The sequence below is a fragment of the Campylobacter sp. RM12637 genome (genome assembly GCF_020137645.1).
GTDB lineage: Bacteria > Campylobacterota > Campylobacteria > Campylobacterales > Campylobacteraceae > Campylobacter_E.
In genome coordinates this window covers 57,672-115,342 of record NZ_JACGAV010000001.1, presented here as the reverse complement: position 1 = coordinate 115,342, position 57,671 = coordinate 57,672, and the positions used below count along the sequence as shown (strand labels likewise).

Annotated in this window: 49 protein-coding genes and 1 pseudogene (2 of these 50 cut by a window edge); 40 read left to right on the top strand and 10 right to left on the bottom strand. The window is 28.4% G+C overall.

Annotation, left to right across the window (positions count from 1 at the left end):
- From AVBRAN12637_RS00555 to AVBRAN12637_RS00500, 12 genes are all read left to right on the top strand, one after another.
- Positions 1-12: the end of a diacylglycerol kinase gene (locus AVBRAN12637_RS00555; protein WP_336613727.1), read on the top strand. It extends 342 nt beyond the left edge of the window; only the last 12 of its 354 coding nucleotides appear in the window; its start codon lies beyond the left edge, outside the window; its stop codon occupies positions 10-12.
- The gene (locus AVBRAN12637_RS00550; RefSeq protein WP_336609420.1) at positions 9-734 is read left to right on the top strand and encodes a Nif3-like dinuclear metal center hexameric protein; all 726 of its coding nucleotides are present in this window, start codon (positions 9-11) and stop codon (positions 732-734) included. The genes AVBRAN12637_RS00555 and AVBRAN12637_RS00550 overlap by 4 nt, the downstream gene beginning before the upstream one ends.
- A 9-nt stretch (positions 735-743) precedes the next feature.
- Positions 744-1,448: a zinc ribbon domain-containing protein gene (locus AVBRAN12637_RS00545; RefSeq protein WP_214115832.1), complete on the top strand. Its 705-nt coding sequence runs from the start codon at positions 744-746 to the stop codon at positions 1,446-1,448.
- A 17-nt stretch (positions 1,449-1,465) separates the two neighbouring features.
- Complete coding sequence (locus AVBRAN12637_RS00540; RefSeq protein WP_214150291.1) at positions 1,466-2,596, top strand: glycosyltransferase N-terminal domain-containing protein; 1,131 nt, start codon at positions 1,466-1,468, stop codon at positions 2,594-2,596.
- Positions 2,583-3,341: a pseudouridine synthase family protein gene (locus AVBRAN12637_RS00535; RefSeq protein ID WP_214115830.1), complete on the top strand. Its 759-nt coding sequence runs from the start codon at positions 2,583-2,585 to the stop codon at positions 3,339-3,341. The genes AVBRAN12637_RS00540 and AVBRAN12637_RS00535 overlap by 14 nt, the downstream gene beginning before the upstream one ends.
- 147 nt (positions 3,342-3,488) lie before the next feature.
- Positions 3,489-3,932, top strand: coding sequence for a 3-hydroxyacyl-ACP dehydratase FabZ (fabZ, locus tag AVBRAN12637_RS00530; RefSeq protein ID WP_214115829.1), 444 nt, complete (start codon positions 3,489-3,491; stop codon positions 3,930-3,932).
- Positions 3,929-4,720, top strand: a complete 792-nt coding sequence (gene lpxA / locus AVBRAN12637_RS00525; protein ID WP_336609418.1) for an acyl-ACP--UDP-N-acetylglucosamine O-acyltransferase — start codon at positions 3,929-3,931, stop codon at positions 4,718-4,720. Before fabZ ends, lpxA begins: the two co-directional genes overlap by 4 nt.
- On the top strand, positions 4,710-5,924 hold the full coding sequence (clpX, locus tag AVBRAN12637_RS00520; protein WP_214115827.1) for an ATP-dependent Clp protease ATP-binding subunit ClpX: 1,215 nt from the start codon (positions 4,710-4,712) through the stop codon (positions 5,922-5,924). The genes lpxA and clpX overlap by 11 nt, the downstream gene beginning before the upstream one ends.
- Positions 5,921-6,958 carry a rod shape-determining protein gene (locus AVBRAN12637_RS00515; RefSeq protein WP_214115826.1) on the top strand — a complete coding sequence of 346 codons (1,038 nt, stop codon included), beginning with the start codon at positions 5,921-5,923 and terminating at the stop codon, positions 6,956-6,958. Before clpX ends, AVBRAN12637_RS00515 begins: the two co-directional genes overlap by 4 nt.
- Positions 6,951-7,721 carry a rod shape-determining protein MreC gene (gene mreC / locus AVBRAN12637_RS00510; protein WP_214120317.1) on the top strand — a complete coding sequence of 257 codons (771 nt, stop codon included), beginning with the start codon at positions 6,951-6,953 and terminating at the stop codon, positions 7,719-7,721. Before AVBRAN12637_RS00515 ends, mreC begins: the two co-directional genes overlap by 8 nt.
- Before the next feature lie 86 nt (positions 7,722-7,807).
- Positions 7,808-8,185, top strand: a complete 378-nt coding sequence (locus tag AVBRAN12637_RS00505; RefSeq protein WP_336613725.1) for a TM2 domain-containing protein — start codon at positions 7,808-7,810, stop codon at positions 8,183-8,185.
- 4 nt (positions 8,186-8,189) lie between these two features.
- Positions 8,190-8,783 carry a hypothetical protein gene (locus AVBRAN12637_RS00500; RefSeq protein WP_239803407.1) on the top strand — a complete coding sequence of 198 codons (594 nt, stop codon included), beginning with the start codon at positions 8,190-8,192 and terminating at the stop codon, positions 8,781-8,783.
- A 364-nt stretch (positions 8,784-9,147) separates the two neighbouring features.
- Here AVBRAN12637_RS00500 and AVBRAN12637_RS00495 read toward each other — a convergent pair whose 3' ends face one another.
- The 3 genes from AVBRAN12637_RS00495 to AVBRAN12637_RS00485 form a co-directional block, all read right to left on the bottom strand.
- Positions 9,148-9,381 carry a DUF3347 domain-containing protein gene (locus tag AVBRAN12637_RS00495; protein ID WP_336615155.1) on the bottom strand — a complete coding sequence of 78 codons (234 nt, stop codon included), beginning with the start codon at positions 9,379-9,381 and terminating at the stop codon, positions 9,148-9,150.
- The gene (gene trxB, locus AVBRAN12637_RS00490; RefSeq protein WP_336608440.1) at positions 9,378-10,310 is read right to left on the bottom strand and encodes a thioredoxin-disulfide reductase; all 933 of its coding nucleotides are present in this window, start codon (positions 10,308-10,310) and stop codon (positions 9,378-9,380) included. The genes AVBRAN12637_RS00495 and trxB overlap by 4 nt, the downstream gene beginning before the upstream one ends.
- An 83-nt stretch (positions 10,311-10,393) precedes the next feature.
- Positions 10,394-11,347 (bottom strand): helix-turn-helix transcriptional regulator, encoded by a 954-nt coding sequence (locus AVBRAN12637_RS00485; protein WP_336615154.1) that lies wholly within the window; start codon positions 11,345-11,347, stop codon positions 10,394-10,396.
- 126 nt (positions 11,348-11,473) lie between these two features.
- Here AVBRAN12637_RS00485 and AVBRAN12637_RS00480 point away from each other — a divergent pair, with 126 nt between their 5' ends.
- Entirely contained in the window at positions 11,474-12,046 is a 573-nt protein-coding gene (locus AVBRAN12637_RS00480; protein ID WP_336615153.1) for a flavin reductase family protein, read from the top strand.
- A gap of 44 nt (positions 12,047-12,090) precedes the next feature.
- On the opposite strand, the gene AVBRAN12637_RS00475 is transcribed toward AVBRAN12637_RS00480, so the two are convergent.
- The 3 genes from AVBRAN12637_RS00475 to AVBRAN12637_RS00465 all read right to left on the bottom strand — a co-directional run bounded on the left by AVBRAN12637_RS00475 (position 12,091) and on the right by AVBRAN12637_RS00465 (position 14,471).
- Positions 12,091-13,416, bottom strand: a complete 1,326-nt coding sequence (locus AVBRAN12637_RS00475) for a phosphoethanolamine transferase (RefSeq protein WP_336615152.1) — start codon at positions 13,414-13,416, stop codon at positions 12,091-12,093.
- A gap of 91 nt (positions 13,417-13,507) precedes the next feature.
- The gene (locus tag AVBRAN12637_RS00470) at positions 13,508-13,762 is read right to left on the bottom strand and encodes a hypothetical protein (RefSeq protein WP_336615151.1); all 255 of its coding nucleotides are present in this window, start codon (positions 13,760-13,762) and stop codon (positions 13,508-13,510) included.
- Positions 13,752-14,471: a TerC family protein gene (locus AVBRAN12637_RS00465; protein WP_214120322.1), complete on the bottom strand. Its 720-nt coding sequence runs from the start codon at positions 14,469-14,471 to the stop codon at positions 13,752-13,754. Before AVBRAN12637_RS00465 ends, AVBRAN12637_RS00470 begins: the two co-directional genes overlap by 11 nt.
- Positions 14,472-14,532: 61 nt before the next feature.
- On the opposite strand from AVBRAN12637_RS00465, the gene aspA reads away from it, so the two are divergent.
- From aspA to AVBRAN12637_RS00385, 16 genes and pseudogenes are all read left to right on the top strand, one after another.
- On the top strand, positions 14,533-15,933 hold the full coding sequence (gene aspA / locus AVBRAN12637_RS00460; RefSeq protein WP_336609594.1) for an aspartate ammonia-lyase: 1,401 nt from the start codon (positions 14,533-14,535) through the stop codon (positions 15,931-15,933).
- 1,086 nt (positions 15,934-17,019) lie between these two features.
- Positions 17,020-19,068: pseudogene (gene ccsA, locus AVBRAN12637_RS00455) on the top strand (cytochrome c biogenesis protein CcsA); the annotation flags it as partial.
- Positions 19,065-19,505, top strand: a complete 441-nt coding sequence (locus tag AVBRAN12637_RS00450) for a hypothetical protein (RefSeq protein WP_214115802.1) — start codon at positions 19,065-19,067, stop codon at positions 19,503-19,505. The pseudogene ccsA and the gene AVBRAN12637_RS00450, both read left to right, overlap by 4 nt.
- Positions 19,506-20,549 carry an LptF/LptG family permease gene (locus tag AVBRAN12637_RS00445; RefSeq protein ID WP_336608438.1) on the top strand — a complete coding sequence of 348 codons (1,044 nt, stop codon included), beginning with the start codon at positions 19,506-19,508 and terminating at the stop codon, positions 20,547-20,549. It abuts the gene before it with no gap.
- Positions 20,550-20,567: 18 nt separating this feature from the next.
- Entirely contained in the window at positions 20,568-21,779 is a 1,212-nt protein-coding gene (lysA, locus tag AVBRAN12637_RS00440; RefSeq protein WP_214115800.1) for a diaminopimelate decarboxylase, read from the top strand.
- 4 nt (positions 21,780-21,783) lie between these two features.
- Entirely contained in the window at positions 21,784-22,848 is a 1,065-nt protein-coding gene (pheA, locus tag AVBRAN12637_RS00435) for a prephenate dehydratase (RefSeq protein ID WP_214116008.1), read from the top strand.
- The gene (gene fliF / locus AVBRAN12637_RS00430) at positions 22,845-24,533 is read left to right on the top strand and encodes a flagellar basal-body MS-ring/collar protein FliF (protein WP_336615150.1); all 1,689 of its coding nucleotides are present in this window, start codon (positions 22,845-22,847) and stop codon (positions 24,531-24,533) included. Before pheA ends, fliF begins: the two co-directional genes overlap by 4 nt.
- Positions 24,533-25,561: a flagellar motor switch protein FliG gene (gene fliG, locus AVBRAN12637_RS00425; protein WP_214115798.1), complete on the top strand. Its 1,029-nt coding sequence runs from the start codon at positions 24,533-24,535 to the stop codon at positions 25,559-25,561. The genes fliF and fliG overlap by 1 nt, the downstream gene beginning before the upstream one ends.
- A complete protein-coding gene (locus tag AVBRAN12637_RS00420) occupies positions 25,558-26,343 on the top strand; it encodes a FliH/SctL family protein (RefSeq protein ID WP_214115797.1) in 786 nt (261 codons plus the stop codon). The genes fliG and AVBRAN12637_RS00420 overlap by 4 nt, the downstream gene beginning before the upstream one ends.
- Positions 26,333-28,132 (top strand): 1-deoxy-D-xylulose-5-phosphate synthase, encoded by a 1,800-nt coding sequence (gene dxs, locus AVBRAN12637_RS00415; RefSeq protein WP_336615149.1) that lies wholly within the window; start codon positions 26,333-26,335, stop codon positions 28,130-28,132. The genes AVBRAN12637_RS00420 and dxs overlap by 11 nt, the downstream gene beginning before the upstream one ends.
- Positions 28,133-28,136: 4 nt before the next feature.
- The gene (locus AVBRAN12637_RS00410) at positions 28,137-29,321 is read left to right on the top strand and encodes a site-specific DNA-methyltransferase (protein WP_336615148.1); all 1,185 of its coding nucleotides are present in this window, start codon (positions 28,137-28,139) and stop codon (positions 29,319-29,321) included.
- Complete coding sequence (locus tag AVBRAN12637_RS00405; RefSeq protein WP_336615147.1) at positions 29,314-29,952, top strand: hypothetical protein; 639 nt, start codon at positions 29,314-29,316, stop codon at positions 29,950-29,952. The genes AVBRAN12637_RS00410 and AVBRAN12637_RS00405 overlap by 8 nt, the downstream gene beginning before the upstream one ends.
- The gene (locus tag AVBRAN12637_RS00400; RefSeq protein WP_214115795.1) at positions 29,949-30,458 is read left to right on the top strand and encodes a phosphorylase family protein; all 510 of its coding nucleotides are present in this window, start codon (positions 29,949-29,951) and stop codon (positions 30,456-30,458) included. Before AVBRAN12637_RS00405 ends, AVBRAN12637_RS00400 begins: the two co-directional genes overlap by 4 nt.
- A complete protein-coding gene (gene rlmN, locus AVBRAN12637_RS00395; protein ID WP_214115794.1) occupies positions 30,455-31,519 on the top strand; it encodes a 23S rRNA (adenine(2503)-C(2))-methyltransferase RlmN in 1,065 nt (354 codons plus the stop codon). The genes AVBRAN12637_RS00400 and rlmN overlap by 4 nt, the downstream gene beginning before the upstream one ends.
- Positions 31,500-32,357 (top strand): helix-turn-helix transcriptional regulator, encoded by an 858-nt coding sequence (locus tag AVBRAN12637_RS00390; protein ID WP_214115793.1) that lies wholly within the window; start codon positions 31,500-31,502, stop codon positions 32,355-32,357. Before rlmN ends, AVBRAN12637_RS00390 begins: the two co-directional genes overlap by 20 nt.
- Positions 32,357-32,731 carry a hypothetical protein gene (locus AVBRAN12637_RS00385; protein WP_214115792.1) on the top strand — a complete coding sequence of 125 codons (375 nt, stop codon included), beginning with the start codon at positions 32,357-32,359 and terminating at the stop codon, positions 32,729-32,731. Before AVBRAN12637_RS00390 ends, AVBRAN12637_RS00385 begins: the two co-directional genes overlap by 1 nt.
- A 4-nt stretch (positions 32,732-32,735) precedes the next feature.
- Here the strand turns inward: AVBRAN12637_RS00385 and AVBRAN12637_RS00380 are convergent, their stop codons facing one another.
- Positions 32,736-33,506: a DUF5718 family protein gene (locus AVBRAN12637_RS00380; protein ID WP_214115791.1), complete on the bottom strand. Its 771-nt coding sequence runs from the start codon at positions 33,504-33,506 to the stop codon at positions 32,736-32,738.
- A gap of 95 nt (positions 33,507-33,601) precedes the next feature.
- On the opposite strand from AVBRAN12637_RS00380, the gene AVBRAN12637_RS00375 reads away from it, so the two are divergent.
- A complete protein-coding gene (locus tag AVBRAN12637_RS00375; protein ID WP_336615146.1) occupies positions 33,602-37,720 on the top strand; it encodes a hypothetical protein in 4,119 nt (1,372 codons plus the stop codon).
- A gap of 32 nt (positions 37,721-37,752) precedes the next feature.
- Here AVBRAN12637_RS00375 and AVBRAN12637_RS00370 read toward each other — a convergent pair whose 3' ends face one another.
- Positions 37,753-38,832 (bottom strand): Mrp/NBP35 family ATP-binding protein, encoded by a 1,080-nt coding sequence (locus AVBRAN12637_RS00370; protein WP_214119878.1) that lies wholly within the window; start codon positions 38,830-38,832, stop codon positions 37,753-37,755.
- 51 nt (positions 38,833-38,883) lie between these two features.
- Here AVBRAN12637_RS00370 and AVBRAN12637_RS00365 point away from each other — a divergent pair, with 51 nt between their 5' ends.
- The 8 genes from AVBRAN12637_RS00365 to ychF are packed head-to-tail and all read left to right on the top strand — an operon-like array spanning position 38,884 to position 44,732.
- Positions 38,884-39,789 (top strand): lipoprotein N-acyltransferase Lnb domain-containing protein, encoded by a 906-nt coding sequence (locus AVBRAN12637_RS00365; RefSeq protein ID WP_214149759.1) that lies wholly within the window; start codon positions 38,884-38,886, stop codon positions 39,787-39,789.
- Positions 39,790-39,797: 8 nt separating this feature from the next.
- Positions 39,798-40,235 (top strand): SsrA-binding protein SmpB, encoded by a 438-nt coding sequence (smpB, locus tag AVBRAN12637_RS00360; protein ID WP_214115787.1) that lies wholly within the window; start codon positions 39,798-39,800, stop codon positions 40,233-40,235.
- Between the two features lie 47 nt (positions 40,236-40,282).
- Positions 40,283-40,708, top strand: a complete 426-nt coding sequence (locus tag AVBRAN12637_RS00355) for an RpiB/LacA/LacB family sugar-phosphate isomerase (RefSeq protein WP_336615145.1) — start codon at positions 40,283-40,285, stop codon at positions 40,706-40,708.
- Positions 40,709-41,041, top strand: coding sequence for a hypothetical protein (locus AVBRAN12637_RS00350; RefSeq protein WP_214115786.1), 333 nt, complete (start codon positions 40,709-40,711; stop codon positions 41,039-41,041).
- Between the two features lie 8 nt (positions 41,042-41,049).
- Positions 41,050-41,583 carry an adenine phosphoribosyltransferase gene (apt, locus tag AVBRAN12637_RS00345; protein WP_336608436.1) on the top strand — a complete coding sequence of 178 codons (534 nt, stop codon included), beginning with the start codon at positions 41,050-41,052 and terminating at the stop codon, positions 41,581-41,583.
- Positions 41,584-41,585: 2 nt separating this feature from the next.
- Entirely contained in the window at positions 41,586-42,236 is a 651-nt protein-coding gene (locus tag AVBRAN12637_RS00340; RefSeq protein ID WP_250325095.1) for a DedA family protein, read from the top strand.
- Positions 42,220-43,632 carry a leucyl aminopeptidase gene (locus AVBRAN12637_RS00335; RefSeq protein ID WP_214115784.1) on the top strand — a complete coding sequence of 471 codons (1,413 nt, stop codon included), beginning with the start codon at positions 42,220-42,222 and terminating at the stop codon, positions 43,630-43,632. Before AVBRAN12637_RS00340 ends, AVBRAN12637_RS00335 begins: the two co-directional genes overlap by 17 nt.
- Positions 43,629-44,732 (top strand): redox-regulated ATPase YchF, encoded by a 1,104-nt coding sequence (ychF, locus tag AVBRAN12637_RS00330; protein WP_214119875.1) that lies wholly within the window; start codon positions 43,629-43,631, stop codon positions 44,730-44,732. Before AVBRAN12637_RS00335 ends, ychF begins: the two co-directional genes overlap by 4 nt.
- Positions 44,733-45,003: 271 nt before the next feature.
- Here the strand turns inward: ychF and AVBRAN12637_RS00325 are convergent, their stop codons facing one another.
- Entirely contained in the window at positions 45,004-53,082 is an 8,079-nt protein-coding gene (locus AVBRAN12637_RS00325; protein ID WP_336615144.1) for a hypothetical protein, read from the bottom strand.
- A gap of 436 nt (positions 53,083-53,518) precedes the next feature.
- On the opposite strand from AVBRAN12637_RS00325, the gene AVBRAN12637_RS00320 reads away from it, so the two are divergent.
- Positions 53,519-55,912: a molybdopterin-dependent oxidoreductase gene (locus AVBRAN12637_RS00320; protein WP_336615143.1), complete on the top strand. Its 2,394-nt coding sequence runs from the start codon at positions 53,519-53,521 to the stop codon at positions 55,910-55,912.
- Between the two features lies 1 nt (position 55,913).
- Positions 55,914-56,495 carry a hypothetical protein gene (locus tag AVBRAN12637_RS00315; protein WP_214119872.1) on the top strand — a complete coding sequence of 194 codons (582 nt, stop codon included), beginning with the start codon at positions 55,914-55,916 and terminating at the stop codon, positions 56,493-56,495.
- Positions 56,496-56,539: 44 nt separating this feature from the next.
- Here AVBRAN12637_RS00315 and topA read toward each other — a convergent pair whose 3' ends face one another.
- A protein-coding gene (gene topA, locus AVBRAN12637_RS00310) for a type I DNA topoisomerase (RefSeq protein ID WP_336608433.1) crosses the window boundary here: on the bottom strand, positions 56,540-57,671 show its 3' portion. The gene runs 956 nt beyond the window's last position; only the last 1,132 of its 2,088 coding nucleotides appear in the window; its start codon lies off the right edge, out of view — the gene reads right to left on this strand; it ends in the stop codon at positions 56,540-56,542.

The following is a 57,671-nucleotide window of genomic DNA, read 5'->3' as shown; positions in this document are numbered from 1 at the left end:
GAATTTTTATGAAAATAAGTGAGATTTATAAGATTTTAGATGAATTAAGCCCTTTTAATACTCAAGAAAGTTGGGATAATAGTGGGTTAATTTTAAGTAATGATGATAGTTGCGAAAGGATTTACCTTAGCCTTGATTTAGATTTTAATCAAGTAAAATCATTTTTATCAAATTCATTGATTATTACTCATCATCCTTTGATTTTTAAGGGTATTAAAAGTATTAAAAATGATTATGCTGGTAATATTTTAAAAGAATTAATCAAAAAAAATTGTGCTTTAATTTCTATGCACACAAATTATGATTTAAGTCATTTAAATAGATATTTTTGTGAAAAGTTTTTAGGCTTAGAAATAATTGAAAGCGATGGGTTTTTAGCTTATGCTAAGAATAATTTTAAAGATATTTATGAATTGGCTGATTTTTTAAAGGCTAAATTAAACTTAAAAAAAATATCAATATCTTTAGCAAAAGAAATAATTCAAACTGATTTAATAGGAATTTGCACGGGTTCTGGAATTTCATTGGCTAGTGAGCTTAAGAGTAATATATTTTTAACAGGAGATATTAAATATCACGACGCTTTAGCTCTTAGTGAAAATAATATAAGTTTAATTGATATTAAGCATTATGAAAGTGAGATTTGTTTTGCTAATTCTTTAGCGAGTAATTTGCAAAAATTACCGATAGAGATTATAATCAGCTCTTCAAAAAATCCATTTTTAGAGTATTAAGGACATACTATGAATAAACACCTATCACAATTAGTAGAGCTTTCTAAATTAGATAAAGAAATAGATAGTTTTTTACCACAAATTGAAAGTGCTAAAAGAGAAGCGAACAATTTAGAAGATAAAATTAAAAGTCTTGAGAATAAAAATTCAAAATTAGAAGAAAGCATAAAAGAAATTAGTGAGAGTAAAGTAAAAGTAGAAAATCACATAGCTCAATTTTCAACAAAAATCAATGAAACAGCTAAAAAAATTGCTTTAGTAAAAACAGAAAAAGAAGCAAACGCTTTAAAATTAGAAGAAGAAATCGCAAGAGAGCAATTAGAAGCTGCAAATGAAGAAATATCAAAATTAGAAAAAATAGTAGATAATAAAAAAGAAGAAATTAAAGAAAATCAAAAAGAAATTACTAAATTAAATGATGATTTAACTATAGCAATAGCTAATCAAAAATCAGCACTTGATGCTATTGAAGAAAAAAGAAAAGAAATTTATGTAAGAAAAGATAAGTTAGCTAGCGAAATTGATAGCAAAGTTTTCGGATTTTATGAAAAAATTAGAAAATGGGCTAAAAATACTGCAGTAGTTCCTGTTAAAAAACAAGCTTGCTATGGTTGTTTTATGCAACTAAATAGCAAAACTTTTAGCGCAGTTTTAAAAAGTGAAGAGATTAATAACTGCCCACATTGTGGAAGAATTTTATACATAGAAGAGTAATTTTTATAATTTAAAAAATGTATTTTTTTTATATTCTTGTTTCTATTTTAATTTATCCTTTATTCTTATTGGTTTTAATTCCTTTAAGTTTTAAGGATAAATATTCTAAACTTTATCAAAAATTTTTACCATTCAAAAAGCATAAAATAGCAGATATTCATTTTCATTTTGCAAGTTATGGAGAAGCTGTCGCTTTAGGCGAGTTGATTAAATATTATAAAAATAAAGGTTTTAAAATATTACTTACTTGTTCATCAAAAACAGGACTTATGAAAGCAAAAGAATTTGATGATAATGCTTTTTTACTACCTTATGAGCCATTATTATATTTATGGCTTAAACCTGCTAAGACTTTAATAGTATTTGAAGCAGAATTATGGTTAGCTTTACTTAAAATATATAAAGATTTTGATAAAAATACTATTTTATTAAACGCTAGAATGAAAGAAAATAGCTTTAAAAATTATAAAAAATTTAGTTTTTATTATGCAAAAATATTTTCATATTTTGATTTAATTCTTGCTCAAAGTAATGAAGATAAAGAAAGATTAGAATATTTTAATGCTAAAAATATAGAAGTTTTTACAAATATAAAGATTACAAATAAGCCAATAGTTACTAAGCAATTAAGCAAAAATAAAGAAATAATTTTAATTGCAAGCACTCACGAAAATGAAGAAGAAATAATTCTAAATAAGCTAGATAAAAATTTCTTAAAAGATAAATGTCTAATAATAGCACCAAGACACCCTGAAAGATTTCACAAGGTTGAAAAATTACTTAATAATAAGGGTTTTAATATTGTAAAATATAGCAATGATTGTGATGGATATTTAAAAAGTGAAGTATTTTTGCTAGATACTTTAGGAGAATTGATTAATTTTTATTCAATTAGTGATTATGTGATTTTGGGTGGTTCTTATGTTAAAATAGGCGGACATAATTTCGCCGAAGCTGCGTTTTTTGGCTGCAAAATCACTTCAGGAACTAATGTATTTTCTCAATATTCAAGTCTAAAATGTATAGAAAATATAAAAATTAGTGATGATATTGATTTTACAAATGTTAAAAATGCTAAAATCAAAAACGAATATACTTTCAACGCATTATGCGAAATATTAGATAGGAAAATAAATGAAACAAGATAAAGCATATAAATTATTAGCAATTCAAGAAGGAATTTCAAATTCAGCTGCTAAAGAATTAATAGATTTAGGTTTAGTAATGCACGGGGGCAAAAGATTAGAGATTGCAAGGGGTCTTATGCCTGTTAATACTATTTTTAAACTTGCAAAACCAGAGCTTAGCGTATTGTTTGAAGATGATAATTTATTAGCTATTAATAAGCCAATTGGTATTGCGAGCGAACATATTAAAAATAATTACACTCTTTTAAATAGACTTGATAAGGATACAAGTGGCATTGTATTATTTGCTAAAAATGAAGAGTTTTTAAAGGCTGCAAAAAACGAATATAAAAAAGAAAAAGTGCAAAAACTCTACCTAGCAATTACTAATAAAATAGTAAGCGAAGGAATGGAGATTGATGAGCCAATTTTAACCATAAAAGGCAAAAGTGCATTTAGTAAGATTAGTAATAGCGAAAACGCAAAATACGCTTATACTAAAATAGAGCCTTTAATTATAGAAGGTAAAAAAACCTTATTAAAAGTGCAAATTGCAACAGGTAGAACCCATCAGATAAGAGTTCATTTAAATAGCGTTGGTCTAGGAATTTTAGGCGATGTTAAATATAGTAAAATAATTAGCTCAAGGCTAATGCTTCATTGTGCTAGGACAAAAATATTTGATTATGATATAAAAACTCCTATGCCAAATGATTTTCATAAAGACTTTGAATTAAAAGGGCTTAATTTAGACTTTTTATTTTAATTTTTAATGCTTTTAAGATAGTTTTTATTTTAAAAGCATTGGAATTTTATAAATTATACTTTACCAACGATAAAGCTTATAATTATTACACTTTGTTTAATTGCTGAAATTAAAATAAATCCCTTTAAGCATAGTAAAGGAATAATAATGTTAGATGTAATGCAAATTCAAGAAATTTTACCACATAGACCACCATTTTTGTTAGTTGATAAAATCACAGAAATCAATCTTGATGAAGGTTATGTATTAGGTTATAAAAATGTTAGTATAAGTGATCAAGTATTTGCAGGACACTTTCCAGGTCATCCGATTTATCCAGGAGTTTTAATATTAGAAGGAATGGCTCAAACGGGTGGAATTTTAGCTTTTCAGAGTATGAAAGATAGTGTTGATCCTAAAAGCAAGGTAGTATATTTTACAGGAATGGAAGAAGTAAAATTCAAATCACCAGTAAGACCAGGCGATAAATTAGTATATAAAATGAGCGTTGTTAAAAATCGTGGAGCAATGTGGGTGTTTAGTGGCGAGGCTTATGTAGATGATACATTATGCACTCAAGCAATTTTAAAAGCGATGATAGTAGATAAATGATTTCAGATTTAGCAATAATAGAAAATGGTGCAAAAATAGGCAAAAATGTTAGCATTGAGCCTTTTGCATATATAGGAAGTAATGTAGAAATTGGTGATAATTGCATTATTAAAAGTGGTGCAAGAATTTTAGGAAATACAAAAATAGGAAATAATTGCAAGATTTTTTCTTATGCTATTTTAGGTGATATTCCACAAGATATTTCTTATAAAAACGATGATTTTTCAGCTTTAATAATAGGTGATAACACAACTATTCGTGAGTTTTGCACTATAAATTGTGGCACACAAAAAGGCGATGGATATACAAGAGTTGGAAATAATAATTTCATAATGGCTTATGTTCATATTGCACACGATTGCACCTTAGCTGATAATATAATTTTAGCAAACAATGTAACCTTAGCAGGGCATGTTGAAGTTGGCTCATTTAGTGTGATTGGCGGACTTACTCCGGTTCATCAATGGGTTAAAATAGGCGATTATTGTATGCTTGGAGGTGCTTCAGCATTATCTCAAGATTTACCACATTTTTGTCTAGCTGAAGGTAATCGTGCTTATGTTAGAAGTCTTAATTTAGTAGGGCTTAGAAGACATTTAGAAAAAGATAAAATAAATGAATTAAGTGAAGCATTTAGTAAGATTTTTAGAAGTAAAACAGGGCTAATTAGCGATAGAGCAAAAGCTTTATATGAGAGTTCAAATTCTGCCGAAGTTGTTAAATTATGCTCGTTTATTTTAAATACAAAGCGTGGAATTCCAGTGAAAGGAAATGATAATGAGCAATAATATTTGTAGTTTTTGTGGCAAATCTTATCCGTTTGACCTACTTTCAAATGGCAAAAATAATACAATTTGTCCTACTTGTGCTGGTGTTATATTTAAAATGTATGATGCTAAAAATAAAGAATTAGCAGTAGATGAGGTAGCTGATAGTTTAAAAGATATAAGTTCAAAAGCTTTAAAATCTCATTTGGATAATTATGTAATAGGTCAGGATAGAGCAAAAAAGGTTTTAAGCGTAAGCGTTCATAATCATTATAAAAGGCTTATGAGTAATGCCGATGAGAGTGATGTAGAATTAGCAAAATCAAATGTTTTATTAGTAGGACCTACAGGAAGTGGTAAGACGCTTTTAGCTCAAACTATGGCAAAAGCACTTGATATTCCTATAGCAATTTGTGATGCTACGAGTTTAACTGAAGCTGGATATGTAGGAGAAGATGTTGAAAATATCTTAACAAGACTTTTACAAGCAGCTGATTATAATGTTGAGCGCGCAGAATGTGGGATAATTTTCATTGATGAAATTGATAAAATCGCAAGAAAGGGAGAAAACCGCTCAATTACAAGAGATGTAAGTGGAGAAGGCGTTCAGCAAGCATTGCTTAAGATAATAGAAGGTAGCGTTGTAAATGTCCCACCACAAGGCGGTAGAAAACACCCAAATCAAGAATTTATTCAAGTTGATACTTCAAATATTTTATTTATTTGTGGTGGTGCTTTTGATGGAATTGAAGAGATTTTAAAGCAAAAGCAAGGCGAGAATGTAATGGGTTTTGATACTACTAGCGTTAAACTTAGTGAAGATGAATTGTATTCACATATTGAGCCTGATGATTTGATTAAATTTGGTCTAATTCCTGAATTAGTTGGAAGATTGCACGCAATTGCAAGTCTTAATGAAATTAGCGAAGAAGATATGGTAAGAATTTTAATTGAGCCAAAAAATTCAATAATTAAGCAATATCAAAAGATTTTTGAATTTGATGGTGTTAAATTAGAATTTGATAAAGACGCACTTTTAGCTATTGCTAAAAAAGCTCTTGATAGAAAAACAGGAGCAAGAGGTCTTCGTGGGATATTAGAACAATTATTACTTGATTTAATGTTTGATTTAGATAAATATGAAGGTTATGAAATCGTTATAAATAAAGATTTTGTTAATGGCGAAGGCGATGCTATTTTTTTAAAAATTAAGGATAATAAATGATACTAGACCATTTAATAGGGTTATTTTCAAGTGATATGGGTATTGATTTAGGCACAGCAAATACTCTTGTGCTAGTAAAAGATAAGGGTGTAGTAATTGATGAGCCAAGTGTTGTAGCAGTTCAACATACAAAATATGGAAAGAGCAAAATTTTAGCAGTTGGTAAAGAAGCTAAAGAAATGCTAGGCAAAACTCCTAGCGATATTCAAGCAATTCGCCCTATGAGAGATGGGGTTATAGCTGATTTTGATATGACTGAAAAAATGATTAGATATTTTATTGAAAAAACACATAAAAGAAAGAGTTTTTTACGCCCTAGAATATTAATATCAGTTCCTTATGGTCTAACTCAAGTTGAAAGAAAAGCAGTTCGCGAAAGTGCTTTGAGTGCTGGTGCAAGAGAAGTGTATTTGGTTGAAGAGCCAATGGCTGCAGCAATTGGTGCAAATCTTCCCGTGCAAGAACCTGTCGGCTCATTAGTAGTTGATATTGGTGGTGGAACTACTGAAATAGGAGTTATTACTCTAGGTGGTCTTCATACTGCAAAAAGTATTAGAACAGCAGGAGATAAGTTAGATAGTTCAATTGTAAATTATGTAAAAGAAAAATACAATCTAATAATAGGCGAAAGAACTAGCGAAGATATTAAAATCCAAGTTGGTTCAGCTATTCAATTGCCTGAAGAATTAACTATAGTTGTTAAAGGAAAAGACCAAGTAAAAGGGCTTTTAAGTAAGGTTGAGCTAAGTAGTGAAGATATTCGTGAAGCTATAAAAGAGCCTTTAAAAGAAATTGCTGATGCGCTTAAGTTCGTATTAGAAAATACAAAACCAGAACTTGCAGGCGATATTGTAGAAAATGGTATAGTGCTAACTGGTGGTGGAGCATTAATCCGTGGAATTGATAAATATTTAAGCGATATTGTAAAATTACCTGTTTATGTTGCTGATGAGCCACTTCACGCAGTAGCAAGGGGAACTGGAAAAATACTTGAAGAGATTTCTTTACTAAGACAAATAGTAAATGATGAATAAATTTAAATTATTACTCCTAATATGCGTTTTGCTTACATCTTCTTATTATTTTGTAGCAGATGTTAAAAATGCTGTTTTAGGGGTTAATGATTTTGTTTTAAATAAGCTTTATAATGCTTATGATTACACCAAACAAAATATTACTAAATATTTTAATCAAGTAAATCAGATAGATGAATTAAGCACAGAAAATAAAAAGCTAAAACAATACAAATTCTTATATGATAATTTAGTTATAGAATATAACAATCTTGCAAAAGCCCATAATCTTAAAAAATATGAATTTGAATTAGCCTTAACTAGGGTATTATCTTATGAAAAAATTGGAAGTTTAACTAAATTTTGGATGAGTTATGATGGTATAAAGCCTGATATTACTTATGGTTTGATATATGATAATAATGCAGTGGGGATTATGTATTCAAATAATAATAGAGCTTATGCACTTAGTTTAAATGATGAAAAATGTGTTTTTTCTGTGGTTGTTGGGGAAAATAAAACTCCTGCTATTTTACAAGGTAGTAAAAATTCAATTTATGTTAATTTCGTTACTGATTATAAAGAATTAAATATAGGAGATTTGGTTTATACGAGTGGAAAGGATTTGATTTTTCCAGAGGGTATTTATGTTGGAAAAGTAGTAAAAATCATAGATGAAGCTGGGTATAAAAGAGCTATTTTAGAAGATACAAAAACTCTTAGTCCTTATAGATATGTTTATATGGTAAGTGCTAAAGAGAACTCACAAGAAATTAAAAATTAAAATCTTAAATTATTTTTTATTAATTTACCCTTTGTTAATAGGGGGGGGGTGTAGAATAATTACTTCATTTTAAAAAAGGAGTAATTATGGATAAGAGTTCCATTTTAATGTTGCTTGATAATAAAATTTCAAGTGAGCAAAAGTTTATGCTAAATGATAAACTTGATAATTTAAGCGAAGAAAAATATAAAAACCTTCCACTAATCCCGTTAAAAAGCCCAATTTTAGCAGCAGTTTTAGGATTTTTCTTCGGAGTTTGGGGTGTTGATAGATTTTATCAAGGAAATATGCTGTTAGGATTTTTAAAAATAAGTCTATTTTTAATAGGCTTAGCTTCAACACTTATATTTATCGGAGTTTTTATTTTATGGGCTTTATATATTTATGTATTAGTTGATATATATTTTGTATATAAAGCAGTTCAAAAAGACAATTACACAAAAATATTACAAATAATAGGATGATTTTATGAAAACAGATTTTTTAATTTCTAACAAAGGTCAAGAATTAATCAAAAACGAAGAAGAATTAAGGGTAAAGTTGAGTGAATTTGTAGGAGAATTGCCAAATGCTGCAATAGTTGATGAATTAAGCAATGCGGCAAAATACTATACAAATAATGGCGAATCAAATACAGCAAGATATTCTTTTAGACTAAAAGATATATGCCTTCCTACATTATTGTTTAGTTATTTTAGTTATGCGTTGCGTTCTATGTGGATTTATGCAGGAATTGTTTATGGGGCAATTGTGGTTTTATCTTTTTTTGGTTATTTTTATTTTAAACCAAAGGGCTTATCAAATTCTTTTGATTTTTCTTATATTAGTTATGTTTTAATTTATGTAATTATCAGCGTTTTAACAAGTGCAACTTATAGATATTTTTTATTAAAAGAATTTTTCACTAAATACGAATTAACACTTATTAGCAAACCTAGAAAACCCATAAATATCTTAATAGCTATTGGATTTATTATTGCTTTATTGTTAGTTATAAAATTAATTAGCCTTTTTATTGTAGGTGCTAGTGTAATGGCTATTGGTGGTGTAACTAGATGGTAAGAATAGGAATTTAAAATTCCTATTTTATATAGCTTAAAGATTTTTTAAGCTTTTTTAATCTTTCTAAATCTTTATGCTTTAATTTTAATAAAGTTTCAATTAATTGAGTATGCAAAGCTTGTAATTCTACTAATTCATCTTTACTTAGAGTATCTAGCCAATTGCTATTAATTTTATCTTCTAGCTCATTGGCTAAACTTTCTAATTTTAATTCAACCCTGAAAACCCATAAATATTTTAATAGCTATTGGATTTATTATTGCTTTATTGTTAGTTATAAAATTAATTAGCCTTTTTATTGTAGGTGCTAGTGTGATGGCTATTGGTGGTGTAACTAGATGGTAAGAATAGGAATTTAAAATTCCTATTTTATATAGCTTAAAGATTTTTTAAGCTTTTTTAATCTTTCTAAATCTTTATGCTTTAATTTTAATAAAGTTTCAATTAATTGAGTATGCAAAGCTTGTAATTCTACTAATTCATCTTTACTTAGAGTATTTAGCCAATTGCTATTAATTTTCTCTTCTAGCTCATTGGCTAAACTTTCTAATTCGTAAAAGTCTTCATTAACTAATGCTAATTTGATTTTAGTTATCAATGTTTGCTCTCTAAATATGAAATTACGCCTAAAGCAGCGTTAGCACCATCAGCCGCAGCACAAACAACTTGTCTTGGAGCATCTACTCTTAAATCTCCTGCAGCAAACAAGCCTTCAACACTCGTTCTCATTTTTAAATCAACCTTAACAGCATCTCCTACCATTTCGCACAAAAATGAGCCATCAGTTTGTTTTAATACTTCATTTCTCACATCAAGTCCTACGAAAGTAAATATCCCTGGAACTGCTAAATCTTTTTTGCTACCATCATTAAATGCTATTTTAACGCCTGTAACTCCAGCATTATCTCCTACAACTTCTTCTACTTTAGCATTTAAAATGAACTCAATTTTTTCATTTTTCTTAGCCCTTTCAACGGTTGATGGAGCTGCACGAAAACCTTCTCTTCTGTGGATTAAATATACTTTAGAGCATAGATTAGCTAGATAAAGTGCTTCTTCAAGTGCGGTATCTCCACCACCTAAAACTGCAACTTCTTTTTTTCTATAAAACGCACCATCGCAAGTTGCACATGTACTTACTCCACGACCAAAAAATTCATTTTCACCTATAAAACCAGCTTTTTTAGGAGCTGCTCCTGTGCAAACTATAACAGCTTTAGCATCTTCGCTTGAATTATCAGAGAAAATTATTTTAAAATTCTCGCCATTTTTTTCAACTCTAATTACTTCTTTTTGCTCAATTTTTAGACCAAATCTAGTGCTTTGCTCACTCCAAGGTGCCATAAAACTAATTCCATCCATTACGGTTGCAACGCCTGGGTAATTCTCCATCTCACTTGAGCTTGTGATTTGTCCGCCTGGCATAAATTTTTCATACATTACAACATTTTTAAGCCCACCACGAGTTGCATACAATCCTGCACTAAGACCAGCAGGGCCACCACCAATAATAGCTAAATCTAACATTTTATCTCCTAATTAATAATTTTTATTATTTAATAATAACTTTATTAAGTTAATCACCTTTTAATATTTTGTATATTAAAGTATTAACATTTTACCATTTTTCTAGGTGAAGTTTTAAAATGTTTTTTATAAGCTTTATAAAAATTACTATTATTACTATAACCAATCATATTAGCTATTTTTTCTATAGAAAGGTCAGTATTGTCAATAAGAAGTTTTGCTTTTTGCATACGACTTTCTAATAAGATTTGTGAAAAAGTTTTACCAATTTTTTTAGGAAGTAATTTTGAAATATAAATTGGATGATATCCAAATAAAGAAGCTATATCAAGTAAAGTAACATTATTAGAATTTAAATTTATATATTCAATAATCTTATCTACTAATGTAAGTTTTACCGGTAAATTTTGATTTTTATACTCTGCTGAAATATACATACAAATAGACATTACCAATGGTTTTATTATTTTTTGTGTGTTTATACTTTTATTTGAGTATTCTAAAATAATAATTCCTAGCAAACGCCATATAATTGAATTTTTAGGAATTGACAAATGCACATATTCATCAGAAAATTTATTTTTATTTGGTTCTAAGAAGAAATTAAGCATTGCAATGTCTAATAGAAATGATGGTAAAAATTCTTGTATAAATATATCTTGTTTAATTAAAATACCTATTATAATCCCTTCGTTTTTTGAATTTTTTCTAGCTGCATAACCATTATAAGGTTGTCCAATATAACAATCGCCTTCACATATTTTAATACTATCTTTATATTGGTTGCTATAGCTTTCATAGTCTCCTTTTAAAGCAAAGTGTAAAAATATAAAGTCATGACGATGAAAAACTTCATTTAAAATTTTTCCTTTAAAAACACAAATCATTATATCTTCATCATTTTCTCCAGGCCAATGAGAAACTAATTCATTATTTTTATACTTTTCATTTGGGCTAAAGTTCCAATTTAGTTTTGAAAATTTTTTACCTAATTTTTCTAAAGCTTTATTAATTTCATTATCATATTTTGTTATCACTATTAAATCCTTAGGCTAAAATAAGCCACATTTTACATTAATATATAGCGTTGTTTTTTATTAGCAAAAAAACTATACTTAAAATTAATTATTAAAAAATCAGATAAATAAAAGGAAAAAAAGATTGTGCTAATAAATTTAGGTAAAAATTCGTTTGGATACGGCTATCCAGTCCCAACACTAATGGTTGCAACTTATAATGATGATAATTCTGTAAATGTTATGAATTTGCATGAAGCTATGAGAACTAATTATGGAGATTTAGCATTATGTATTGGTCCACGCAGTAAAACATATAAAAATGTTAGTAAAAGAAAAGCACTTACAATATCACTTGTAAATCAAAATGTTTTAGCTGCTGTTGATTATTTTGGTAGTGTTTCTGGTTTTAATGTGCCTAATAAATTTGAAAAAACAGGACTAAAAGCAGTTAAAAGTCAATATGTAGATGCACCTATTATTGAAAATTGTCCTGTAGTAATAGAATGTGAACTAATAGAAATTATTAATAATTTTAATTTCGGCACTATTCTTGCAAGAGTTGTAAATATTGCGGCTGATAATAGTGTGATTGATAAAAATGGTAAAATTGATGCTTTAAAAGCTGGGATAATTTTATACGACCCATTTGGGACAAACTATATATCACTTAAAGAGATTGTAGGTAAGCCTTGGAGTGATGGAAGAAAGTTTTTATAAAATGTATTAAATTTTAAGCTCATCTTGAGCTTAAAATTTTGCAATTATTTTTCATTTTTAATATTTTCATCATAATTTATTTCATTGGCAAATAATCTAGTTCTAAATTTATTATATTGTTTATTTATAGGACTTCTAGTTTCATCAAACTCGTCTATTTTAATATCTGCAATATCACAAACTAAATGTATTAAATCATCGCTCATAAAAGGTAAATCTTTAGCTTTATTTAAATCTTTTAATAGTTTTTTATGATTTTCTTCAAAAGAATTTGAATAAAGGATTATAAAAGGTATTTCAGCAGTAATTTTATCTAAAATATGCCCTAAAACAGATTTACTTTTATCATCATATAAGCTTTCAGCATGGTCGCTTAAATAAATTATCAAACTATCATCATTTTTAAATATATCATAAATATTTTGGATTATATAATCAGTATAAAGTATGGAATTATAATATTCTGCTATGCTTTTTTTATCGCTTATATTAGTTTTAATATCGCTTTCATTAAATTTTGCAAATTCTTTAGGATAGCGTTTTTTATAATTTCCGTGATTTCCTAAAAGATGAATTACTATGAAATTATTATCATTTAATTTTAGGTTTTTAATAATAGGCAATAAAACCCCATCATATTTTGCATAACTTAAAGTATCGCTAGAGCTCATATATTTATTTGTAAAATAAGAAAAATCACTCATAATACCAACACTAGCAGCATTATTTCCCCATTCGCTAATATAGTCTTGATTAGATATCCAAAAGGTTTTGTAATTTGCTAATTTGAATAAATTAATAATGTCTAAATTCTCATAAAATTTTCTTTCACTTAAATTATCTAAATTAGCAAAATTAAGTAATACACTCATTACTGGATTTGTAGAAGCATAAGGGGCAATAACATCAGAATAAATTATTTTATTTTTTATATTTATTAGGTTAGGTGTGGTGTTTAATCCTTGCCCGTAGTCTTGATAAGCACTTCTTCTTGAGCTTTCTCCTATTAGTAAAACTATATTTTTTATGTTTTCATTAGCTTTTAATTTTTCGTGATTATTAGCAATTTTTAAATAACTCTTTTGCATTATTTTAGAATTAATCAAAATATCATCTGTATAAATTAATTCTTTATTAAATTTAATAAAAGGAATATTTATATATCTACTAAAATCATATTTAATAGCTCTTCTTAAATCATTCCCAAAGCACACTACAAAGATTAAAATAATAAAAGCTATGTTTAATTTGTTATTTATTTTTATATTTATTTTAATTTTTAATAAAAATAAAGCCACAATTATAAAAATTAAAATTCCAAAGAATTTAAAATTAATATATATTGATACAAACTCAATACTTTCAGCCATATTTGTATTTAAAAATGCTTCTAAGAAACTTGGATTTAAAAAATTATTAAAATTAATTACTAAAAAAGATTGAATAAAGATTACAAAGAAATTATAAATTATTAAAAATCTTAAAATACCCCCCCCCATAAGGGATTTTAGATTTTATAATATAGATTAGAAAATATACAAATAAGATTATAAAAATTAGCGTAACTGAAGTAGATTTTATATATTTTAAATCTTGAATAATGCCTTGATTTATAATCTTATTAGAAAACAATACTAAGCAAAAAATATTGCTTAGTGTAAAATATAAAAATATTCCAAAATGCTTTAAAACAAATTCAGTAAAATTATTCTTCATCTTTAGCCTTTTTTTGCAAGATATTTAGGGTTGTATTTACTATACTAAATGCTAAAGCAGTATAAATATATGCTTTATTTATATGAATATTTAAACCTTCAACTATTAAAACACCACCAACTAAGACTAAAAATGTTAAAGCTAGAGTTTTTAATTCTTGGAATTTTTCTACTAAATCTCCAATCCATTTACTAGCAATCATCATAAACATCATAGCAATTATTACAGCTAATATCATAATGCTAAGCTCATCAGCAATTCCTACTGCAGTAATTACACTATCTAAAGAAAAAATTATATCAATTAAAGCAATTTCAATTATTACAACAAAGAAATTTGAGCTAGCCTTAAAATTACTATTATCACTATGCTCGTTTTTTTGCATTGATATTAGTTCTTTAATTGATTTAATTATTAAAAATATTCCCCCACCAATTAAGACAATATCTCTACCGCTAAAATCTTGACCTAAGATATTAAATAAAGGTTTTGTAAGTTTAACAAGCCAAAAGATACTAAATAAAAGTGCTATACGAGTTAGCATAGCAAAACCAAGCCCTAAAATACGGCCTTTGTTTTGAAGGTGTTTTGGTAATTTACTTACTAAAATAGTAAGAAAAATAATATTATCTATTCCTAAAACTATCTCAAGTAATACTAAAGTTACGAAAGATAATATGCCTTCTGAAGTGAAAATCCATTCAAACATAATTGTCCTTTTTATTGATTAAAAAATGCTATCCTAACCGAAATTTTTTAAAGGAGATTAAATGAGATTAGAACACGATTTTTTAGGCGAACTTGAAATTGCTGATGATATTTATTATGGAGTTCAGACCTTAAGAGCAGTGCAAAATTTTGACATTTCAGGAAAGCGTTTAAAGGACTTTCCAAGACTAATTATATCTTTTGCGAAAGTAAAAAAAGCAGCAGCTTTAGCTAATTATGAATTAGGCTTAATTAATGAAGAGATTAAAAACGCTATTTGTTTTGCTTGTGATGAATTAATAGCTGGAAAATATAAAGACCAATTCGTTGTAGATATGATACAAGGTGGTGCAGGAACTTCTACAAATATGAATGCAAATGAAGTTATAGCAAATATTGCTTTAGAAAAATTAGGGCATAAAAAAGGTGAGTATGAGTATTGCCATCCAAATGACCATGTGAATTTATCTCAAAGCACAAATGATGCTTATCCAACATCTTTAAGAGTTGCTTTATATGATTATTTAAGTGATTTAATGAAAGCTATGAATTATTTAAAAGCAGCTTATGAAAGAAAAGCAATTGAGTTTAAAGATATTATAAAAATGGGAAGAACCCAGCTTCAAGATGCAGTTCCGATGACTTTAGGAAGAGAATTTAAAACTTTTGCTGTAATGCTTGGCGAAGATATACAAAGAGTTAGCGAAGCAAGAAGCTTAATTTTAGAAATTAACTTGGGTGCAACTGCTATTGGAACAGGAATTAATTCTCATCCTGATTATCCACCAATCGTTGCAAAACACCTTCAATATATAACAGGTGCAAATTTTGTAATAGCAGATGATTTAATAGAAGCTACACAAGATACAGGAGCTTTTGTTCAAATTAGTGGAGTTTTAAAAAGAGTTGCAACAAAATTAAGTAAAGTTTGCAATGATTTAAGATTGCTTTCTAGTGGTCCAAAATGTGGTTTAAATGAAATTAACTTACCAAAAATGCAACCAGGCTCATCAATTATGCCAGGTAAGGTAAATCCAGTTATCCCTGAAGTGGTAAATCAAGTGTGTTATTATGTAATTGGTGCTGATGTTAGTGTTACTTTAGCTTGTGAAGGCGGACAATTACAATTAAATGTATTTGAACCACTTGCAGCATATAGTTTATTAAATAGTATTTGTATGCTTGAGCGTTCTATGAAGACTTTAGCTGATAAATGTGTAGATGGTATCACAGCAAATAAACAAATATGCGAAGATTTTGTGATGAATAGTATAGGAATTGTAACTGCACTAAATCCTTATATAGGTTATGAAAATAGTGCAAGTATTGCAAAAGTTGCATTGCAAACGGGTGCAAGAGTTTATGATTTAGTTTTAGAGCGTAAATTAATGGATAAAGAAAAGCTTGATAAGATTTTAAGTCCTGAGTTTATGTTAAAGCCACATATGGGAGAAATTAAATAATATTTTGAAATAGGAATTTTAAATTCCTATTTCTTTAAAAGTAATAGATAATAATTTAATCTAAATAATAAAAATTATTATTTATTGCTTTTGTTTAAATTTAGCTAATTTTTTTTAGTTAAAATTTATCTTTAACAATCACAAGGAATAACAATGTATAAGATGATATCAAGTATGAAATTAAGCATAATTTTGTTTTTGTTGTTTGCTTTTGCTAGTGGTTTAGCAACTTTTATAGAAAGCAAATATGGAACTCCTACAGCTTGGGCTTTAATATATGCTAGCTGGTGGTTTGCTGCTATTCAGGTATTGCTAGGAATTAATTTATTTTTTGCAATATTTAGATATAAAATGTATGAAAAATTACCACTTTTTATATTCCATCTTAGTTTTTTATTTATGCTACTTGGCTCTGCACTTACTAGGTATTATGGATTTGAAGGATATATTCATATAAGAGAAAATGAAACTTCAAATATAGTAAGCTCAAGAGAAGCATTTTTTAGTATTTCTGCTATGAAAGATAATAAATACTATTCAAGCGATGAGTTTAAATATATAAGCGTAATAGGTCATAATGATGTAGATATTAACTTAGATTTAGACGGCAAAATAGCTAATTTAAAATTAGAAAAAGTTATTTTACACGCAAAACCAGCTTATAAAGAAGAAATAGGTGGAAAACCTTTTGTGTTATTAAATGTTTCAGGAGAGCAAGGCTCAAGTGCATTAGCTCTTGATGAAGGTAGATTTGTTGTATTAGGAGAAGTTGTAATAGCAAATAAAAAAGCTATTTCAATGAATGCTAAGCTTTTAGAATTTAACGAAAACAAAATTAAAGCGAATTTTGATTTAGAAATATTTGATGTTAAAAATAAGAAAAATATAAAATTATTAGCTGATAATGAATTTAGCCTTGATGATGGAATGGTAATTTCATTTGAAAATTACAAAATTGGATTTGATAAATTTTACAAAAATGGCGTTAAATACTACGAAGATAGCAAAGATAGCGAGTATCCAAATGCTTATTTAGTAAAAGTAACTTATGATAATGATAGTTTATACGCATATTTATTTGAAGGAGAAGGGCAAAAAATCACTCTAGCAAATCAAACTTTTAGCATATCTTATACTGCTAAATTACTTGAATTACCATTTAGCTTTACTTTAAACAAATTTGAATTAGAGCGTTATATGGCTTCAAATTCTCCGAAATCTTATGCAAGTTATATTAGAATAAATGATGATGAAAGTAAGGATTATAAGATTTATATGAATAATGTATTAGACCATAAAGGTTATAGATTTTATCAAAGCTCATACGATAAAGATGAGCTAGGAACTATTTTAAGTGTAAATCAAGACCCAGGCAAAATACCAACTTATATTGGATATTTATTATTAGGTATAGGATTATTTTTAAACTTGATTTACAAAAACTCACGCTTTATGATTTTAACAAAACGCTTAGCAAAAATGAGTTCATTAGTGCTTTTACTTAGTGCTTTAACTCCGCTTTTACATTCTGATGACATTAATGAAGCTATAGATAATGCTAATAAAAATCTAGCCCCAGTTAGCCTAGAAGAGCATGTAAAAGAATTAAGCGTTTTACCAGTTCAAAAAGACAATGGAAGAATAGCTCCATTTGGCTCATTAGCACTTGATTTAGTAAATAAAATTCATAAAACAAGCACTTATCAAGGCAAAGATGCAACAGAGCTTTTAATATGGATTATGAGTGATTTTAAAGACTTTTCTAAAGAAAAATTTATTTATCTAAGCAATCAAGAAATAAGAGATTTTTTAAATCTTGGCAAGGGTAAATATGCTAGTTTTTATGATTTTTTTCCAAATAATGTATATGCTTTAAAAGATGAAGTAGATAAAGCTTTAAGAACCAATCCAAACAAGCGTGGAACTTATGAAAAAGAATTATTAAAAGTTGATGAGCGTTTAAATCTTTTATATTACGCTTCTTTAGGTGGTTATGTAAGAGCTAGTTTTGAAGATGGTAAAGCTTTAAATGTCTTAGAAACTAGCAAACCTGATTTAAAAGCTTATTTTTTATCATTAATAAATGCAAATAAAGACAATAATTATGCTTTAAGCTCAAAGATTTTAAATGAGATTAAGGCAAGTCAAGGAACTAATATTGATGAAGCAAAATTTAAATTAGAAATCGCTTTTGATAAGGTAGGGATTTTTACAAAATTAAGCCCTGTTTATTTATTAGGTGGTTTAGTGCTATTAATTTTAGTATTTTCAAGAATGATTAGTGGTAAAACAAGTCTAAAAACTGCCTTTAAAATAGTTTATTATCTAAATATTTTAGTTTTCATAGTTCATACAATTGCACTTGCTATTAGGGGATATTTAAGTGGTCATGCACCTTGGTCAAATTCTTATGAAAGTTTATTGTATATTTCTTGGGCATTAAGCTTAAGTGGTATTGTATTTTCTAAAAAAAGTCCTATTTCATTATCGCTTACATCAATTCTTGCAGCTATTGTTTTAATGGTAGCTCATCTTAGTTCAATTGACCCACAAATAGGCAATCTCGCACCTGTTTTACAAAGTTATTGGCTAACAATTCATGTTAGTATCATAACTGCTAGTTATGGATTTTTAGGTCTATGTGCTTTACTTGGAATTTTTGTATTAGTTTTATTTATTATGTTAGGAAAAAATAAAAAGCTAAATGAAAGAATAAAATCAAATATAAAAGAAGCTACAATGATTAACGAAATGGCTATGATTTTAGGCTTATCATTGCTTACTTTAGGTAATTTCTTAGGTGGTGTTTGGGCTAATGAATCTTGGGGAAGATATTGGGGCTGGGATAGTAAAGAAACTTGGGCTTTAGTATCTATTTTAGTTTATGCTGCAGTTTTACACATTAGAATGATTAAAGGAATAAATAATCAATTTACATTTGCAGTATGCTCTATGTTTGCATATTTGAGTATTATTATGACTTATTTTGGAGTGAATTACTTTTTAACAGGTATGCACTCATATGCTGCAGGAGAAGCTGCTAGCGTGCCTATTTATGCTTACATTAGCGTAGGAGTTATGGCGTTATTAGCGATTGTTGCAAGTAAAAATAAAAAGGAAGCAGAACTTTTATGAGAGATAATGTATTTATAATTGTCGGTGTAGTAGCTTTTTTAGTAATTATTGCTCTAGTTTTTTATTTTATAATCAAGAGCTCAAAAAATAAAGAAAATCAAATTCTTACACAAGAAAAGCAAGAAGTAGTCAAGAAAGTAAATGCTTTAGATGATTTGATAAAAGCAGCAAAGAGTGCAAAAACTCCAGCTGCTTTAAATAAAGTAGTTTTAGCGTTTTTACAAAGTCAAAGTCTTGAAAATAGAGCAAGTCTTACAACTTTAAGTGAAGATGCTAAAAAAAAATTAGGATTTATTAGTGTTGTTTGTGCTAACAAATGTGCTGAAGCAAAATTAATTGCTTTTTTAAATCACGAATTGGGTAAAAAATATCCAAGTTACAAAAGAGAAATAGATTTATATGAGAATTTAGGACTTGCAAGAAGAAGGATGAAGTAATTGAATAAACTTTATTTTAGGTATCTTGCTAGCCTTTATCTTAAAAATTGTTTAATTTTTATTATTGCTTTTGTAGGATTTTATTTATTTATAGATATTTTAATTAATTATAAAAAGCTGCATTTAAATACCAATATATTCTTATTATATATTGTATATACAATGCTTACAGCTTTTTATTATATATTGCCAATAGCTTTAATACTTGCTATGATTTTTACAAAAATATCTCTTATTAAAAAAAATGAATTTATAGCGTTTTATTCTTTAGGGCTTAGCAAAAACGCAAGTGTTAAGCCTATAATGTTTATAAGTTTAATAATAAGTTTTATCGCAATTTTTTTAAACTATACAAATATTGCTTATGCAGAAAACTATAAAAGCAATATTTTAAAATACGGATATTTAAGCAAAGAACAAATGGATTTGTTTTTTAAATATCAAGATGATTATATTTATATAAAAAGCTATGATAAATCTACAATGAATGATATTAAAATTATCAAAAAAACAAACAATGAAATATCTAAAATCATATTAGCAAAAAGAGCAAATTTTATTGATAATAATTGGGTTTTAGAAGACGCAAAAGTTATGGAATTTAAATTAGGAAATAATTTTGATGATACCTTTATAATTAATCAAAATTTAGAAAAAGAAATGATTTTAAAAGATTTTAACCCAAGTTTGCTTGATAATTTAGGCACTGATGATAGTTCTTTAAAAGACGCATTTTTTTATCTTAATAATTTTGAAGCTAATAAAAACATAGCAAGAGCTAGTATTTATAAGCAAAGTATATTTTTATTATATGCTCCATTTTTTATGCTTATAATTTTTTACAATATTCCTATTATGCCAAGATATAATGATTTAAATATCTATGCTTTAACATATACAAGTTTATCTTTATTAGTTTATGGAATTTTATTTTTACTATTGAGATTTGCTAGTAATGGTAGTATAAATCCTGAACTAGCTATTCTTTTGCCAATAAGTATAATTATTGTATATTCATTAATGAAGTTTAATAAAAATAAGTGATTATAAAAGGAGCAAAAAATGGACTTTTTAAAACTTGCAAATGGTATTAATACACCTTTTTATTTGTATGATTTTAACGAGATTGAAAATAGATTTAATAGTATTAAAAAAGCATTTAGTGGAGCTAAAAATAATATTTTTTACGCGGTTAAGGCTAATTCAAATTTATCTTTATTAAAGTTTTTAGCGAATTTAGATAGTGGATTTGATTGTGTTAGTGCAAATGAGATTAGAAGAGCTTTAAAAGTAGGTGCTAAACCTTATAAAATAATTTTTAGTGGGGTTGGTAAAAGTGCAAGTGAATTAGAATTTGCAATAGAGCAAAAAATACTTTATATAAATGTAGAAAGTAGTGCTGAATTAGAGCTTTTAGAAAGTATTGCAAAGAGCAAAAACCAAGTAGTAAATATAAGTATTCGTGTAAATCCTAATATAGATGCAAAAACTCATCCTTATATTTCAACAGGTCTTAAAGAAAACAAATTCGGAGTTAGCCTAGATAATGCTAGGGCTATGTTTTTAAAAGCACATAAATCAGATTATTTAAATCCAGTAGGAGTTCATTTTCATATAGGTTCAAATATCTTAGAATTAAGTAGTATTATCCAAGCTGCTATTTTGGTAGAAAAATTTATAAAAGAGCTAAATACCGCAGGGCTAAATATTAAGTTTTTTGATATTGGTGGCGGAGTTGGTATCAAATACAAAAATGATGAAATCGAGCCTAATTTAGATGAGTTTGCACATATGATTAAAAATATTGCAAAAGCACAAGATTTGACAATTTGCTGTGAGCCAGGTCGCTATATTGTAGGAAATGCAGGTTATTTAGTAAGCAAGGTTTTATATGAAAAAATTAACGAAGGAAAAAGATTTGTAATATGTGATGCTTCTATGTGTGAACTAATTCGCCCAAGTTTATACGAAGCATATCATGAGATTTTAAGCTTTCCTAGTGTAAATAAACTAAACGAAAGTAGCAAGGCTGATTTGGTTGGTGGAGTTTGTGAAAGTGGAGATTTCTTAGCAAAAGATATAGTTTTACCACCTTTAATGGCAAATGATTTAGTAGTTATTAAAAGTTCAGGAGCTTACGGATTTGTAATGAGCTCAAATTATAATTCAAGAACAAAGGTTGCTGAATATTCTTTATATAACAATGAGTTAAAATTAATAAATAAAGCTCAAAGTTTTGATGAATTAATAGCTAATGAATTATCTTGTTTGTGAGTATATTATGAATTTAGAAGAAATTAGACAAAATATAAATAAAATTGATGATGAAATAATTAAATTATTAAATCAAAGAATGGAATTTGTAAAGCAAGTTGGTATTTTAAAGCATAATGAAGGTAGTCCAATTTATCGTCCTGTAAGAGAAAATGAGATAATAAATAGACTAAGTGAAAATAGCAAAGGCTTATTAGAAAAAGATGCAATTAAAGCAATTTATCAAGAGATTTTTGCAATTTCAAGAAATCTTGAATTACCACAAAGAGTTGCGTTTTTAGGTCCAATTGGCACTTATACTCATCAAGCAGCAAGATTGTGGTTTGGAGCGCTTAGTGAATATATTGAGATTGCTACTATTGAAGATGTTTTTGTTAGTTTAAATAACGATGAAGTATCTTATGCAGTAGTTCCTATAGAAAACAATACAGAAGGTGGGGTTGGAGCTACTCTTGATTGTCTTGCAAAATACGATGATATTTTGATTTTTGCTGAAAATTATTTAGATATTCATCATTCATTCGCAAGCACAACTGATGATATAAGAGATATTAAAGTGATTTTTTCTCATCCACAAGGCTATAATCAGTGTAAAAAATTCTTAGAAGCTCATAATATTTTAGACATTGAGTTTGTCCCTACAAAAAGCACAGCCGCTGCTGCAAAATTAGCAAAAGATACGCCAAACTCTGCTGCAATTTGCTCAAAAATTGCAGCAAAACTAAGTGATTTGCCTTTAATGTTTGAGTGTATTGAAGATAATAAGGCAAATAAAACTAGATTTTTAGTGCTTAGCAAACATTCTTGCGAAAAATCAAGCAATTCTAAAACATCAATTCTAGCAAATACAGCACATAAAGCAGGTGCTTTAGTTGATTTGCTTAATGAGTTTAAAGAAGCAAATATCAACTTAACTAAAATTGAATCAAGACCTTTAAAGAAAAAAGAATTTGAATATAGTTTTTTTATTGATTTTGACGGACATATTGATGATTTGAATGTGCAAAAAATCTTAAAAAATAAAACAAATATAAAATGGCTTGGCTCATATTTAAAGAATGATAAATGATTAAGCAATTTTTACAAGGAATAGGCAAGTTCTATTCAGGTTTAGAAAAAAAACAAAAACTAACTATATTAGCAGCTATTATTGCAACCGTTGCTTTTATAGTTTTTTTACTTGTATATAATTCTGGTAATAATAAAAACTACTCTGGATATTCTGTTTTATTTGATGAATTAGATACTAAAAACTCAGCTGCAGTTGTATCAATATTAGAAAAAAATCAAATAAATTATATTTTAAAAGATGAAAGCACCATTTTAGTTCCAAGTGCTGATGTTTATAAGCAGCGTTTAGAAGTGGCAAGTGCTGGAATTTTAAAGGATAATAAAGTAGGTTTTGAGATTTTTGATAAACAAGAATTTGGAGCTACTGATGAAGAGCAAAAAATCAAGTTTAAAAGAGCTTTAGAAGGTGAATTATCAAGAACTATTGAGAGCCTAAATCCTATTAATAAAGCCGCAGTTCATATTGCTTTTGGTAAAGAATCTTTGTTTGTAAAAGAAAAAGAGCCGCCAACAGCTTCAGTAGTTTTAAATATCAAAATGGGTATGAAATTAGGTCAAAAACAAGTTTTAGGGATTAAAAATCTTGTTGCTTCATCTGTTGCTAGTTTAAGTGTTGAAAATGTTAAGATAATTGACCAAAATGGGGTTAATTTAGGTGCTGATGAAGTAGGGCTTGATGTAGATGAATTAAACGCACAAATAAATTATAAAAAAGAATATGAAAATTCATTAGAGCAAAAGATTATAAATGTTTTAGCACCTGTTCTTGGTGGTTGGGATAGAGTTGTCGCTAGAGTTAATGCTGATTTTAATTTTGATAAGGCAAATAGTCAAAGTGAAGTATTTGACCCAAATTCAGTCGCTAGAAGTGAGCAAAGTTTAGAAGAGAAAAAAGAAGGCAAAAAAGGCAAAGAAGTAGGCGGAGTGCCAGGAGCAATATCAAATATTGGACCAGTTCAAGGCATTGAAGATGGAGAAAATAAAGAAAGTTATAGCAAAAATCAAAGCACAATTAATTATGAAATATCTAAAAAAATTACAACTATCAAAGGTCAATTTGCAACCTTAAATAGAATTAGTGCAGCAGTAGTAGTAGATGGAAAATACGAAATTGATGAAAATGGCGAAGTAAAATATGTAGCAATTAGCGATGATGAGCTTAAAAAATTACAAGGTTTAGTAAAAAACGCAATAGGATTTAATGATACTAGAGGAGATAGCGTTAGTGTTGATAATATTAGATTTAATAATATTAAAGCTCCAGTTCCACCATCAATTAAAATTACTAATTTCTTAGAAAGCTATATAATGCCGTTTATTCCACCTGCAAAATATATTTTTGCTATGGTGTTAATGTTTATATTTTATAAAAAGGTTATATCTCCGTTTATTAAGAAAATGCTTGAGGATAAGGTATTTACACCTGAAGAATTAGAAGAAATTAGGCGTGAAGAGGGTGCTGATGATGAAGAAGATGCGATAGAAAAATACCAACAAGCTAAAAAAAGAGTTGAAGAACAACTTGGAATTGACGCTGGATTTAGTGAAGATGAATTACAATATGATATTTTACTTGAAAAATTAAAAACTATTAGCACAGAAAAAAGTGATGAGGTTGCTATGCTATTTAAAAGTTTATTAAAAAACGATGCTGAATTTAATCAATCTCAAAAGGAAATGTAATGGCAAATTTAAGCAACGAACAAAAAAGCTTATATAATGATTTAAGTATTTTAGAAAAAATTGCAATATTTTTGGTTCTAATGGGAGAAGAGCCAAGCACACTAATATTTTCAAATCTTGATACAGATATGGTAATTGAAATCACAAAATATATTGCAAGTGCAAAGCAAGTCGATAGAGCAGTAGCTACTGCTGTATTAGAAGAATTTCACGCTTTACTTAAGTCAAATCAGTATATTAAAAATGGTGGTTTGGAATTTGCTAAAGAGATTTTATACAATACTTATGGGATTGAAGAAGCTGAAAAAATCTTATCAAAATTAGCAAAAACTTTAGATGGAAATCAAGCATTTTCTTATCTTAGCAATATTAAACCTCAACAATTAGCTGACTTTATCGTAAATGAATATCCACAAACAATAGCTTTAATTATTGCACATATGGAGCCTACTAGAGCAGCTGAGACTTTAGAGTTTTTTGAAGATAATTTAAGAAGTGAAGTAATCCATAGAATTGCTACTTTAGGTGATATTAGCCCAAGTATTATTAAAAGAGTTTCAACCGTTTTAGAGAGTAAATTACAATCTCTTACATCTTATAAAGTTGAAGTTGGAGGGACTAGAGCAGTTGCTGAAGTGCTTAATCGTCTAGGTCAAAAATCAAGCAAATCAACTATTGCATATTTAGAGCAAACTGATGAAAAACTTGCAACTACTATTAAAGATATGATGTTTACTTTTGATGATATTACTAAATTAGGCACAACAGCAATTAGAGAGATATTAAAAGTAGCTGATAAAAAAGATTTAATGATAGCTTTAAAAGGAAGCACGGAAGATTTAAAAGGTATGTTTTTATCTAATATGAGCCAAAGAGCAGCAGAGAGTTTTAATGAAGAAATGGGATTTTTAGGTGCTGTTAGGGTAAAAGATGTAGAAGAAGCACAAAGAAAAATCGTTGAAGTTGTTCAAAAGCTTAATGAAAGTGGAGTAATACAATTAGGCGAAAGTGATGAGATGATAGAATGATGAAAACTATTATTGATAATAAAGCCAAAGAGCATCATATTCAAAATTATAAATTTAAAATTCTAAGCTCATTTGATACTGATACAAGTGAAGAGCAGCTTAGTGAAGTTATTGAAACTCCACAAGAAATAAAAGAAGAGCCTGTAATAATTAAAGAAATTACTCCGCCACCACCACCGCCACCAAATCCAATCAATGAAGAAATGCTTAAAAAAATGGAAACTTTAAGCGATAATGTAGTAAAACTTCAAATGAAACTTGAAAAACAAGAAGAAGAATTTGAAAAAAGACTTTTAAATGAGATTGAAATAGCTAAAAAAAACGCTTATGAAGAAGGTTTAAACGCAGGTAAATCTCAAAATGAAGATAAAATAAACGAGCTTAGTATAAATGTATCAAATAGTATTAAAAAGCTTGAAAATAAATGCCAAGAATTAAGTGATTTTTGTGAAAAAACAAAAAGCGATTTAAACGAAGCTGCTTATTTAATAGCTAAAGAAGTAGTAAATAAAGAGCTAGAAACAAGTTCAGCAAAAATTGCTCTAGCTTATGCAAATACGATAATGCAAGGAATTGATAAAAGCATTAAGATTAAAATCAGTGTAAATCCTAAGGATTTTGATTATTTAAATAAAGAATTAAGTTCAAATAGGATTGAAATCTTAGCTGATGATGCTATTAATAAGGGTTGTTTGATTATTAATTCAGATACATTAAATACTCAAATTAACTTAAAAGAAAGATTAGCACAAGCAAGGAGTATGATATTAGATGAAGCGTAAAATTGAAAATATCAAAAGCCTTAATGAAAACGAATTAAAAGAATTATGTAGTGATATAAGAGCTACAATCATTGAGCAAGTTAGCAAAAACGGCGGTCATTTATCGTCTAATTTAGGCGTGGTTGAACTAAGCGTTGTTCTTCATCATTTATTTGATATAAAGGAAAATCCTTTAATTTTTGATGTATCTCATCAATGCTACGCACATAAAATATTAACAAATAGGAATTTAGAAAATCTAAGACAATTTAATGGAATTAGTGGTTATACCGAGCCAAATGAGAGCGAGTATGATTTTTTTATAGCAGGGCATTCATCTACTTCAATATCTCTTGCAACGGGGGTTGCAAAGGCTTTTAGTCTTAATAAAAAAGATGCAATTCCAATTGCTATTATTGGTGATGGGGCTATGGGCTGTGGATTAGCTTATGAGGCTTTAAATGAATTAGGAGATAGAAAATATCCAAGTATTATTATCTTAAATGATAATAAAATGAGTATTAGTAAGCCTATTGGTGCGGTTTCAAGATTTTTATCAAAAAGTTTATCAAGTCCAATTTATCAAAAATTTAAAAAAGGCGTTGAAGCAATGCTTGAATACTTGCCTGAAGGTGCTAGATATACTGCAAAAAGATTTGAAGATGGATTTAAATTAATCACTCCTGCTGGAATGTTTTTTGAAGAATTAGGGCTTGAATATATTGGCCCAATTGATGGGCATAATATCGCTGATTTAATAACTGCATTAAATCTAGCAAAAAGTCTTAAAAAGCCTGTATTATTGCATATTCAAACAATCAAAGGCTATGGTTATGAGTATTCTTTAAATGATGAGGGTAGTTGGCACGGAGTTGGGGCTTTTGATATAAAAACAGGTAAGAGTTTAAGTAGTTCAAAAAAACCTAGTGCAACGGCAATTTTTAGTGATATTTTAGATGAACTAGCAAGTAAAAATGAAAAAATAGTAGGTCTTAGTGCAGCTATGCCAAGTGGCACAGGAATTGATAAATTAATAGCAAAATATCCTAATAGATTTTATGATGTAGGAATAGCAGAAGCTCACGCAGTAACTTCAATGGCTGCTATGAGTAAATGTGGTTTTATGCCTGTTGTAGCTATTTATTCAACTTTTTTGCAAAGAGCTTATGATAGTTTAATTCACGATTGTGCGATACTTAATCTTAATATGGTTTTTGCACTTGATCGTGCAGGGATTGTAGGAAATGATGGCAAAACTCATCAAGGAGCTTTTGATATTTCATATATATCTTGCATACCTAATTTTAAAATTTGTGCTCCAACGAATGCTAAAAGTTTTAAATTATTGCTTGAATACGCTACAAGTAAAGTTGGGCTAATTGCTATTCGCTATCCAAGGGGAAGTTTTGCTTTAGATGAGAGCTATGAGCCAAGTTTAAAAACTCATTTTATTAAAAATGTAAATTCTAATATAAGCTTTTTAGGTTTTGGAGAAGGCGTTGCAAAAGCTTTAGCAGTTAGTGAAGAAATCAATGCAAATGTAATTGATTTAGTATTTGCTAAACCACTTGATAAAGAGTTTTTATTAAATCTTGCTAAGAGTTCAAAAGAATGGCATATTTTTAGCGAAAGTGCAAAAATAGGCGGATTAAATTCTATAATTTCTAGCTTTTTAAAAGAATATGATTTAGACATTAAATTAATATCTTATGAATACGAAGATGAGTTTATAACTCACGGAAATACAAATGAAGTTATGCAAAGCTTAGGGCTTGATGCAAAAAGTATTATAAATAAAATTAAAGGCTAATATTGTGAATAATAAAATTTTTATAGGCGATAATTTGAAAGTGTTAAATTCAAAGTATTTTCAAAATTTTAAAAACAATATTCAATTTATTTATATTGATCCGCCATATAATACAAATACAATTAAAACATATAACGATAATTATATTGATTGGACTGAACATATAGTTCCAAGGCTTAAATTATCAAAAGAATTATTAAATGATACTGGTATTATTTGTATAAGTATTGATGATTATGAATATGCAAATTTAAAATTAGAGTGTGATAAAATTTTTGGTAAAAAAAATTATATTGGTACTTTTATTACAAACCAAGCAATGAGAAGTAATGCTAAATTTATTAATATCATACATGAATATATTTTAATGTATGCTAAAGATAAATCTAAGGCAAAATTACATAAAATTTTGCGTGTAGAAATACCAGAACAAAATGTCTATATTCAATTTTTAATAAAAGAAATTAAAAATATTTTTATAAAAGATGGTCAGGAAGAAGCATCTAAGGAATTAAAAAACCTAATAAAAAATATAGCAGCTAAAGATAATATGAATTGGGTTAAAAATTATAGTAATGTAGATGAAGATGGTAATATATATTTTGCAAAAGATTTATCAACCCCTTCTAATCCAAGAAAAGTAAACATACAAAAAATTGGATTATTTTTAAATCCATTAAAAACACGTGGTTGGGTTAGTGATGAAAAATTTATTTCTTTATATAATGAAAATAAATTAGTATATAAAAACAACCGCCCTTATGCTAAACACTACATTGATGAGGCTACAGATAATATAGTCAGTAAGTTAAATTTTTATTCTAGACAAGGTAGTAACGACTTAAATAATCTTGGTTTAAGAGATGTTTTTGAAAACCCAAAAGCTGTTTCAATGATTAAAATGTTAATAGATATTACAACAAATACAAATGATATAGTATTAGATTTTTACGCAGGTTCAGGTACAACTGCACAAGCAGTGTATGAATTAAACAAACAAAAAAATAAGAATATTTATTATATTTTAGTACAAAATAAAGAAAAAGTAAACGAAAAATCAAAATCTTATAAAATATGCAAAAAATTAAAAATTTATCCTAGTATTGATAATATATTATTTTATAGAATAAAAAAATATTTAGAAAAAAATAAACTACAAATTGACTACGAAAGGATTGACTATGAATAATACTGATTTAGATATTTTTAATAAGGGAAATTTTCAAAATATTAATAAAGATTTTATATTAGATACTCTACAAATAGGATATGAGATGAGTAAAATTCAAGAAAAATATAATAAAACAGATATTGATACGTTACTAAATGAATTTCATGATAGCTTTACAGGTATACAATTGGGTTATGAGTTAGTAAATATAGATAAGCACGGTTTTGATTGTAAAAAATCACTTTATAAGGATATATTTTTAGAAGTAAAAACTGCTAGTATTTCATCTAAAGCAATTACTGCTACATTTAACGATACCACATATGAAAAAGCAAAAGCATTTATGGATAAAAAATTATTTTTAGCATTAGGTGTATGGAAAAATATGTCAGAATTATTGTTTGTTTGTTATGGTCAAAATAAAAAAATTGGTGAATATTTAAACTATAAAATAGATGAATTTCAACAACGCAAAATGGTAAGAAGCACTCAAACAATAAGTCTTAATCAACTTGTATTTAAATATGGATTTGATATATATACAAAATATGATAAATATTATATAAGTAGTTTGCTTATTACAAAAAGCAAACAATTTATAGAATTAGATTTAAAAAGAATAAAAGATTTTAAAGAGTTATCTGTATGATAGTTAGTGCAGGAATAAGTGAGATTTATGATTACGCAGAGCCTATTGGATTAGGTAGTAATTGCGCTATAAAACTTAGCGAATTAATACTTAAAAAGCAGCCAAAAAGATTGATTTTTATAGGTTCAATGGGGCTTTATACTAAAGAAATTGAGCTTTTTAGCGTAAATGAGTTTAAAAGTGCTGTAAATATTGAATTAGCTATGTTAGATGATTTAGTTTATACCCCTATGAAAACTAATGAAGTTTCTAATTTAAATTCTTCTAATTATATTTGTAAAAATTACGAATACGCTAAGAAAATGAATGAAAAATACGGGATATTAGGCGAAAATATGGAGTGTTTTAGTTTTTTTGCGACTGCTAATTATTATAAAATCCCAGCTAGTGCAATTTTAGTAGCGACTAATTATTGTGATGAATTCGCACACGAAGAATATATAAAAAACATAGCAAAAGCTAATGAAATACTAGAAAATTACTTAGAAAACAAAGGACTTTTATGAAAGAATTATTAGATTTTTTACCAGAAGAATATAACCTTAGTCCAAAATATCTAAATAATGAATTAGCAAAATTTGTATATCAAAAATATATAAATGATTTTAGCGAAGCTACAAGTTTATCAAAAGCTCTAAGAGAACAATTAAAAAATGAATTTAACATTATGCCACTTAGCTTAAAAATAGCTCAAACAAGCATTGATGGGAGTATTAAATTCTTATTTTCCTTGCACGATAATCACACAATAGAAAGTGTTTTGCTACCTATGAAAAAAGAAAGAATAGAAAATGGTGTGAAAAAAAGTGCAAAATACACTATTTGTATAAGTAGCCAAGTAGGTTGCAAAAGTGGTTGCGCCTTTTGTTTAACGGGTAAAAGTGGGCTTATTAGAAATCTTAGCACAGCTGAAATCGTAGCTCAAGTATTATTTATCAAAAAATACGCAAAAATCCCTTATGAGCAAGGTATTAATATAGTTTTTATGGGTATGGGAGAGCCACTTGATAATTTAAAAGCAGTTAGCAAGGCTATTAAAATCTTTTCTCATAATGATACTCTAGCAATATCACCACGCCGTCAAACAATCTCAACAAGCGGTCTTGCAAAGCAAATTGAAGAATTAGGCAAGATGAATTTAGGTGTATTACTTGCAATTTCGCTTCACGCTGTAAATGATACTTTAAGAGATGAATTAATGCCTATTAATAAGGCTTATAATATTGAAAGCGTTTTAAATGCGGTAAGGAATTTCCCAATAGATGCTAGAAAAAGAGTGTTATTTGAATATTTATGTTTAGGTGGGATTAATGATGATTTAAGCCACGCAAAGGCTTTAGTAAAATTACTACACGGAATAAAAGCTAAGATAAATTTAATTTATTTTAACCCACACGAAGGCAGTATCTATAAACGCCCAAGTGAAGAAAAAGTAATTGCTTTTAGAGATTATTTACAAGCACACGGACAAAATGCTACCATTAGACAAAGCAAAGGTCTTGATATTAGTGCAGCGTGCGGGCAATTAAGAAATAACGAGGATGAAAATGCAAAAACCATCATATAGAATAGCTCAAATATTAGTAAGACTTTATAATGAAGAGATATTAAATAAGCACGATTTAGCTGAAGAATTTGGAGTAAATGCTAAGACTATTCAGCGTGATATTAATGAAAGATTATCAAAATTACCAATAATTGCTAGAAGAAATGGGGATTATAGTTTAGATAAAGCTTATATCAAAAGCAATCACGAAGAGATTAGAAAACTTATAAAAATATTTGATATTACTATGCTTCCAACAAGGCTTAGCGATGAGTTTTTAAACAATCTTTTTACTCAAAAAGAACTACCAATTACTAATATTAAAAATAACGAAATTGATGATATTAGTAGTGTTTATGAGAGCTTAACTAATGCGATTTTAAATAAGGTAAAAATTAAAATAACTTATAATGCAAAAGAAAGAATTCTAATGCCTTATAAATTAGTAAATCATCAAGATATTTGGTATTTATTAGCTTGTGAAGAAGCTGAACTTAAAAGCTTTACTTTATATAAAATCAAAAATTTATTAATCACACAAGAAGAATTTATCCCAAATGAAAGCACACAAGAGCTAATTAACAATAATTCAAGTAGTTTTATATCAAATAATATTACAAATGTTATTTTAGAATTAGATTGTGTTGCTAAAGAATATTTTTTAAAAAGAGCAATATTAAAAAATCAAAGAATAATTTCAAGCCATTTAGACAAAATCATAATAGAAACAGAAACAAGTTATGAAGATGAGATTATTAGGCTAGTTTTTAAGTGGATTCCACATATTAAAATTCTTGAGCCAAAAAGCTTAGCAAATGAGTGCAAGGCTAGAATTAAAGAATATTTAAAGAATATTTAATGCAAAAGCAAAAGATATTTGAAATAATTTGTAATGAGTGCAAAGAAAAGCAAATTAGTATAGTAAATATTGAAGGATTTAGCATAATAAATGAAGAGATTTTTTGTCTAAAAAGCTCAAATAAGATTTCTTATAATGATTTAAGATATATTGATTTTGCTTATATTTTATTAGAAATTAACACTAAAAATAGTTTAATAAATGCTTTTAGTATAGCTGCAAAATTAGTAAGCGATGATTATGAAGAACATAAAGAATTATTAAAAAAATGCTTTTTGCTCTTAGATGATACAACGCATTTTAAAGACCTTGAAAAATGCTTAATAATGTTGCAATTAAAAGAAAGTTACGATAAGTTAGAAGATAAATTCTAGTAAATTATTTACTAGAATTATTGCTTTTTACTATTTGATGAAGGCAAGAGCCATCTTTAACATTTATAAATTCATCATTTTTAGAAATAGCTACAAAGATTTCATCATTATTTTTTAAATAGTGTTTTTCTCCAAAAGGAGTATAAGATAAAGCACCTAAACATATCAATAAATTTGCAGGCTTACTAGCTATTAAAGGTCTTATATCTTCAAGGGTTGCTATGTCTATTTGATTATTTATAGTATCAATTAGCCAAGTGATTAATGTATTTGAATAATAAAAATAATTTTTTATATAATCTTCGTTTGCGTATTTTATTATCTCATTATCTCTTTTTAAATAGCAGTGGATTTTATAATCATTTAATTCATCAAGATTATTTAAAGGAACTAAATTCCCAATACCTTTACTAGCAGTTGAGAAGTTCTTTTTAGAAGATATTTTATTTTCATTTACTCTTTTACTAGCGTCATTAAACGCTGCATAAAATTGTGGTTTTAAATCACTTAGTTTATCATTTTCATAAAAAGCTTTAAAAATTACACATAATTCAGGCTCAATTTGAACAAAATCTCCATCTAAAATAAGCTCATTTTCACTAATACAAAATCTCTTTAAATATTCTTTATCACTATCTTTAGAGTAGAATGGAAACACACCTTTAGGTGCAAAATCACTTGTATGTAATTCAGTAAAATCTTTAGCTTCGTTAGCTTGATTTAAATGATTAGGAACATTTCCTATCACACCTAAGCATAAATAGTCTTTAAACATTATTTTTCCTTAAATTGAAATATTTTTATAATTTATAGCATTAATTGATAAGTTTTATGTAAAATAAATATACTTTTTTTATTTTAGGAGAAAATATGAAAAAAACGATATTTCTATCCCTATGTGCGATAAGTGTATTGCACGGGAGTATGGTAACAACAGAAAATAAAATTAAAGGTATTTTTATTGGAAATGTTGATAATGCGTATGGTGCTGCACATACTAAACTTGAATTAATACAAGACTTTTATAACTATGGTCGTGATAATGCAATCATTGGTTGTCTTCACGGAAGACCTGGTAGTGATGCTTGGGCTTATTATGATTGCGCTTCTTTAATGCAAGTGTATAGTTATAAAGATGGTAGCGGAAATCCTGAAGCAGATAATGCAAATTATAGAGATAATGTGTATTGTATGGTTGATGGTAGTAATGATTTAGGAACAAATAAAATTCCAAATGCTAGTGATTTTATTGCAAATATTAATAAAGCTAATCTTGATACAGGATTATATGTTTCAAAAGACAAGATAAGCCCAAGTATTAAATATGATACTACTATATATCAATATAGTTTAGGAAATTATCAAGAATCATATAAGGATTTTGGCGTAAATACTACAGGTAGATTATTAGTAGTTGCTAACAATCAAAAAGAATACAATCCATTTAGTTTTTATCTAAGCGATAATATTAATATGAGTTCTTTTCCTAATGATTTTAAAAACTTCGTAAATCAAAATCTAGGCATACAAAATGGACAAATGATACCAGGAACAGGCTCAAAACGCTCTCATATGTATCAAAGTTGGGCTCTTTTAGCTCAAAGAACAATATCAGGTGGCAAAGATAGAGGTGCTTGGTGTAATCAGATTTATCATTGGGATAATCGTAATTTTAAAAATGGTAAAGGTTGTGGTTCTAGTGATTGGAATAGTTTAAGCGCTCATGGAAAATATGTTAGATTTTTCCATTCTTTATGGGGTTTAGGTTATCAATTTAGAGCTTCTACTGCTAGTGACCATGTTTACGATATGAAAACAGGTGCGGCTCAATATGGTGGAATAAAAAATGAATATGGTCAAGTAGTTCCTTTTGGAATTAGTGGAGACCTTTATGGTTCTGCAGAATTTAGAGGGGATGATACCTATGTTAGACATTATCCAGAAGGCTATAAAAGAGATTTGTATTATCAAACTTATAATCTAAGAAAAATAACTGAAGCAATTACTTTAAAAAATATAAGCTTATATGGAACTAATGAGTTTAATAATAAAGATAATGTGTTTCCTTTTTTTAATAAGAATTTAGATCAAGGTATTAATAATTCTAATGCTTTTGGTAATAATAATAAGATAGGAAAATGTTATTTTATTAATTTACAATATTATGGAAGTAAAAATCAAAATGGTTATGCAAAGTTTGAAGCTATGCAATCTAGCAAATTATTATGGAATAAACCAGCTAATGAGTTTTTACAAAACTATATAAGTAGTTTAGATGGTAAATATGCAATCGCTAATTACTCAATAGATAGAAGCAATATTTATACTAGAGCAACTTCTGGTGAAGAGCATATATTTACTTTAAATACTAGACCTACAAGTTTTAGATATGATGATGCGAAAAAATACGGCAATTCTTCAAATGGCAAAATTGGTGCTAGATATTATTTACATTTTTATCCTGACGCTGATGGAGCTAAAACTACTGAAATTGATAAAAATTTAGTTCCTAGAAAAGCAAAAGTTGAAAATTTACCAAGTAGCTTTAATGATAAAGAATTTTATGTTGTAACAGAGCTTAAATACGGAGTAAATAATAATGCTCAATTATCATTTACATACGAAGGCGTTGATTTAGACTTTAATAGATTAGGCTTTGAAAATAAACAAGAATGCGATATAAGTAGTGGTAAAAACTGCTCTAATATGAAATTTAAATTTAAAGATTTTAAATACAAAACTTATAAATTAAGCAAAACTGATGGTGGCTTTAGAGTAATTAGCGAAGATAGTGAAAAGAATGGCTATTTTTCAAGTGAATACACAACTGATGTTATGGCATTAAGAGTTGATGAAGGGTTATTAGATGCAATTAAGTATAAATCTGGTGAATCAATACTATTAGAACTTACACTTGATAGAGGTTTTTATGCTGATGATAGACCATTTTTTGAAACCAATTCAAATACTATTATTAATGCTAAATCATCAGGTAAGTTCTATGTAATTATTAGTGATATTAATTTTAATGCTAGTAATGTAGATTTTGGTTCTATTTGGAATAAACAAGACCCTGATAAAATGCCTGTATTAAACAGCACTAGCACAGGTTTTAATCCTACGACTGCAAATACTAGAATAGCTGGAAAACCTGTTTATTTAGGTATAAAAAGTGCAAAATCATCAAATAAATTAAATAATATTGATAATTTTGTAACTTTTGATGTAATAGATACAAATACTAATAAAATAATTAAATCAGCTGACCTTACTTATTATGATAATGGAACAAGTAAAGTTAATATTAGTCACGAAAATGATTATTTAGTAGGTAATCCAATATTTACTCAAACAGGATTTAGTGGTGCTTATCCGTTTTATAATGGCGTTGTTAGAATTGATGATTTAAAAGTAGGTAGATATAAAGTATGCTATACAATATATTCTAAATCTCAAGTTCAAGAAGAAATCAATAAAAATAATAACAATAAAGACGCTAAAAGCCTAATTGAAGTGCCTGTTAAAGCTAGAAATTGCACTAATGATTTTAGTTTAAGACCTGCTTTAGTTGAATACACTACAAGCACTACATTTACAGCTGGAGAAAATGCTCTTGCGGGTGGAAAAGTAGCAGTATTTAATGCAGGATTAAAAGATGCTGATGATAAGCTAATAGTAACAAATGAAGAATTTGCTTTAACAAAAACTACTTTAAGTGTAGAAGATAGTCAAGGTAAAAATTATGATTTTAGTTTAAATGCAACTAATAAAAATACTATATCTGATAGCAATGAAGTTGCGTTTGTAAAAGACAATAATAATACCTATAAAATCAATGACGCAGTTGTAAATTTCCCATTATCAACTGATGCAAAACTTAAATTATATGAAGGTAAATTCACAAAACCAGATAGTATTAAAGGTTTATGTAATGCAAATGCTGTCAATAATAAAGTAGATGAATATGGAAAAGTAGGTTGTTTAATTGATAGTAAAAGTGCTATAAGTATTAATTTTGCTAGCACTAAGGAATATGTTTTAAGAACTCCTATAATAAACAATGCCTTTACAGATGAAAAAACATTCTTTAAGAGTGAAGTAGGCGATAATAATAGCTTAAAGATTTATTATGTATTTAATAATTTAGGTGCTAAGGATACAAATAGCTTAAATTATGTATATCATAAATTTAGCAAAGACCATAATCTTGAGTATGAATTAAATTTTGATAATACTGATAAACAAGCTAAAGATAGATATTTAGTAAATATTGATGAAAATTATACGGATAAAAGCTTTAATACCACAATTAATGGTGCAAATCAAATTCTAGTAGATAGAGTTATCGTTACAAAAGATAAGTTAAATAAAGATTTTGATAAAAAATTAGAAGATTTATATAATGATACAAAAACAAATAACATTAATGCTGTTATAGCTGGATTTGCTGCACCAAAAGATAAAATATCTGTAGATTTAGAATTAGCTTACACTAAATACAAAAAAACTCCAGATAATAAAACAATAGATACTAATGCAAGTTTAGCTAAGCCAAGTGTTGCTGAGTTTTCATTATTAAAATCATCAAAAGTTTCTTTAGATGGAGCTAGCACTAATTTAGCTAATGAATACTCATTTATCTTTACTAATGTTACTTATAAAGATAATAAAGTAACAAATACTGACAAAATTACTTTAAATCCTACAACAGATTTAGAGCTTTATTATTTAAATAAGAAAAACGAAAGAACAAAAATACCTTTAAAGAGTTCTTTATATTATAAAGACGCTGGTGCTATTATTAATGAATTATCATTTAATGCTGAATATGGCTCAAGCTTTTCTAAAAATCCAAAAACAGGCGAAGTAACTATCACACTAACACCTGATAATGCTAAAAAGCAATACATTAAAGAAGTAATTAATCTTAATAATACAAGTGATTTACATGGTGGTAAGTTCAGTTTAGAATTTACAAATGCTAAGTAATTTTAAGAAGGGTTTAAAAACCCTTCTTTTTATTAATGACAAGCTGGAGTGTTTGTCGTTGGTTGAATACTAGAATTATCAGCTTTAGTAGTGTTTAAAAACTCAATTAATTTAAATGCAGCTTCTTCATATCTTTTTGCTACTATTGAATTTGGCTCACACATAGAAATAGGCTTACCACTATCTCCACCCGTTCTAATTGATAAATCAATAGGAATACAAGCTAAAACAGAGCAATCATATTCATGAGCTAAATTAAGCGCTCCACCTTTACCAAAAATCTCATGCTCAACATCGCAATTAGGACAAATAAAACCACTCATATTCTCAATCACACCAGCTACAGGTATATTTAATTTATTAAACATATCTAAAGCTCTTTTACTATCATCAAGGCTTACTGCTTGTGGGGTGCTAACGCAAACTCCCGCACTAACAGGCACGCTTTGAGCTAGAGTAATTTGTGCATCACCTGTTCCTGGAGGCATATCAAGTAATAATACATCAAGCTCACTCCATAACACATCGCATAAAAGTTGCTCAATCGCTTTCATAACCATAGAGCCTCTCCACATTAATCCTTGTCCTTCTTCAATTAAAATTCCCATACTCATAAACTCAATTCCATAAGCTTTAACAGGACGGATTTTATTGCCTACTACTACAGGTTTTTCGTTTTCAGCACCAAGCATTCTTGGCATATTAGGACCATATATATCAGCATCTAGCACTCCTACTTTTTTACCAAGTTTTGCAAGTGATAATGCTAGATTTAGAGTAGTTGTGCTTTTGCCAACTCCACCTTTTCCACTACTAATCATCACAAAATGCTTAATTTGTGGAGCTAGATTTTTGATTTTTGGTCTTTTTACTTCTGGCTCTTCTAATTTTGGTTGAATGATTTTAAGCTCAAGTTTATAATGATTATTTCTAGCTATTGCTTCACATTCATTTCTAATAGCATTTGCTATTTCTACACTTGCAGCTGGAATTTCAATATCCATTAGGATAATATCTCCTGCTAATTCGCACCTTTTTACAAAACCAAAACTTACAATATCCTTTTGAAAATTAGGATATTTGACATTTTTGAATAGTTCAATTATTTCCATTTTTTCTCCTTTTTTTACCTTTTATGCTAACAAAAAAAGTAAAATAATAAGATGAAATTTGTATTTTTATTAATTATTAGTATTTTTTTAAGAGCAAGTGATATTAGTGTTTGTTATGTAAGTGATAGCTACAAGCGACTTGATACTATGTTTGGGCATATATTTTTAGCTTATAACAATAAAGCGGCTAGTTTTAATCTAAATAGTAATTTAAATATTAAAGATAATTTATCAGCACTTTTTGGAGTAGAAGGCATTATGCAAATTTTGCCTAAGGATAAATTAATTAAGTTTTATGAAGATGATGAAAGACAAGTAAAATGCTATCCGCTTAATTTAGATGATAGCCAAGAAGCCAATCTATCAGCTTTATTTTACGAAGATGAGATTTATGATACTTATACATTTTTGCATAAAAATTGCTCATCAGCTTTAAGTATGTATGCCAAAAACTATGGTGTTAATCTTAAATCAAGCCTAATTCCAATTCGTTTTGTATCGCTTAATACTGATTATAAAAAGAACTTTCATAAAGTAGGATTGTTTTATGAATATGATAAAAAAAATAGCCTTGATTTTGAGATAAGTATTCTTAGTCTAAATGATAAATTATCTCATAGTTTAAATATATTAAACTTTAATAAAAATTATATAAGCCCTATAAAAATTAGCGAATACGAAAAGATTAGCTATGAATTTGAATTAGGAATTAGATATAAAAAGGCTAGGGTTTTTGCTAATTTTTTCTTAGGGTATTATTATGAAGGTTTTTTTATAGGGGCTAATAATTATGGCTTAAACATAGGTTATTTAAAGGATTTTGATAATTTTGGTATAAAAATTAGTGCTGATAAAAAACATATAAATCTTAATACTTATTTTGATTATAAAAATTATCGTTTAAGTTTAATTGCTAATCAAAATTACGCTAAAATCGGTCTTATATACTCATTTTAAGGATAATAATGAAAAGCGTTGCAGAGAATAAAAAAGCAAGATTTGAATATAGCATAATTGATACTTATGAATGTGGTTTTGCCTTATTAGGTAGCGAAGTTGTAGCTGTAAGACACGGCAAAATCAATTTAAAAGATTCTTTTGTAAGGATAATCAAAGGTGAAGCTTGGCTACTTGATAGCCACATAGGTCATATGAATACGGCGAATAAATACTTCACTCACGAAGATAGAAGAGCTAGGAAATTATTGCTTCATCGTGCAGAAATTGATAAATTAATAGGTAAAATCAGCACAGATGGATTTACTTTAGTAATACTAAATTGTTATTTTAAGCGTGGGATTTTGAAAGGAACTCTAGCTTTAGCAAAAGGAAAAAATCTTCACGACAAGCGTCAAGCAATCAAAGAAAGAGATTTAAAACGAGAAGCAAGAGCGTATTATTAATTAACTCTTAAATATTAAACTAAAATTATTTTATATTAAGGAAAAATATGAGAATTTATTTTGCAAACGACCACGCAGCAACTAAGTTAAAGTTTAGTTTGATTGAATACTTTAGTAAAGAATACGAATGTATAAATCTTGGTTGTGATAGTGATGATAGTGTGGATTATCCTGATTATGCTAATAAATTAGCAAATGAGCTTAAAAACGATACAAATGCAATAGGTGTTATTATTTGCGGAAGTGGTATAGGAATTAGCATAGCGGCAAATCGTCATAAACATATTCGTGCAGCACTTTGTCATTGCGAAGATTATGCAAGATTGGCAAGAGAGCATAATGACGCTAATGTTATATCTTTAGGCGCTAGATTTGTTGATTTTGAACTTGCAAAAAAATTAATCATAACCTTTATAAACACCTCATTTCTTGGTGGAAGACACGAAAATAGAGTAAAAAAATTAGGGCAATAAATGTTATTTATTTGGATGGTTATTACTGCTTTAGTTTGTATATGTATTTATTTTTTAGTGATGACTTATTATTATAAATCGTTACTTAATAAAGAAAGAGCCTCAAAAGAGTTTTTAAAAACTAATTTTGATGATACAGAAGTGGTTATGAGAAAGCTACAAACACAACTTCAACGCTCTTTAGGAAATATAGATGTATTAAATGAAGAATTAGATAAGGTAAAAAGTGAATTAACAAGCCTTAGGACAAGAAATTCTCAATATCGCTTAGAAAATAATAAATTAAACACAAAAATCAAAGAATTAGAAGCAAAAATTGAAAGCTTATTATAAGGATTAATATGAATATAGAAAAATTATTAAATGAGAAGATAAAAAGATATCCAAACTACCCAAAAGAAGGAATTGTATTTGCAGATATTACCACGCTTTTAGCAGATAAAGAAGGTTGGCAAGTTTTAATAAATCACTTAAAAGATAAATATAAAGATGAAGAATTTGATTTTTTAGTAGGAGCTGAAAGTCGTGGCTTTATTTTTGCAGCTGCATTAGGAGCTATTTTAAATATCCCTTTTGTTCCAATTAGAAAGAAAAACAAACTCCCAGGAGAGCTATTAAGTATTGAATATGATTTAGAATACGGCAAAGATAAAATAGAGATGAAAAAGGACGCATTTTTAGGCAAAAAAGATGTAAAAGTTCTTTTTATGGATGATTTATTAGCAACGGGTGGCACTAGCATTGCTTGTATGAAATTATTAAAATTAGTAGGTGCTAAAGAGATTAAGAGTTGTTTTTTAATAGATATAAATATCGGTGGATATAAAGCTTTAAAAGAGCATTGTGATGATATTTATTGCATTTTAAAGGATTAGCAATGGATATGATAATTAATTTTATAAATTCCTTTTTTGCTGACCCTGAGGGGGTTTTAACTTCCTTATTTAGAGATAAAATCGTAATTGCTAGTATTATTATATTTTTATGGTGCACGCTAGAAGGCGAAACTGCATTAATACTAGCAGGACTTGCAGCTCACGGAGAACATATTCATATAGGACTTATCACATTTATAGCAGGTTGTGGGGGATTTTTGGGCGATCAGATATATTTTTATATAGGAAGATACTCAAAAAGCTATATTAGAAAAAAGCTAAAAACACAAAGGCGAAAATTTGCAGTAGCACAGATTTTACTTCAAAAATACGGCTGGCCTATAATATTTATTCAACGCTATATGTATGGTTTTAGAACCGTTATTCCTATGAGTATAGGGCTTACTAATTATAGTGCAAAGAAATTTGCAATAATTAATTTTATTTCAGCTCAAGTATGGGCTGCTATTACTATTTTTATAGTGTATATTTTTGGCGAGCATATATGGGAGATTATTAATTGGGCGAAAGACCATTGGTATTTGGCAGGAATTTTAGTTGTAGGATTTTTATGCTTAATTTTATATGCTTTTAAAAGTTTAGAAAATAAATTATTAAGTAAGAAAGGTAAAAAAAATGAAAGTAGTATTTAATGAAAAAAATACTGATTTTAAAGTTTGTTTGATACAAAACAAAGATTTAAGTAGATTTGATGATAAAGAATTTTTTGAAATAAATGATTATAAAGGAGTTGGAGCGATTTGCAACCTAGCTAAAAGAACGCTTTATGTTGGCTTAAACGATGAATTAACTTATGCTAGTTTTATAGCTAGTTTAGGTAGTGCTATTAAGAGCATTAAGAACTTAAATATAAAAAGCATTAGCCTTGAATTTATTAATCTTGGTTGTGAGTTTTATAGTGCTTATGCTCATATTTATGCTGTTATTTCATCTTTATATGAGTTTAACAAATATCATAAAGAGCCTAAGAATTCTAAAATAGAATTAATAAGCCTTGAAACACAACAAAACGATGATATTCAACAAGGCGTTGAGCTAGGTAAAGTATTAGCAAATGCTTGTGAAGATGTAAAAAATATAGTAAATGAAATTCCAAGCACTTATAATCAACTTAGTTTTGAAAAAGACGCTTTAAAATTAGCTAAAGAATTTGATTTAGAATGCAATGTTTATAGCGATGATTATTTACAAAAAGAAGGAATGAACGCATTTTTAGCAGTAAATCGTGCAAGTAGTTATCCTGCAAAATTAATCCACTTAGCTTATAAACCACAAAACGCTATTAAAAAAATAGTTTATGTAGGAAAAGGACTTGTATATGATACAGGTGGGCTAAGTCTTAAACCAGCTGATTATATGCTAACTATGAAAGCTGATAAGAGTGGTGCAGCTGCTGTTTTAGGTATTTTAAAAGCAGCTAGTATGTTAAAACTACCTTATGAAATACACGGAATTATAGGTGCAGCACAAAACTGCATAAGCGAAAAATCATATATGCCTGATGATGTATTAATTTCAAGAGAAGGTGTAAGTATAGAAGTAAGAAATACTGATGCTGAAGGAAGATTGGTTTTAGCAGATTGCTTGAGTTTTGCTCAAGATTTAAAGCCTGATTTATTAATAGATTTAGCTACTTTAACGGGTGCTTGTGTGGTTGGGCTTAGCGAATATACAAGTGGTATTATGGGATATAATGAAGACTTGCAAAACGAGTTTTATAATAATTCAAAAAGAAGTGGCGAATATACTTGCGTTTTACACTTTAATCCACACATTAAAGAGCTTATCAAAAGTAAAATAGCTGATGTTAGCAATACAGGTAGCTCAAGATATGGTGGAGCAATTAGTGCAGGAATGTTCTTAGGCGAGTTTATTAGAAAAGAATATAAAGACAAATGGTTGCATTTAGACATTGCTGGACCTGCCTATGTAGAAAAAGTGTGGGGCGAGAATGCTTATGGAGCAAGTGCAGCTGGAGTTAGAATGAATATTATAAACTTACTTAGAATGGCAAGGAGTGCAAAATGAGCCTTAGCGTAGGTATTGTTGGACTTCCTAATGTTGGTAAAAGTACGACTTTTAATGCTTTAACAAAGGCAGCAAACGCTCAAGCAGCAAATTATCCATTTTGCACCATTGAGCCAAATAAAGCTATTGTTGAAGTGCCTGATGAGAGATTAAAAGTCTTAGCAAATATAGTAAATCCTGAAAGAATAATGCACTCAATGATAGAATTTGTAGATATTGCAGGTCTTGTAAAGGGTGCTAGCAAAGGCGAAGGTTTAGGGAATAAATTCTTAGCAAATATTCGTGAAACTGATTTGATTTTACATATAGTAAGATGTTTTGATGATGAAAATATCACTCATGTTGAAGGTGGGGTTGACCCATTAAGAGATATAGAAATCATAAATCTTGAATTAATCTTAGCTGATATTGAACAACTTAATAAAAAGCTTGATAGACTTAGCAAAGAAGCAAGAGCAAATCTTAAAGGTGCTAAAGAATGCCTTGAATTAGCACAGGATTTATTAAAACACCTAGAAGATGGCAAATTAGCTAGTGAATATGCAAATCGTGATAGCGAAGCTTTTATAACTTTAAATAAAGAATTAAGATTACTTAGTGCTAAAGAAGTAATTTATGGCGTTAATGTAAGCGAAGATGAATTATTAGATGATAATGATTATGTAAAAAAGGTGCGTGAATATGCAGCCAAATCAAATCATAGTGTTTTAAAATTATGTGCTAAGCTTGAAGAAGATTTGGTTGGAATGGACGAAGCTGAAGCTAATGAGTTTTTAAAAGAATTAGGCGTAAATGAAAGTGGTTTAGCAGCTATTATTAGGACAAGTTTTGCTAAGCTTAATTTGATTTCTTATTTTACTTGTGGGGTTAAAGAAGTTAGGTCTTGGACTATTCATAAAGGTTATAAAGCTCCTAAGGCTGCAAGTGTAATTCATAATGATTTTGAAAAAGGCTTTATCAAGGCTGAAGTAATTAGCTATGATGATTTCGTAAATTGTGGTGGCGAAGCAAAAGCTAAAGAAGCAGGTAAATTACGCTTAGAAGGTAAAGATTACGAAGTAATTGACGGCGATATAATGCACTTTAGATTTAATGTATAAACCTTATTAGCAAGGCTTAAAAGTCTTGCTAATCTTTTACAAATCCTTTTTTATTTATAGAATTTAGACAAACTAAAAATCTTTATAAGTTAAAAATATTATTGATTGAAGACAAATCAAATAAAATTAAAAGTCTTGCTAATCTTTTAAAAATCCTTTTTTATTTATAGAATTTAGAAAAGCTAAAAATCTTTATAAGTTCAAAATATTAAAAATATTATTGATTGAAGATAAATCAAACAAGACTTAAAAAGCCTTGCTTGATTTTAGATTAGAAATTATAAGAAAATCCTAAGTTTATATTGTAGTTATTATTAAAGTGATTTGTAATGCTCTTAGCAAAATCTAAATTAATGTTAGTATTAGCACTAGGTTTATAATTAGCTCCGAATTTGATTTCAAATCCTCTATCTTGAACCCTTTCAAAATAATAAGTCATACCATCATTAGCACTATTACTTGGACTTTCGTTTAAGTCTTTAATATAAGCAAATTCAGTATTTAAACCTACTTTATCATTGATTTTAGCACCAGCTTTAATACCTGCTTTTGCAGTATATTGAGCTGCTTGTTCTGTTTGAATTCCTAATACTGCTCCATCAATATTTACTTTTGGATAGCGAGTAGCTATTAATTTAACATTAGGTTCTACATAATAATCAGAGCCAAATCTTTGTCCTACCTTAACTTTTGCTTGCCATAAATTATCATATCTTGTAGTATTTATCATCGCTAAATCGCTCTTATAATTACCCTTTAAAGTTAGTAAATTTAAGTCATAATCAACGAAAAATCCCGAATTAAAATTCGTGCTAGCATAAAGTCCAATGCCAGTTATTCCAACATCAGTGCTTAATGCTTTATTAGCTTTTAGTTTTGCTTTAGAAGCTTTTATACCATAAGCTACATCAAGATTTTTTAAAGATACTTTATTGTCTACTCCGACATTAACTCTGCTACCTTTTAAATTATTTGAATCTGTTTCAAAATAACCATAATCAGAATTTATCCAAAAACCTTTATTTTTATCATCATTTCTTAAGTAATTAAATCTTAAGTCATTATCATCAATATAATATCTAGCAACATAATATGGTGTATACATTATGTTTTTAATCGCACTTGTAACAGCTGGGTCAAGATATTCTAAAGTCAATAAATCCTTATCATCAGCACTAACCTTACCAAAACCTTTTAAAGCTTCTTTATCTATTTCTAAATTAGACCTAATGCTATCTTTATTAATTATTGGTTCTTTATCTGTTAAACCTAAACTCCATACTCCATCTTTACCTATTTCATCAAAGCTTAAAACCTTAGTATTATAAGTAGCTAAAACGGTTTTATAAGTTACTTTAAAGTAAGCTTTATCTTTTTCATTATCTTCTTTTTTACCATTTACAATAGCAATAGGAACTCTTGTATTTACTAGCTTACTTAAGTTCGTATTGTATAAAACGATTTCGTTATTTTCTCCTAAAGCTTCTTTATTTACTATGATAGGACCACTGAATTTATCTTCTAAACTAGTATCAATTCCACCACCATAAATATAAAACTTAGAATTATTAGCATTTAGAGTATTAGTTACAACTTGTGCTTGAATGTGTGAATTATCCACTATTAAATTATCAGCTCTAATTCCACCTATGCCATTGCTATTTGTATTAGTAGCTCTTATTGTTGAATTTTTGATTGTATAAGTGCTATTTTTTAAATCGCTTGTCTTATCATAAGTATTTGTAGCCAAATCATCAATGCTTGATATAGGTTTAGTTCCTGTAATTTCTATGAAGGCATTATCAGCATTTAGCGTATTTGTTTTAAATGTGTTTGCAGTGAAATTACCTGAAATATCTGAATTATTATGCACTAAAATATCTTTATTAAAGGTATTATTTAAGTTCGCATTTATATTGCATTGTTCTACATTGTTATTGTAAATTCCATTGCTAGTGTTTAATGTCCCACACTTATTATTGTCATATTTAATAGCAGCATTAATAATAGAATTATTTACATTCAATTCTGAATTATTTGTAATATCTTCGCTTACATTTTTAACATTTGTAAGACTTAAAATACCGCCATCATCATTTGTAATTTTGGTTGCTAATTCGCCTATATTATTAAAGTCTAATTTAGATTTATCCCCATTATTTTTAATACTTGTTCCAGCGATTTTATCAGTATTATTAATGCTTAAATCTCCGCCATTTTGATTTGTAATATTATTAAATGATTTAATATTATCTAATACCACTTTAATAGCTTCATTTACTAAATCTTTCATAGAAGCATTGCTTAATTTAGTATTGCCTTCGCCTTTTAGTGTTAAATCATCATTAAATGTTGAATTATTTAAATTATTTGTCCCACCATCTATTGTAGTTTTATTGTTAAATTGTGAGCCATTATCTTTTACATTCTTAGCTATAACTTTGCCATCAAATGTAGTTTGATTAGAATCTAGGCAATCTACTTCTACTTTTCCTTTAAGAGTTGTCGTGCTATCTGGTTTAAAACAAGCTTTATTTCCTTTAACGCTTATATCATTTTTTAAAGTTGAATTACTTACTTTAAATTCCCCACTAGCATTTAATTTAGCGTCTAATTTAGACTTATCATCAATATTTTTAATATCCAAATTATTCGCATTAAATGTAACATTTTCGCCTATATTAACACCATTTTTACCATCAATATTGCTTAAACCTGTGCTAGTGATTGTAACAGGAGTTGTATCATCGCTACAAATACTAGCTTTGTTATTTAAATCCAAATCCTTAGTATCAATGCTAGAGCAAACTTTAGCATTATTAGTTAATGTGGTTTTTCCATTATTTGCAGTGATTATTGCGTCTTTTCCTTTAAACTCCCCACCACTAATAGTAATATTCCCAGAATTTGAAGTAGCTTTAATATTATTTGATTTAGTGTTGTTTAAATTAATATCATTATTTGCATTTAAATTCGTATTATCTTTTATAGTTGCATTAGTTACATTGATATTTTTATCTGCTTTTAAATCAGCATTAACTTGTGTAGGCTCGCTTCCTTTGATTGTGATATTTTCTTTTGAAGTTAGTTTAGAATTAATCTTGCTTGGATTATTCTTATCATCTGAAGTTACAATAATATCTTTTATAGCATTAATTGTCGCATCAATTACGCTATTTGCTATATTTGCCATTCCTTGCAAGATAATATTAGAACTCTTATCATCTTTACCTATTTGAGAATTATTAGCATTAAGATTATTAGCATTTACATTGCTTGAGTTCAATGTAGCATTTGTAGCTGTAATATTATTAGCTTTATTAATATCTGCATTTATCGTTGTATCTTTTCCTAAAGTAATATCATTAGCATTTTTTATAGTAGAGTTAATGGTAGTTTTTTTATTAGCTGCAGGTGGTTCTGGACTAATTCCATCATGCACCCCTAGATTTTGAGCGTCATTACTTAAGATTATATTACCTGCTACATTAATATTTCCGCCAGCAACTTCAGCCCCATTTGCAATTAGTAGCGTTCCACTAGGATTTTTGCTAGTTAAATCTCCTTTTATAGTAGCATTATCAATTGTAGCATTGTTAAAATTACTATCTGCATTAATCACTGCACCTCTTCTAGCTACTAATTCATTAGTTTCTATTGCTTTATTAATTGTAGTAGTTGTGTTATTAGCACAAGAGCCACCACCTATTATATCTACTCTACCGCTACTATTAATATTTGAATTAACAATAGAACCATTTTGCACGGTAACTAAATTAGTTCCTTTAATTAAACCATTATTAGTAGTAGAGCAATCTATTAAGGCTTTATTTGTAAATAATTCTCCTAAAACATTTACAACTGATTGTTTAGTAGCTGAAAAATCACTAGAATTACCATTATTTAAAGTTACGCTAGATGAACTTATATCAGTATTTTTTGCATTTAGAGTATTTGTTTTTATATTTTTAGAATTTGTAATGCTTAATTTCTCATCAGCTTTAATTAAATCAGCTTTAATTCCTTTAGCTTCTTGTGTATTTAAGATATTAGTATTTTTAGCACTGATAGTATCTCCAGTAAATTTAACATCATCTAAAGTTAAATCATTTAAGCGTTTGCTAGTATCATTACCTATATTTGCATTAGTTAAATCTACATTTTTAAGATTTAATGTATCATCTATACTTGCTGCATTTATATTAGAATTACTAATCGTAGAATTAGCAATTTTTAAATTCCCATCAATTCTAACATCATTATTTTTATTAGCATCTTTATTTTGAATGTTTAATTTTTCTAAAAGCATATCTTGAGCTAATTGTAATAATGTTTTATTAGCTTTGATTGTAGTTTCTTTTGAATTGTCTAATTTAGAATTAATGAAATTAACTTCATTAGAAGTTAGATTTCCCGATAAATTAGCGTCTTTTATAGTAGTAGTGCTTTTGATATTTACATTACCACTAAGTGTAGCTTGATTTCTTACTTCTAAATTATCAGTATTTTCAATTGACGCTAATACTTTTGTATCTTTTCCATCTATTATGATTTTACCACCATTAGTATTTGTGCTAAGCTTTGTGCCTTCGTTGATTACGCTTTTGTTTTGTAAGGTTATTGTATTAGCATTTATGGTAGCATTTTCTGTTGTTGAATTATCAATCGTTATATCTTTAGCTTGTAAGCCACCTTGTATAGTTGAGCCATTATTTACTTTTATATCAGTAGCATTAATTTGTGAGTTTGTTTTAGTGCTACTATCATTTAAAGTGACGCTATTAGCATTTACAACACCACTTTCTCCTAAAATAGCTTTGCTTTCAAATTCTGCTGTAGTAGTTATTGTAGAATTAGCATTTAATGTAGCACCATCTTTTACAAGCAATTTATTAGCATTAATTGTCCCTTTTATATCGGTTTCTTGAGTGCCAGGTGCAGGGTATTTGCTATCTAGTATTTTATTACTTAAAATAACACTTCCACTATTTGTTATAAACTTAGCATTTTCATCTGATTTAGCTCCGTATCCTAATACAATATCACTATTTTTAGATTCTAATTCTCCGTTTATAGTCCCCCAATATGCTTGGATTTTATTATTTGCCTTAATTTTTGCAGTTTTTTCTACATTTGCATTTAATAAATCCACGCTATCATCTATATCTAAAATACCTTTTATATTTGCAGTTGCTATTCTTGCACCATTTGCTTTGATTGTTTTATCTGCATTCAAGGTAGCATAATTTGATATATCTACAAATCCACTTGCATTTATATTGGCATTGATTGTTGTATCTTTGTCGCTAATAGTAATGTCTTTAACATTTGTAATATCTGCATTAAGCTTACTTCCATAAGATATTGTTGCATTGCCACCTATATCAAGAGCTGAATTAATTTCGCTATTGTTATCTATAATTACATTGCCAGTTGATTTGAAACTATTTCCATTATAAGTTGAGTTTTGAAAATAAGCTCCGTCTGTATTGATATTTGCACCACTAACACTTGCATTAGTAGATTTAAAATAATTACTTGTAAATTCTCCACCACTAACATTAGTTTTGTCTTTACCTAATTCTCCAATATTAATAGAATTTGTGCCAGTAAATACTCCACCATTTACATTGCTACCTGATTTAACATATATATCATTTGCATTTAATTCTCCGCTACTTACATTACCACCAGAATTAATGTTTATAGTGTTATTTGCAGTGATTTTACCACCACTTACATTGCCACCAATGTCGGCTTGATTTGTAGCATTTAGCTCTGATGAGCCACTTATATTTCCATCTTTATTTAATTTAATATTAGTAGCTGTGTGAGTTCCTTTGCTTACATTTGCACCATCTTCAATGATAATATCAGCTCCTGCTATGGTATTGCCTTGTATATTAGACTTGCCTTTATAAGTAACATTATTAAACTTACTTTCTAAATTAGCGTTTTCGCTTGTGTTTGAATTATCTAGCGTAATATCTCCACCTTCAGCTGTTATTTTACCCGATTGGATATTTGAGTTATTGTTAATATTTACATTTTCATTAGCTTTAAGTGTTCCAGAAAGTATATTTGAATTGTTAGTAATATTGATATTTTTACCATTTATGTTCTTTGCATTACTATCTGTATTATCTAAAGTTACACCGCCTTGAGTTGATGTTACTTCTGTTTTTGACATTAAGGCTTTATCGGTTTTATTATCCTTAATTGTTATATCGCTACCACTTTTTAAGGTTACTAAATCTAGCTTAGAATTGGTTATATTTATTTTATTTCCACTTTGAGTAGACCAAATACCACCATCTGTAGTGTTGTTTGAAGTAATATTTGAATTAGTAATATCAATAGTTGAATTTGGCTTACCCACAACTATGTGTTTAAAATCAACATTTGAACCATCAATTTTAATATCTTTATTTGTGCTAATATTTCCGGTAGTGCTTACAGAACTATTATTTATTGTAAGATTATCAGCGTTTATTCTATCCCCATTTATATTTGCATTATCTGTGATAGTTAGTTTTTGTATAGCGTGTGTTGAAGTGCCACCAGTTGTTCCTATATTAACATCAGTATATTTACCACCTTTGATATTAATCCCACCTGTTGTGCTACCTTTTTCTTGTCCTATATCAGAATTACTCGCAGTAACATTTACAAGGTTTAGAGTTTTATTTTGACCGCCTATTATATTAACAGCGTTTTTGCTAGTTCCAACGATTGTAGTGCCTGTTATGGTTGTATTATCTTTAGTAAAAGTAGCAGCATTATTATCTTTTGTATTTATCGTGCCATTTAGTAAATTAGAATTTATATTAAAGCCAGCTGAATTGATATTAATCGTATTATTAGTGCCGGTAGTTGCATTAGTTGCGTCGCCTAATATTACACTCCCACCATTATGAGTAATAGTATTGCCACTTGTATTGCCATTAATATTTAAAGTCCCACTATCACTTGTAATAGTTGAATTACTAACTTCATTTGCAGTTAAAGTCCCACCTTTGCTATTTATGGTTGATTTATCTTTAACATTATTAACGCTTAATTTTCCATTAGCATTACTATTAATAGTTGAGCCTAGAACATCGCCTGATATAGTTAAATTACCATCTGTATTACTATTAATAATTGAGTTATTTGTAACATTTTTAGTAACTTCAATTTTAGCACCATTGCTATTGATAGTTGAGCTATCTATATTGTTTGTTACCTTTAAAGTCCCGCTAGTTCCATCAATTGTAGAACCTACTATATTATTTGTAACATTAATAGTCCCACCATTATTTTTAATAGTTGAATTGTCAATATTATTTGTAACACTTAAATTCCCACCACTTTCACTATTTATAATTGAATTAGCAGTAATATTATCAGCAGTTATATTTGCACCTTTACTATTAATTGTAGATTTATTTGTGATATTTCCCGCAGTTAAAGTTCCACTATCGCCTTCAATTGTTGAATTGTCAATATTGCTATTTACTTTAATAGTCGCACCTTTACTATTGATAGTAGATTTATTTGTGATATTTCCCGCAGTTAAAGTCCCACCATTTCCATTGATCGTTGAGCCATTAATTTCATTTGTAACATTAATAGTTCCACCAGTTTCGCTATTGATGATGGAATTATTATTGATATTTTTAGAAGTTAGAGTTCCACCTTTGCTATTAATAGTTGTAGATGAAATAGTTTCAGCGTTTAGATTACCGGCTTTATTTTCTAGCTTAGAATTAGAAGAGCCATTACCTTCTAAGGTATTTAATGTCATTGTACCTGATTTATTTTGTAAAAATGTGTTTTCTAGTTTTGTATTACCTTTTACAGTAAATTTAGAATTTTTATCATTTACTAAGTAGGTTTTATTGCCTATCAAATCACCTTCTACTAACAATGAAGCATTAGCATTTTCTATATAAATTCCATCTTTGCTTTTAAGCTCATCATCTGTCATATTTGCTGAGTCATTTAAATCTCCATTAACAGTTAAATCATTCTTAATTGTCATAGAGCTTTTTTTATCCATCCATAAGGTGCTTCTTTGCTCTCTACCACTAGCATATTGACCACCTTGGCTATTAATTATGAAATTTAAAAAAGTCCCATTAAAACTATCTAAAGGGTGAAAATCTCCACCACCACTCATAGTAAAACTAGTATTTTCAGCACTTGCTCCGTTAGTAAATTTGATACTTGAAACATCTGTTTGACCTAAATTTGTATATGTATCATTAGTATTGACAATAGTTAAAACTTTACTACCATCAACAGTCGCTGCTTGAACTGAACTAATTATCGTAAATGCTAGTAATGACATTCTTATGGTCTTATTCATATGAAATCCTTAAAAAGTTGCTTGATTTTTATTAATGCTAAAAAATTGATATAAATCAAGGTATTATATTTATAAATTGAAAAAACAAAGCTTAAAAAATGATAATTTTGCAACAATTTTTGCTAAATTTTTCGCAATAAAATACTTAAATATTACAAGTTTTCTAATAGTAATTTAGTTGTATTTATAATGCTTTATATATTGTTGTAGTAGATAAAATATTAATTTATAAAAATTTAATATTTATTATTAAATATTTAAAATCTTAAATATAAATTAATTTTTATTAGTAAATATAAAAATATATATTTTATAATTTTTCTTAAGAATTTCATTTTCAAATTCTAATTATTCAAAGAAGACTAAAAATACCTTATAACTTTATGATAATACTTACTATATAAAATGTTCTTTTATATTTTAAAAAGGAGAAATTATGGCAATTTCAAGAAGAACATTCCTTAAAGGTTCAGCAATTACAGCTAGTGCGATTACTTGTCCTTTGAGTGCTGATACAAATTTTTATGATATCAAGCAAATCCCACATGCTACACATTTTGGTGCATTTACAGCCGAAGTAAATAGCGAAGGAAAAATAATCAATCTTATCCCACACGAAAGCGATAAAAACCCAAGCGTAATCACTAAAGCTATCATAGATAGAACATATTCAGATACAAGGGTAAAATATCCAAGTGTTAGAAAAAGTTTTTTAGAAGGTAAAAATCGCCCTGATTTAAGGGGTCGTGAGCCTTTCGTTCGTGTTAGTTGGGATGTAGTGCTTGATTTATTATACAAAAAGCTTAAAGCTACAAAACCTGAAAATATCTTTAACGCAAGTTATGGTGGATGGGGTCATGTTGGCTTACTTCATAATTGTAACGCAGTTGCAGGTAGATTTTTTAACACCGTTTTAGGTGGAGCAATAGGCACTGATGGAGAGTATAGTAACGGAGCAGCGGGTAAAGTAAATACTGCTATAGCAGGGGATTTAGAAGTTTATAGTTTGCAAACAAATTACGAGCAAATGATTAAAAACTGCGAAGTTTATGTAATGTGGGGTTGTGATATTTACAAGGATAATCAAATAGATTTTAAGGTAGCTAATCGTGAGAATGATAGTTGGCTTAAAAAATACGCAGCTAGTAATATAAAGTTTATTAACATTGACCCACAATACACAAAAGCAGCGCAAATTACAAAGGCTGAATGGATAAAAATCGTCCCAAATACCGATGTTGCAATGATACTTGGAATGTGCCATTATTTATATACAAGTGGAAAATACGATAAAGAATTTATAGCTAAATACACAGATGGATTTGATAAATTTTTACCATATTTACTAGGTAAAACTGATGGAGTAGAAAAAACTCCTGAATGGGCGGCTAAGATTTGTGGAATTGATGCGACTAAGATTAAAGAATTATGCGATTTATTCGTTAGTAAAAGAACATTTTTAGCAGGTAACTGGGCAAATCAAAGAGCGCATCACGGCGAACAAGCTGACTGGGCTATCATAACTTTAGCTTGTATGATTGGTCAAGTAGGACTGCCTGGTGGTGGATTTGGCTTTTCTATGCATTATTGCTCGGCTGGTGGAGCGTTTAGTGGAGCATTACTTCCTGTTGGATTGCCACAAGGAAAAAATAGCGTAAATATAAATATCCCTGCAAGTCGTGTTAGCGAAGCTATCCTAAATCCAAATAAAACTATCAATTTTAAAGGCAAAACCTTTACATATCCAGAGATTAAAATGTTTTATGTAGCAGGTGCTAGTGTTTTAGGTCATCATCCAAATACTAATGAATTAATTCATGCTTTAAGACAACTTGAAACAATAGTTGTTCATGAGCCTTGGTGGACGCCGATGGCAAAAATGGCTGATATAGTAATCCCAGCTACAACAACACTTGAGCGTGATGATATAAGCTTTGGTGGTTCATATTCGCAAGATTGGGTGTATGCTATGAAAAAAGTAATCGAGCCTGTGTATGAAAGCCGCAATGATTACGATGTATTCTATGAATTAGCAAAGAGATTTGGCGAAAGAGAATTGGCTAAGTTTAGTGGTGGCAAGAAAGACCATTTAGAATGGATAAGAAGTTTTTATGAGAAGAGTGATTGTATAAATGAAATGGAATTTGATGAGTTTTGGGAGAAAGGCTCACTTCATTTTGAAATTCCAAAAGAAGCTTATGAATTCGTTCGCCACGCTGATTTTAGAAAAGACCCAGTGAATAATAAATTAGCAACAGAAAGTGGAAAATTCCAAATCTATTCACAAAAATTTGCTGATTATGATTTACCTGATTTTAAAGGTCATATAACTTGGTTTGAACCGGCTGAATATTTAGGAAATCAAGAATTAAGCAAAAAATATCCATTCCATTTATTAAGCCCACACCCAAGATATAGAATTCATTCTCAACTTGATAATACTTGGGTAAGAGAGCTTTACAAAATCCAAGGTCGTGAGCCTGTAGTAATTAATACAGAAGATGCTAAAAAGCTTGGTATTAAACACGGCGAAGTGGTAGAAGTATATAATAATCGTGGTAGATTATTAGCTGGTGCATTTGTAAGTGATGATATTAGAAGTGGCGTTGTAGCTATTCAAGAGGGTGCTTGGTATGACCCTGAAGATGATAAAGATAATTCAAGATGCAATCAAGGTCATGTAAATGTGCTTACTTCATCTCGCCCAACTTCTCAAATGGCACAAGCAACTAGCGTAAATACTTGCTTAGTAGCGATTAGAAAGCTAGGTAAAAACGAAGCTGTTAAACCATATAAAAACACAACACCACCAACAATTATAGGAGCGTAAAATGAGAAAAATTATAGGATTATCATTAATTACTTTAAGTGCTTTTGCATATAAGCCTGATTATCAGCAAATATTTTTACCAACTCCTGCAAAAGTTGAGACAAAAAAGCAAGAATTTGCTAAAGATATTAGATTTATCTTAGACGAAAAAGCAACAATGCTAGATGAAAATCAAAAGCAAATCGGAACGATTTATGAAGGAACTATGGTTAAGCTAATTGAAACTAAGGGAGATTTAGCTAAGGTTAGCATTAGTGGAGAAGTTGTAGGAGATAAATTAGCTTTTAATAAAAATGCGGAATTTGTCTATTTAGAGAGTAAAAACGCTAAGCCTGAAATGAGCTTTTGGGTAAAATCAAGCTCTTTAACTACTGATAAAGACGCTGCTTTTGAAGGTGTTGAGGTGTTTTATTATGATTCTTGCACGAGTTGTCACGCAGCACACGCTCCAAGCGAACACGCAATAGATGAATGGGACGCTTATTTAGGAGCAATGCAAATGAATGCAAAAATTACTGACGAGCAAAAGGATAGAATATTACGCTATATGCAAGCACATTCTAGCAATGGAGCTTTTAAGTAAATTAAAATAGAATTTGTAATTAGGATTAATTACAAATTCTTTTATTATTTTTCTATTTTTGTTTTACAATCTAAGCACTCTATAAATGTGCCTTTTTTAAGTTCTTTTATAATCATTATTCCGCCACAATTAGCGCATTTTTCTTTAGCTAGTGGGTATGAGCTAATGAAATTACATTTAGGATAAGAACTGCACCCATAAAATGCACCCCTTTTAGAAAATCTTTGCACCAAATCGCTACCACATTTAGGGCAAGGGACATCTAGTTTTACTAATTCTTTTTTAGGTTTTTCTTCTTTGTTTTCGGTTTTTGTATTGTTTAAATTCCTTGAATATTTGCATTTTGGATAACCACTACAAGCTACGAATTTACCGAATTTGCCTTCACGAATTAGCAATTCTTTACCACAATCAGGGCAATTTTCTCCTAGTTTTTCTACTTGTTTTTGACTTTGAATACTTGTTTTTCCATCGTTGATTTTAGTGATAAATGGCTCATAAAATTCATTTAAAACCTCATCTAAATCACGCCCATGAGTTGCAATCTCATCTAAACGCTCTTCCATATTGCTAGTAAATTTCGCATCTACTATTTGCATAAAATGTTCTTCTAAAAATTCTATGATTTTTTCGCCTTTTTCTGTAGGGATTAGTTGTTTTTTCTCTAACTTCACATAATCTCTATCAATTAAAAGGCTTGTTGTAGGTGCGTAAGTGCTAGGACGACCTATGCCTAATTCTTCAAGTTGTTTAATAAGACTTGCTTCGTTGTATCTTGCAGGTGGCTCTGTGTGTAAGGTCTTTATTTTTGAGCTTTGTAAAGTCATTTTATCGCCTTTATTTAAAGCAGGTAAAATCTTATCTCCACTAGCATCATCATTCAATCTTAAATGTCCATCAAAAAGCACTCTTCTTCCACTTAGTTTAAACTTCGCCTTATTACTTGTGATATAAATTGTATTGTTTTCTATCTTCGCATCAGCCATTTGGGTCATTAAAAATCTATCATAAATTAATTTATACAATTTATATTCATCAGCCTTTAAATATTCTTTAGCAATTTCAGGAGTAAAGCTAACATTAGTTACACGAATAGCTTCGTGAGCTTCTTGAGCGCCTTTGCTTTTAGTCTCATAAACTCTTGCTTTAGTCGGTAAATATTCTTTGCCATAGTCT

Coding starts and splice junctions, on each gene's coding strand:
- AVBRAN12637_RS00550 (WP_336609420.1), top strand. CDS start 9: ATGAAAATAAGTGAGATTTATAAGATTTTAGATGAATTAAGCCCTTTT.
- AVBRAN12637_RS00545 (WP_214115832.1), top strand. CDS start 744: ATGAATAAACACCTATCACAATTAGTAGAGCTTTCTAAATTAGATAAA.
- AVBRAN12637_RS00540 (WP_214150291.1), top strand. CDS start 1,466: ATGTATTTTTTTTATATTCTTGTTTCTATTTTAATTTATCCTTTATTC.
- AVBRAN12637_RS00535 (WP_214115830.1), top strand. CDS start 2,583: ATGAAACAAGATAAAGCATATAAATTATTAGCAATTCAAGAAGGAATT.
- fabZ (WP_214115829.1), top strand. CDS start 3,489: ATGTTAGATGTAATGCAAATTCAAGAAATTTTACCACATAGACCACCA.
- lpxA (WP_336609418.1), top strand. CDS start 3,929: ATGATTTCAGATTTAGCAATAATAGAAAATGGTGCAAAAATAGGCAAA.
- clpX (WP_214115827.1), top strand. CDS start 4,710: ATGAGCAATAATATTTGTAGTTTTTGTGGCAAATCTTATCCGTTTGAC.
- AVBRAN12637_RS00515 (WP_214115826.1), top strand. CDS start 5,921: ATGATACTAGACCATTTAATAGGGTTATTTTCAAGTGATATGGGTATT.
- mreC (WP_214120317.1), top strand. CDS start 6,951: ATGAATAAATTTAAATTATTACTCCTAATATGCGTTTTGCTTACATCT.
- AVBRAN12637_RS00505 (WP_336613725.1), top strand. CDS start 7,808: ATGGATAAGAGTTCCATTTTAATGTTGCTTGATAATAAAATTTCAAGT.
- AVBRAN12637_RS00500 (WP_239803407.1), top strand. CDS start 8,190: ATGAAAACAGATTTTTTAATTTCTAACAAAGGTCAAGAATTAATCAAA.
- trxB (WP_336608440.1), bottom strand. CDS start 10,310: ATGTTAGATTTAGCTATTATTGGTGGTGGCCCTGCTGGTCTTAGTGCA.
- AVBRAN12637_RS00475 (WP_336615152.1), bottom strand. CDS start 13,416: ATGGCTGAAAGTATTGAGTTTGTATCAATATATATTAATTTTAAATTC.
- AVBRAN12637_RS00470 (WP_336615151.1), bottom strand. CDS start 13,762: ATGAAGAATAATTTTACTGAATTTGTTTTAAAGCATTTTGGAATATTT.
- AVBRAN12637_RS00465 (WP_214120322.1), bottom strand. CDS start 14,471: ATGTTTGAATGGATTTTCACTTCAGAAGGCATATTATCTTTCGTAACT.
- aspA (WP_336609594.1), top strand. CDS start 14,533: ATGAGATTAGAACACGATTTTTTAGGCGAACTTGAAATTGCTGATGAT.
- AVBRAN12637_RS00450 (WP_214115802.1), top strand. CDS start 19,065: ATGAGAGATAATGTATTTATAATTGTCGGTGTAGTAGCTTTTTTAGTA.
- lysA (WP_214115800.1), top strand. CDS start 20,568: ATGGACTTTTTAAAACTTGCAAATGGTATTAATACACCTTTTTATTTG.
- fliF (WP_336615150.1), top strand. CDS start 22,845: ATGATTAAGCAATTTTTACAAGGAATAGGCAAGTTCTATTCAGGTTTA.
- fliG (WP_214115798.1), top strand. CDS start 24,533: ATGGCAAATTTAAGCAACGAACAAAAAAGCTTATATAATGATTTAAGT.
- AVBRAN12637_RS00420 (WP_214115797.1), top strand. CDS start 25,558: ATGATGAAAACTATTATTGATAATAAAGCCAAAGAGCATCATATTCAA.
- dxs (WP_336615149.1), top strand. CDS start 26,333: ATGAAGCGTAAAATTGAAAATATCAAAAGCCTTAATGAAAACGAATTA.
- AVBRAN12637_RS00405 (WP_336615147.1), top strand. CDS start 29,314: ATGAATAATACTGATTTAGATATTTTTAATAAGGGAAATTTTCAAAAT.
- AVBRAN12637_RS00400 (WP_214115795.1), top strand. CDS start 29,949: ATGATAGTTAGTGCAGGAATAAGTGAGATTTATGATTACGCAGAGCCT.
- rlmN (WP_214115794.1), top strand. CDS start 30,455: ATGAAAGAATTATTAGATTTTTTACCAGAAGAATATAACCTTAGTCCA.
- AVBRAN12637_RS00390 (WP_214115793.1), top strand. CDS start 31,500: ATGCAAAAACCATCATATAGAATAGCTCAAATATTAGTAAGACTTTAT.
- AVBRAN12637_RS00385 (WP_214115792.1), top strand. CDS start 32,357: ATGCAAAAGCAAAAGATATTTGAAATAATTTGTAATGAGTGCAAAGAA.
- AVBRAN12637_RS00380 (WP_214115791.1), bottom strand. CDS start 33,506: ATGTTTAAAGACTATTTATGCTTAGGTGTGATAGGAAATGTTCCTAAT.
- AVBRAN12637_RS00375 (WP_336615146.1), top strand. CDS start 33,602: ATGAAAAAAACGATATTTCTATCCCTATGTGCGATAAGTGTATTGCAC.
- AVBRAN12637_RS00370 (WP_214119878.1), bottom strand. CDS start 38,832: ATGGAAATAATTGAACTATTCAAAAATGTCAAATATCCTAATTTTCAA.
- AVBRAN12637_RS00365 (WP_214149759.1), top strand. CDS start 38,884: ATGAAATTTGTATTTTTATTAATTATTAGTATTTTTTTAAGAGCAAGT.
- smpB (WP_214115787.1), top strand. CDS start 39,798: ATGAAAAGCGTTGCAGAGAATAAAAAAGCAAGATTTGAATATAGCATA.
- AVBRAN12637_RS00355 (WP_336615145.1), top strand. CDS start 40,283: ATGAGAATTTATTTTGCAAACGACCACGCAGCAACTAAGTTAAAGTTT.
- AVBRAN12637_RS00350 (WP_214115786.1), top strand. CDS start 40,709: ATGTTATTTATTTGGATGGTTATTACTGCTTTAGTTTGTATATGTATT.
- apt (WP_336608436.1), top strand. CDS start 41,050: ATGAATATAGAAAAATTATTAAATGAGAAGATAAAAAGATATCCAAAC.
- AVBRAN12637_RS00340 (WP_250325095.1), top strand. CDS start 41,586: ATGGATATGATAATTAATTTTATAAATTCCTTTTTTGCTGACCCTGAG.
- AVBRAN12637_RS00335 (WP_214115784.1), top strand. CDS start 42,220: ATGAAAGTAGTATTTAATGAAAAAAATACTGATTTTAAAGTTTGTTTG.
- ychF (WP_214119875.1), top strand. CDS start 43,629: ATGAGCCTTAGCGTAGGTATTGTTGGACTTCCTAATGTTGGTAAAAGT.
- AVBRAN12637_RS00325 (WP_336615144.1), bottom strand. CDS start 53,082: ATGAATAAGACCATAAGAATGTCATTACTAGCATTTACGATAATTAGT.
- AVBRAN12637_RS00320 (WP_336615143.1), top strand. CDS start 53,519: ATGGCAATTTCAAGAAGAACATTCCTTAAAGGTTCAGCAATTACAGCT.
- AVBRAN12637_RS00315 (WP_214119872.1), top strand. CDS start 55,914: ATGAGAAAAATTATAGGATTATCATTAATTACTTTAAGTGCTTTTGCA.